Consider the following 57,671-nt stretch of genomic DNA (forward strand, 5'->3'; position numbering starts at 1 on the left):
GACTTTGTCTCCCAAGAACTGCGCGCGGCAGAAGATCCCGAGTTTGAAACGTTCTACACCAAGAATATTCTCCTCAATGAGGGCATCCGGGCTTGGATGGCTCCTCAGGATCAACCCCACGAGAACTTTATCTTCCCTGAAGAGGTTCTGCCTCGCGGTAACGCACTGTAATGTCAGGAGTGAAATATTGAGTTAATTTTCTCTAACTCAGCATGGGCGGGGCGATCCCGCTCCTACAGCACTCCTCATTGAACGATACCCCGCGAGTGGCGGGGTATTTTTTTTTCAAGCCACCCCACATCCGCTCTAGCCTGTGCTAATCTAAAGGAAGGGAATGAATCCTTAGCGATTTTTACCCTACTCCTTTTGAGAATTAGACCGTTCAGGCAACAAGGAGGTGATGCCCATGAGTGATAGTAGTAAATTTATGGGTCATCAAATTAGCGTTAACCGGCTGAGCGTCGGAGCTGTTCTCTAAAAGCCGGTTTTAATCCCCTAGTGGGATTAACTAAAGGCTGAAAGAGCTAGGCTGGTATTTGGAGTTCCTTCCGACAGTCTGGTGCTAATTTGAAGACCCGCTAGACCGCCCTCACATTGAGTGTAATGGTGATACCAAAACGCTTCCCGTGGGGGCGGATAGTTTTTTAGGGGCTTTTTTTCAGGAAGGCGATGGCGTAGATACTCAGCGAGCTGGCAATTAACAAAGCATTCATCAGCTATCAAGTTAGCCAGGGAAGCAGTAGAAGAGAAAATGAAAAAAGTTTGGAGAAGCGATCGCCCAGATTAACAAATTAGTTGCTGTTGCTGCATCTCAATAGAAACAAAGCATCATCTACGAGAAATTTTGTACAATAAGGTGACGCTAACACTGACAACAGATGATAGCGATGGGTTGACAACAAAAGACTTTGATAGGGCGCAAGTCATTTTTAAAGAGTGACTTAGGTCATCCGAAAAATAACACGAAAAATCTCAATAAGCGCTCTAGCAATCATTTCAGGCGCTGGTGAGGTGGTGGCACCGTCCAATCTGTGTTACGATGACTTGAAAAATCAAGAAGGATTGTCACTCTTTCTGAAATATCTTTCTGAAAAAGTGTGTGTGAGGAAAAGAGGAAAGATGGCTAAATTAATGTGGAAATCTCTGCTAGTAAGTCCAGCAGTTTTGGGAGCGGCACTCGTGCTTTCTTCAGCAGCGATCGCTGCTGAAAAGTCCGTAACCTCTGAAGTGATTCAGCCCCAAACGACTGAGGCAAACCTATCGAAAGTGCAGCCAGTGGCTTTGGTTACTGCACCCCAAGCCCCGGAAGCTAACTCAGCCCCCGTGTTTTCAGCAACCGCTAAATCAGCCGAAGCGCTGAGTGCAGTTGAGGTTGAAACGCCAGAACAGTTGGCAGTAGCGCCGATACAAGATGCAGGAACCGCCAACTCGGCAGAAGCACTAAAGGTAGAGAAGCTCGATAGCACGTCTGTACCTGTAATGCCAGTAGTAGAGACGCCAGCTAAGGTGGCTGCAACGCCCATCCAGGACGCAGCAACCGCCAACTCAGCCGAAGCTCTAGGCGTAGACAACAGCGTGTCGGTTCCGATGGCAGCACCGACGAACGCCAAGCTGGCTCAAAGCGCCCCAGCAGGAAATACAGTTGACAACAACAGCGTTTTAGAACAAATCAATCGCTACAGTCGGGAAGGAAATAACTCCCAAAGCCAAGTCACCAACGTCTCCCAACTGTCGGACGTGGAACCAACCGACTGGGCATACGAAGCACTGCGAAGCTTGGTAGAGCGCTATGGCTGTATAGCAGGATATCCGGATGGCACCTATCGGGGCAACCGGGCAATGAGCCGTTATGAATTTGCGGCGGGTTTGAACGCTTGTTTGCTGCAAATCGAGAAATTAATTGCCGCGTCTACAGCAGATTTCGTTACCAAAGAAGATTTGGCAACGCTGCAACGGCTGATCGATGAATTTGGGGCAGAACTGGCAACCCTCCGCACGCGGGTAGATAACCTGGAAGGACGGGTGACGTTCCTAGAAAACCATCAGTTCTCGACAACCACCAAACTGGTGGGTGAAGCGATCTTCGCTGTCACTGATGGATTTGGGGATAACGACGACAACACGAATCTCATTTTCGGCGACAGAGTCCGTTTAGACTTGCAAACCAGCTTTACAGGTCGAGATAAGTTGCACACCCGTTTGGCAGCAGGGAACCTCGCAGCTTTCGGCTTTGGTACCCCTATCGGCGATAGAGATGGTGATGGTATTGATGATGCTCCAATTGCAACAGCGGAGGGAACCCAGACTTTTAACCTCGGCTTCGGCGACGAAAATAACAATAACATTGGCTTAGACTGGCTGGCGTATGAGTTCCCATTTGGCTCTTCCCAAGTTTACATATCAGCCACTGGAGGACGCCATTCCGACTACACCCCTGTTTTGAATCCTTACTTCTATAACGGAGTGAGTGACAGCGGTAACGGCTCGCTCTCAACCTTTGCTCAGTACAGCCCCATTTATCGCATCGGGGGCGGTGCTGGTGCTGGTCTGAGACTGGGTGTAGGTAGAGCGCCGATTCTCGGTCCAACTTCATTAACTGTGGGCTACTTAGCAGATAATGATTCCGCGAATAACCCCGGTAGCGATTTTGGTCTGTTCAACGGCGACTATTCGGCGTTGGCGCAGCTTAACTTTACTGTCAGCGATCGCTTCGGCTTGGCTGCAACCTACGTCCACGGCTACCATAACACTGGCAACCCGATATTCGATATCGGTCGCGGAGAAGGTGTGGTCGGTAATGCCTTGGCTAATAATCCAGGGGACGTCGGAGACTTTTTAACTGGGGGTCTTCTTGCTGCGTCTCCCGTGGTAAGTAACTCCTACGGATTACAAGGTGCTTTCCGATTGGGTGACAGAGTTTCACTCAGTGGCTTTGTCTCTTATAGCGACGTCAGAGTGATTGGTGACGGGGATGGTGAAATCTGGAGTTACGGACTAGGGCTAGCCTTCCCTGACCTAGGTAAGCGGGGCAACGTTTTGGGTATCTTCGCAGGTGCCCAACCCTATCTTGCAAATCTGGAACTTGAGGGTAACAGGGTACGAAATTTGGATGATCGAGGTTACCACATTGAAGCTTTCTACAAGTACCAGCTGACGGAAAACATCTCAGTGACTCCCGGCGTCGTCTGGCTGACGGGTACCAACCAACGGGAGGGCGACGACTCCTATATCGGTACTCTCAGAACTACGTTCAGCTTCTAGTAACACAGAATTTAGGTGGTTGGGTTAATCCAGTTTGCCCAATATTGTGAAATGAAATCAGTAAAGCCTCGCTCAATGCGGGGCTTTTTTGTATGATTTATTACCTAATGACATTTCTAGCCTGTGGTAGGATGACAGGAAAAATTAAGAAGGATGTAAATCTTTCTTAAGTAAGGTGTGTGTGAGGAAAAGAGGAAAGATGGCTAAATTTATCTGGAGATCGCTGGTATTCAGCCCAGCAGTTTTGGGGGCAGCATTGGTGGTTTCATCGGCAGCGATCGCTGCACAAACGCCTGCTGCTAAAGAAGTGATTCAGCCCCAAACGGTAGAGGCACTACCAGAATTGCAGCCAGTAGCGCTCGCTACTGCGCCAGAAACCCCAACAGTCAGCTCAATCCCTGGATTTTCACCTACCGCTGAGAAGTCAGAGTTAGAGCAGAAAGTTGTTGCGACGGAAGCGCCAGAACAGTTGGCAGTCGCACCCAGCCAGGAGCCAGCAACCGCCGACTCAGCTCAAGCACTAGGGGTAGAAACGATTGAAGGCACATCTGTACCAGTGATGCCAGCTGCCGACTCAAAGCTGGCTCAAACAGCTCCAGCAGGGAATACGGTTGGCAACAACAGCGTTTTAGAACAAATTAATCGCTACAGCCAGGAAGGAAATAACTCCCAAAGCCAAGTCACAAACGTCTCCCAACTGTCAGACGTGGAACCAACAGACTGGGCATACGAAGCGCTGCGAAGCCTAGTAGAGCGCTATGGCTGTATAGCAGGATATCCGGATGGCACCTATCGGGGCAACCGGGCAATGAGCCGTTATGAATTTGCGGCGGGTTTGAACGCTTGTTTGCTGCAAATCGAGAAATTAATTGCCGCGTCTACAGCAGATTTTGTTACCAAAGAAGATTTAGCCACACTTCAGCGGCTGATCGATGAATTTGGGGCAGAACTGGCAACCCTCCGCACGCGGGTAGATAACCTGGAAGGACGGGTGACGTTCCTAGAAAACCATCAGTTCTCGACAACCACCAAATTGGTGGGTGAAGCGATCTTCGCTGTCACGGACGAGTTTAGCGATCGCGAGGACACTAATACCATTTTTGGCGATCGCGTTCGTTTAGACTTCCAAACCAGCTTCACGGGTCGAGATGTATTGCACACCCGTCTTGCGGCTGGTAACACTACACCTTTTCAGCCTAATGGTTCATTCGAGGGCAACCAGACCTTTGACCTGAATCCCGGTAACAACAACGATATTTTTCTAGACTGGCTAGCGTATGAGTTCCCCTTTGGGGCTTCCAAAGTATACATTGCTGCTGCCGGTGGAATTCATGCCGACTACGCTCCCGTCCTCAACCCTTACTTTTATGACGGAGACGGTGGTACCGCAGCACTCTCAACCTTTGCTCAGCAGAGTCCTATTTATCGAATCGGTGGCGGTGCCGGTATCGGGATCAGGCTCGGTGTAGGTACAGCACCGATTCTCGGTCCTACTTCATTGAGCCTGGGTTACTTGGCAGATAATGGGAATAACCCTGCTGATAAGGTTGGCCTGTTCGGTGGGGACTATTCTGCTCTCGCCCAACTCAACTTTACCGTTAGCGATCGCTTGGGCTTAGCTGCCACCTACGTCCACGGCTACCATAACCGGGGTGACGGGATTTTCGACCTTGGTGGAAGTCCGCGCTCGGCTGGCGCTAGGCCGGTAACAGGTACTCGCGGAGCTAACGATCCAACTCTTGCAACTGGAACAGGCGCTCGGTTTCCATTAGTACTGGCTAGGGATACCGCACTGATCACTAACTCCTATGGTCTTGAGGCTGCCTTACGACTGAGCGACAGATTCTCCCTGAGCGGCTTCGTTGGTAAGACTGATATTAGCGCGGTTGAAAATAGTACCAGAGGCGAGGTCTGGTACTACGGATTAGGTGTGGCTTTCCCCGATTTGGGTAAGCGGGGGAATATCCTGGGAATTTTTGCAGGTGTAGAACCCTACTTGGCAGGTCTTGAAGTTCAAGGCAGCCCAGTCGGGATTAAGAACGATCTCTCTTATCACCTCGAAGGATTCTACAAGTACCAGCTGACGGATAACATCTCCGTGACTCCCGGCATTATCTGGATTACTGCTCCCAACCAAAACAACGATAACGAAGATGCCGTTATTGGCACGCTCAGAACAACGTTCAGCTTCTAGGGAGACGGAAGTAGTAGCCCGCACATTGCTAGGAGAGGTGGTAATGGGTAAGGGGTGATTACTCCCTCTGTCCCTCTTCTCCCTTGATCCCCTGCTCCCAGCTTTTGTGTCGTAAATTTTGCGAACCCGGTTATGCCCCGTATTAGCGGGGCTTTTTTATTGCCGAATGCTTAAACCGGCAAACTCCGGTGGAGAACCGGGGTATACTGGAATAGACGATCCCTCACACTCGATCTCAAGCTTGTGGAACTTTCCTGTAAAACAGAATATGCGCTGTTGGCTCTGTTAGAGCTAGCGTGTCACTACAACGACAACGAACCGTTACAAATTCGGCAGATTGCGGCTCAACAAAATATCCCCGATCGATATTTAGAACAGCTGCTGGCGACATTGAGGCGTGGCGGTTTAGTGCGTAGCCAACGCGGAGCAAAAGGAGGCTATTTGCTGTCGCGGGAACCTTGGAAAATTACGCTCTTAGAAGTTGTGAGTTGCCTGGAAGGATTGGATGCCAAACCTTCTGAGAACAACAACACTTCCAAAACGGTAGAAAGTGCCGTGGTAGAGGAAATCTGGCAGGAAGTGCATCAAACAGCTAATTCGGTCTTACAAGGATACACGCTTCAAGATTTAGCAGAAAAACGGGATTCTAGGCGTCAGCTAGACATCATGTATTACATTTAAAAATTAAAAATTGAAAACTAAAAATTAAACATGAAGTATGCTTCTTTTAATTTTTAATTTTGCACTTTTTAATGATTGATGTTGACTTCTGACTCCTCATAACCAAGAAAAAAACTAAAATCTATGCGGATTGCTCAAAACATTACAGAATTAATTGGTCGGACGCCTTTAGTACAGTTGAACCGCATTCCCCAAGAGGAAGGCTGTTTGGCTCGGATCGTGGTGAAATTGGAGGGTATGAACCCAGCTGCCTCGGTTAAAGACCGCATTGGCGTGAGTATGATTAATGCGGCAGAAGAGCAGGGGTTGATCCACCCAGGCAAAACAATCTTAGTGGAACCGACTTCTGGAAATACTGGTATTGCTCTAGCGATGGCAGCAGCAGCCAGGGGCTATCGGCTGATCTTGACGATGCCAGACACGATGAGTACCGAACGACGGGCGATGCTGCGGGCTTATGGAGCAGAACTGGAACTGACCCCTGGCATTGAGGGGATGAGCCGCTGCATTCGTAGGGCGCAAGAAATTGTTGACAGCACGCCTAATGCTTATATGCTGCAACAGTTTAGCAATCCAGCCAACGTCCAGATTCACCGGGAAACCACTGCTGAGGAAATCTGGGAGGATACGGACGGGCAGGTGGATATCCTGGTCGCTGGAGTGGGCACCGGCGGCACGCTTACGGGTGTTGCAGAGGTGATTAAACCACGAAAACCGGGTTTTCAAGCGATCGCCGTCGAACCCATCAGTAGCTCAGTGTTGTCCGGCGGACGCCCTGGCCCCCACAAAATTCAGGGCATCGGTGCTGGGTTTATTCCCCAAGTGCTGAAAGTTGAGCTGATTGATGAGGTAATCGCAGTGACAGATGATGATGCGATCGCCTACGGTCGTCGTCTTGCTCGTGAAGAAGGACTGCTTTCCGGCATTTCCACGGGTGCTGCCCTCTATGCTGCCATCAAGGTCGCTCAGCGCCCCGAAAATGAGGGACGATTGATTGTCATGGTTCAGCCCAGCTTTGGAGAACGCTACTTAAGTACACCCCTGTTCCAAGATCCAGAACCGCGAGTGCCAGCTGTGCTGGGTTGACGCTACAGTAACTGTTAGTGGTCATTAGTTAAAAGCTCATGAGCTATGAGTCATTAGTCATACCTCTACCTACTAATGACTCATGCCTCTGACAGAAAGCTATTTCCATGACAGATTCCACTCACTACGACACCCTTGATATTAGTCCCGCAGCGACTCCGGTACAGATCAAGCAAGCTTACCGGCGTCTAGTGAAGCTGTTTCATCCAGATGGTAATCGCGAAACAGCGAACCACGAGCAAATTGTCCGGATTAATGCTGCTTACGAAATACTGGGCGACCCTCAACAGCGGCAGTCTTATGACCAGATGCTGCTCAAAGATCGCCTGAGACACGAACAATCTGTTAACAATCATCCGTCGCGACGAGCCGAATCATCAGCGACATATACTTCGGCGCGATCGCAGCGATACCAGCAAGCCGATGCTTCGGCGCGATCGCAGCGGCAACAGCAAGCCGACACCGAAAACCGATACTACGCGCATCGACAACAGCAAGCCAACGCTGAAAACCGATACTACGCGCATCGACAGACAGCAATAGATGCCGACGAACAACTGGAGCAATGGCTTCAGAAAGTCTATGTGCCGGTCAATCGCTTGATCTGTCGCATTCTCAATCCTCTGGCAGACCAACTAGACCAACTTTCAGCCGATCCTTTTGATGATGAACTGATGGAACAATTTCAGGCTTACCTGAAAGAGTGTCGTAACTATCTCAAACAAGCTCAGCTGGCTTTTCGTTCTTTGCCTAATCCAGCCAATGTTGCTGGCGCAGCAGTTCACCTTTACTACTGCCTCAATCAAGTAGCAGATGGCATTGAAGAGTTAGAACTTTTTACGCTCAACTATGATGAAGGCTACCTGCACACAGGTCAAGAACTTTTTAGAATTGCCACTGGTTTGCGCTGCGAAGCGCAATACGCAGTCAAAGACATTGCTTAACCATTAAAAATTAGAAACTAGCTTTTTTTCTCGTTACCAGTAGGGGCTTTTTCTGTACCGTCCCCTACTGTGGTAACGGGGCTTGGATGAAAGTAAAGCCTCCCCAGTGCCCAAAACAAAAATAAAAATTTAAGAATTTCTCAATTTTTATTTTTTAGTTGTTTCTCTGGGATTCCAACGCATTACATCTGTCCAAGGAGCTTTTTTAACTGTAAAGTCACAAGACAAAATGTGAGTAACGGAATTGCCCGTCTCACTCGTAGACCTAAATAAATGCAGCACCAGCGTTAGAGAAAAGTGCAGCGTACTCTCAGGACTAGAGAGTTTTTTGAGTTTGGATGGATCAAAAAGGGACGCTGAGATTTTCAAAACATCGGTTTGCAAGTCGCGCTGGAGAACGTCTTCAACAGTTATTTTTTCTTTAAGAATTTTTCCAGATCCAATGAAGCTATAAACTTGACGCTGCGAGAGATCCAGAATCATGCTGGGCGTCAGGCGAATCACTCGCCGCGATCGCCCGTCGAAATCTGTCAGCGAACTGCGATCCCAGTCTACGTCAATTGAATGCTCCGCAGATTTATTGTCAATCTGGATCGATAGTTCGCGCAGTCGATCTAGTTGGTATCGCTTTTCCAGCTTAAATTGGATATCGACGCGATCTCTTAGATTTTGTGCTTCCAGTTGTCCATTTAAGGATTCTCGATCGAGATGGACTATCACTTGATTTCTATCTACCGATTTAAAAACTCGGTATAAAACGTAGGTGACACAGATGATGTAGACAGTCAAGATGAATAAATTGCGGTCATCCAAAATTAGTAATTAGTGATTGGTAATTGTTAATTGGGGAAAGTTTTTAATTACAAAGTTTATTTTTTGAAAAAAAAGAAACTTACTTATTTGTACTTTAGAATTAAGTAATTAAAAACAAAAATTTTTGTCTCCCATTAATTTTTAGCAAAAAATTACAGGCTATAAGAAAAGTAATTTATGAACATGATGCTAGTCATCCTTAACTGTGGAAAAATTATCAAACCAGCCGCGCCGCCAGAAAAAGTAAATTAACCCAGATGCGATCGCTATCATCAATGCCCAGCAAAGCGGATAGCCCAAATACCAGTTTAGTTCCGGCATATTGAATGGTGATTTTTCTGTATTAAAGTTCATGCCGTAGATTCCAGCAACAAAAGTGAGGGGAATAAAAATACTAGAAATCACAGTCAAAAGCTTCATAACTTCATTCATTCTGTTACCAACCGAGGACATATAAACATCCATTAACCCAGAGGATAGTTCTCGATATGTTTCCACCATGTCCATTACTTGAACCGCATGATCGTAACAGTCTCTTAAATAAATTCGTACTTCTTCACAAATAAGAGGACTCCCATCTCGAATTAAGGAATTTATGGCATCTCGCTGGGGCCAAATAGCGCGACGGAGTGCCAACAATTCGCGCCTAACTTGATAGATTTTGTCTAGAGTTTTACGTGTAGGATTGGCGATAACTTCTTCCTCTAAATCTTCAATTCGCTCACCATAAACTTCCAGCACCGGAAAAAAGCCATCAATAATTGAATCCAACAGTGCGTAGGCTAAATAATCGGCACCGCGCTTGCGGATAGTGCCCTTATTGTGACGAATGCGATCGCGCACAGGTGTAAAGCAATCCCGGAGTGGTTCCTCCTGCACAGTGAGCAAATAGTGTTTCCCCAAAATTAAACTCACTTGTTCGCTGTAGAAGCCAGTGCCTTTTTCTTTAGGCATCACCATCCGGCTAATAAGCACCAGATGGTCTCCCTGATCATCCACTTTGGGTCGCTGGGGTACATTTACCACATCTTCCAAAACCAATGGATGTAAATGAAAAACCTGTCCCAATTCTCGCAAAATTTCTTCATCTCCTAAGCCCAACACATCCACCCAAGAAACCGACTCGGTATCCAAATAGCTAGCGCACGCTGCTGGGGTCTCAAGTGGCATGCAGATGCGGTTTGCCTCGTTGTAGTCAATTAAGATAATTTTGGGTGGCGGAGAATTTTTATTAATAAAAATTGTTCCTGGTAGACTACCGGGTTTATCGTAAAAGTCTTCAAACAAAGAATTATCATCGTCTTCGTCTACATTGTATTGTGTAACTACTTCCGCAGGCTGGGGGCGTCTTTGTGTCATTTGCATTTACTCCTATTCAGTATTTATTTTAGAATTTTATCTATTCTTTATTCAGCAAAATTCTCTTTTAATTAATTCAATTTCTTCCTGAAAACTATTAGCATAATTCCACCCAAAATATCCTGCAAATTTGCGATCTTCATTAGTATCGAATATATAAACATGGTGTATATTGGCAAAATTAACATACATTTGTATACTACCGCTACCATCTCTAAAATTTAGATGCAGTAATTTTTTATCAAAGATATAGTTTACTGGAGTTAAAACATTTTTAACTTCAGGTATTTTTTTTAAGCGAGATATAACATCATACATAATATTTTTACCAGATAAAATATTATCAGTAATTAAATTAGCTGTTTTAGAACAATTCATATACCAGTGATGAGCATCAACAACTCCTAAAGCTAAGGCTGCATCCACTTGACCGACAGTATAGGCAGTATTTTCCGCCAGGTTAGCATGATCTAAAATATACTCATCTTGTAAAAATATGTTATCAGACGAATTAATGTTAAAGCTTGTCCGAAGCGGATAGGCAATAATATCAGAGGAATGAATTATATTAATCCATCTCAAACCTTGGTTTTTATAATTCTTAGCAAAACATTTAACTTTATTAGGATTAATACCTAACATGGTGTTAAAGAATAAAATAGGAGAACCCATTGTGGTAATACTCCTTAGGTAAACTTGTCTTTTGGAGGTGGAATCACCTAGTCCTTTAATCATTGTACGAATATGAAACGCCGCATCATCAGAATCAAATCTATCGGAGAACAAACTATCCCATAGGATGACGCTTCCCAAGGAATGGGCAACAATATGAAGGTCAGTTTCTTCAGGGTTACGTCTTATAAAGTCCTCTAGTTGATCTGCAATCAGTTCTCTAATTTTTACGCCCCGTTCTTGATTAAGGTAGGTGAAAGCATCTCCAACGAATTCAGATAGAAAGCCTTGTCTAAAGTGTTGATACCTCAAAATGGTTTGAATATCTAAATTTGGAGATTCCTTTTTAACTTCCTGTAAATCTTGATGAATCCAGTTCCACATCCTCCCAACATCATTTAAAACATCGCCCCAAAAACTATAATAAAAGTGAGGGAGTAATTCACCTCTTTTGGTAAACTCTTCTGTAATAAAACCTTTCAATTTATCTCCATATTTAACATCCCGTGTAGCAACCCCGTGAAGAAAAAAGACTAGCATTGTTAAAGTTAATCCTCTAGCTGAAAGAAAAATATCTAAGGAACTACCTTCATATAAGATTCCCGATGATTTACCTAAAGTAACAGTATTTACTGAAAATTTTCCTAAAATGCTGATTAAACAGAAGTTTGAGGAATTATCCCAGTTAAGTAGGTTTGAACCCTATAATTTTTCAATACTGTAACACTCTTACAATGAGCGATCGCTACAAAAAAGCAGCTTGCCGTTTGAGACAAGCTGCTTTTCTTTCAGTCCACAAAGGTGGGCTTTGTTTTTTTAGCTTCAGGTTTCAACCTGTGGGCGCTGGGGACGCGAACAATGGACTACATCATGCCCATGCCGCCCATGCCACCCATGCCGCCCATGCCGCCCATGCCGCCCATGCCGCCCATGCCGCCCATGCCGCCCATATCGGGGGCACCAGCCGCTTTCTTCTCAGGCTTCTCGACAACCAGGGCTTCAGTGGTCAACACCATCCCAGCAATCGAACCGGCATTTTGCAACGCCGAACGCACAACTTTCGCGGGGTCGATAATTCCAGCAGCGATCAGGTCTTCAAATGTGTCAGTAGCTGCGTTGTAACCGATATTCAAATCAGTCTCGCGCACCTTCTCAACAATGACAGAGCCTTCGACACCGGCATTATCTGCCATCTGGCGCAGGGGAGCTTCTAGAGATCTGCCCACAATGTCAGCACCGACTTTTTCTTCGGCGTCCAGACTATTTTTAATGTCAGCAACTTTCTTGCTCAGGTAAATCAGCGTCGCGCCACCGCCAGGAACGATACCTTCTTCCACAGCAGCTTTGGTCGCGTTGAGGGCGTCTTCAATCCGCAGCTTGCGGTCTTTGAGTTCGGTTTCGGTCGCCGCACCCACTTTGATGACGGCGACACCACCGGCAAGCTTAGCAATTCGCTCTTGCAGCTTTTCTTTGTCGTAGTCAGAATCCGTTTCTTCTAGCTGCTTGCGAATTTGGGCAATCCGCTTTTGCACATCTGCCGTCTTGGCATCACCAGCGACGATGGTGGTGTTTTCTTTATCAATGGTGATTTTCTGAGCGGTTCCCAGCATCTCCAGGGAGACGGTATCTAGGCTCAAACCAACTTCTTCTGAGATTAGCTGACCGCCAGTGAGAACGGCGATATCTTGCAGCATCGCTTTGCGGCGTTCGCCAAATCCAGGCGCTTTGATGGCGGCTACATTCAGTACGCCCCGCGCTTTATTTACCACCAAAGTTGCCAAAGCTTCTCCTTCGATGTCTTCGGCAATAATCAGCAAAGCTTGACCGGAACGGGCAACTTTTTCCAAGACGGGAATCAAATCCTGGATAGAGTTGATTTTTTTATCCGTCATCAAAATCCGGACGTTTTCATATTCCACCACCATCCGTTCGGAATCGGTGATGAAGTAGGGAGAAATGTAGCCGCGATCCAGCTGCATCCCCTCGACGACATCCAGTTCCGTTGCCATCGATTTAGATTCTTCAACGGTGATCACGCCGTCTTTGGTGACTTTATCCATCGCTTCGGCAATCATTTTGCCGACTTCTTCATCGTTACCAGCGGAGACGGTTGCCACTTGCGCGATCGCGCTACCTTCCACTGGTTTCGCGATCGCTACAATTTCCTCCACTAAGAAGGCGATCGTTTTTTCGATTCCCCGCCGCAAACTCACTGGATTTGCCCCAGCCGCTACGTTCTTCAAGCCCTCACGAATCATCGCTTGAGCCAGAACCGTCGCTGTCGTCGTGCCATCACCCGCAATATCTTTCGTCTTGGATGCCACTTCCTGAATCAGTCGAGCGCCTGTATTTTCCAGGGGGTCTTCTAATTCAATTTCCTTGGCAACGGTGATACCATCGTTCACAATTTGGGGTGCGCCAAACTTCTTCTCTAGAAGGACATTCCGCCCTTTCGGCCCCAGCGTAATGCGAACGGCGTCTGCCAGGACGTTCACGCCCCGCTCTAGTGCCCGCCGCGATTCGTCATTAAATGCAACGATTTTTGCCATGTTTTAGGTTTTCAGAGCGCTTCCATTAGTCAATTTAGCACTCACTGGCACAGAGTGCTAATCCGAGAGGATGAGAGTCCTCACCTCGACTGATATGGGGGAGGTACATAATAAACAGCTAGAGCAATCAATGGCACGTTTGAGTTACTTTTTGTAACGAAATTGCCGAATTCTCGATAACTAGAGCGGATTGGATTGAATGCGTTTATCATCCACTTTTTGATGCTCTGTCCTTGACAAAGGAAATAATTTATGCGTTCACCAAAAAAAAGAGCGGTAGGGCTGCAACCTTGCGGCGATAGACTTCATCCCATTTGTTGTATCGTTCCTCCTCATATGCTGAAGGAGGTTCTCCAGAATGGCAACCCTGAGCAGCGGGCATGGGCTTTTCAAACCTTAACCGTGTCAGAACAGTTTCGCGGACGGCGCTTGACAGTGGGAAATATCTCGTTCGCAGCATCAGCGGGAGAGAAGCGTCGTACCATCTTTGATGCTAAAAATGGCAACGATCTACCAGGCACCTTGGTGCGGAGTGAAGGCGATCCTCCCAGCGAAGATGCCGCGATCAACGAAGCCTACGACGGATCGGGTGCAACTTATGACTTGTACGAGCAGGTGTTCGAGCGGAATTCCATCGACAATCGAGGGCTGCGTTTGGACTCGACGGTTCATTTTGGCGTGAAGTATGACAACGCTTTTTGGAACGGCGACCAAATGGTCTACGGTGATGGGGATGGAGAGATTTTTGAACGCTTCACCAAGGCGATTGATGTGATTGGGCATGAGCTAACCCACGGCGTCACCCAATATGAAGCCAATCTAATCTATTACGGCGAATCCGGCGCTCTGAATGAATCTTTTTCCGATGTCTTTGGTTCCCTGGTAAAACAGCGAGTTCTCAATCAGACAGCCGAGGAAGCTGACTGGATTATCGGGGAAGGTTTGTTTACCGCCAATGTTAAGGGCGTTGGGATTCGCTCAATGAAGGCACCGGGGACAGCATACGACGACCCAGTGCTAGGCAAAGACCCCCAGCCTGCGACTTATAAAGACCGCTACAAAGGGCTGGAAGATAACGGAGGCGTGCATATTAACTCAGGGATTGCCAACCGTGCCTTTTATTTAGCAGCAGTGGAAATTGGCGGCTACGCTTGGGAAAAGGCAGGGAAAATCTGGTATATCGCTTTACGCGATCGCCTGCGCTCTAGAGCGAATTTTAAACGGGCTGCGAATACTCTCATTACAGTCGCTGGAGAACTCTACGGCGAAGGCTCCAAGGAGCAAAATGCAGTCCGCAAAGGTTGGGAAGAAGTGGGAGTGATTTAAATTAAAAATGCGTGCATTAAAAATGGAAGAGGCAATTCTTCATTTTTAATTTCTGCGTGCAGCTGCCATCAGCCATTCCAGCAGCGGTCTTAAGTTTCCAGGTACGGCGGATTCACTCACTAAAACGGTATGTTGCTGAGTGTTTTCTTCCACCGTTAGCTTGTACTGAAAGCGGTCGGGTTGGGGAGTGTTGGAAGCGATCGCGGCAGGCAAATCAAAGAAATCAGCTGCGTCAATCAGGAGGCGCAGCTGATTTGCTTCATTTGCAGGCAGAGTCGTAGTGTCAAAAACTTTTGTCAGGCGCATCCCAGCAAAGCCGCCAGTCCGTTCAAAAGAAATTCGCATAGTTTCCCTCGCAGGGAGCAAGACTAACTCCATAGTAAGCAGTGATGGATGTTATTCTTTGTCGGCCTCTCTCTTTCCCACTCCGACCGCGAGGAGAGCGTCACTACGCTCACAGTCCTCTGCCGCTATGGTCGCTATGCCATCACCATACCGCCGTCCACATTGAGCGTTTGACCCGTGATATAGGCGGCAGCCGGATCGGCGGCTAGGAATCGAACTAAACCAGCAACCTCCTCTGGTTGACCGTAACGACCGAGGGGGATGAATTTTAAGATTTCCTCTGATTTGATATTGCTCGTCATATCGGTGGCGATAAATCCAGGGGCAACAGCATTGACTGTAATGCCGCGAGTGGCGAGTTCTTTGGCGACGGTTTTCGTAAACCCAATCACTCCCGCTTTGGCAGCGCTGTAGTTTGCCTGACCGGGGTTGCCCATCTGACCGGCAACGGATGAAATATTAATAATGCGCCCGGAGCGTTGCTTCAGCATCACCTTACTGATGGCTCGCGTACACAAAAAGACGCCAGTGAGGTTAAGGTCAATCACGGCTTGCCAATCTTCCGGCTTCATCCGCAACAACAGGGTATCGCGGGTAATTCCAGCATTATTCACCAAGACATCAACGCGCTTCCACTTCTCCATCACGGTGTTCAGGAGGGCGTCTACTTGATCGGCTTTGGATACGTCTGCTTGGAGGGCGATCGCACTACCGCCTGCTGCGGTAATTTCACTCACCACTTCTTCGGCTGCTCCACTAGAACTGGCATAGTTAATCGCTACACTGGCTCCCTCAGATGCCAATTCTAGGGCGATCGCTCGACCAATTCCTCGTGAAGCGCCGGTAACGATGGCAACCTGTCCGCGCAATCTTTGCTGGCTCTCTGGCAATGCTTCCATCAATAAATTCCTCTCGATCCGTTATGAACGCGGTTATTTAACTGCGCTAACGATCTTAGGTCGATTCGTACCTCGGACTGAACGAATCAATACGCCAAAAGATTACGATTGTCGTGAAAGAGCAGAAAACACTTTGATCGCATGGCAACTAAAAAGCAGTTCAACAATTTCCAAGAGTTACTGTCTGGGTCTGAAAAGCCAGTGTTGGTGGATTTTTACGCGACTTGGTGCGGTCCTTGTCAGATGATGGTCCCGATTCTGGAGCAGGTAAGCGCCCAGATGAACGAACGGTTACAGGTTGTAAAAATTGATACGGATAAATATCCAAACTTGGCGAGCCAATATCAAATTCACGCCCTACCAACGTTGGTTTTATTTAAAAATAGTCAGGTAGTTGAGCGCATTGAGGGTGTGCTGACAGCCCCACAACTCATCCAGCGCCTAGAAGCGTTGGTTTAAGGCTACATCGGCAGTATCTGGGTGTAACCAATAGCTCTCTTTGGTGAAAGCATCCGGAGCTGCTGACGATCGCAGACGCGGATATGTACGGGAACTCCTATCTTGCCGGCTGCTGAGTCAGGTGCCAAGCCAGCCCGGAACTTGACTTCCGGGCTAATCTCTCAACTTAGTGCGGATCTTGGAAAGCTGGGATAAGTGCTGCGAGGGGAGGCTGCATTTCACCACCGAGATGCCAAACCGAACTTCATTTCTGGAGAGCAGTTGGTAATCAACAACGCTAAAGAAAGCGAACCCTTAAATCATCTGCCAAGAGTCATTAGTTTGTTGCTAATGACTCTTGGCAAATGACTGAAGACCCATCACCACTTACGGATGTTTAGCCCATCAAAAGGGAATCGGATGAGCGATCGCTATCATACGGAAGGCTTTCTCAGCTTCAACACAAGTTGCCTAGTCTTGAGAAGTGCCTGGAGCAACGCTTGATTCTGGAGAACTATTGGGAGGAGCCACCACAACCCCTTTATCCCCACGTTGCTCGCGTTTTTTTCGATCTGCTTTTAGCATATCTTCCATAGCCAGCTGCATTTGAGCCATTTTCTCCAAATTGCTGCGATACAGCTCTAGGTCTTTGAGTAATTTATCTTCTGGCAGGTTTAAGGCATTACAGATTTGCTTGAGCGCCTCAATCCGCTGCTTTTCGTCTTTTACCAAATCGGAATCTGCTACTTCCAGCAGCGTAAATAAACCAATCGCAAACAAACGGCTGTACTTAAACGGAGAATTGTTAGCGATCGCCTGCACAGCAGCGTGCAAGTCATCAGCGCCGTGACTAGGAGCCGTTGGGTTTAACCAGGCAACGATATCCTTCCCACCCAGACGCATGGCTAATTCTTCCAGCCGCTGGGCATCCTGCTTGTACTGTTGCGGCTCGTTCTCGACTGCTCGACAGAGGGCTTCAAAAATCGGTTCTTTATCTCGTTCTGGTCGATAGCCTTGCATGAAGCGGTTAAAGGATGTCACCACGCCCAATGCATAAATGGGGTCGTAGCGAAAGTCCACATTGACCGAAAGCAAGTGCATTTCCACCATCAACTCTTCTACCACCCGCCGGTAGATGGAGTTAATGGGGCGGGTGTGTAGGGTATAGAAAGTTCTTTTGGTGTCTGATACAGTGCGGACGTTATTCACCGGAAAATTTTAAGTTTGAGGGCGATGTAAACTCATTGTCACAGCTTTTGGACACCTTTGCCAAGGCAATGTCTTGTAGAGACTCCCGGCGATACAATGCCGGGGATCGCAGAAATTATTCATTGGTAATTGGGAAAAGGGTCTTAGAAGTTAGAGATACGCCTTCCTTATCCTAAATTCCGATTGCTGATTACCCATTATCGATTAGCCATTCCCAATGACTTTTTCTCCTGAACTAACGCTCCTGGCTCAATATATAGCTGGAGAATTTGAGAATTCAGAACAAGCGACAAGAGAACCCGCTTGGTACGTAAACCTCCGCCTTTGGCTGCGACCCGTACCGCTGTTTGCAGAAGATAGCTTCACCCTGTTTGCAGAGCAAGCGAACTTCCTGCAACTGGATCGTCCCTATCGTCCTCGGATTCTGCGCCTGCGCCACAGCGACACCTCCCAAGCCTCGCTGATGGTGCAATACTATATGCTGAAAGATCCCGATCGGGTCAGAGGTGCCGGTCAAAATCCAGCCTTGCTGAAGACGCTTACACCAGAACAGATGGAACTTCTCCCCGGCTGTACCCTCGCCGTCACTCAGCAACCCTTAGCTGAAAATACCTATAACTTTTCTACCGCACCCGCGACTGATGCCCCCTGCTGCTTTACCTATCAAGGAGAAACTTACCAGGTTTTTCTGGGGTTTGAGGCGCGGCATCAAGAATTTAGAAGCTATGACAAGGGAATTGACCCCCAAACAGGCAGAGCCATCTGGGGGGCACTGCTTGGCCCCTATATTTTCACTAAGCGCGAAGATTTTTCCGCTGAGCTAGCAATTTGAAATCTTTTGTCCTTAGTTAAGGACGATTGACTGCATAACTCATGAATAATTTAGCTGACCATGCTGCGAGGCACTCCTTCAAGAGCCTCTTCCTCGGTTTCAAAAATTTCAAACACCGAATCCATCATGGTGACTTCAAAAACGAGTTTTGCCTCTGGATGGACGTTACATATGCGGAAACTGCCTTTTACTTTGTCAGCATCTCGCATTCCTGCCACCAAGGATGTTAGACCAGAGCTGTCAATAAAATTAACTTGACCGAGATTCACAACTACGTGGCGACTGAGTTTGGAAATACATTCCTGCAACTTCAGACGAAACTGCCATGCGGTTGTAATATCCAGGCGTCCAGTGGGGGCTAAGACGATGACTGTCGTCCCGTCTTGAGTCGTATGTGTTCTCTGATCGATATGAATCACCAAGACCTCCTTGCTCCGGAAGCTCCGTCTATATTTAATATCTAGATAGGAGCCGCATTTTACTACGATTGCTCCCATGATTTGAGCTTTCAGTAGTCTAACTCTAACTTAGAGATTAGAGCTACCAAAAACTCAGCTCGCCTAATCTTAAAGCAAAGCTTGAAAAAAATTACATTAAATTCGGCTTCTAACAAACTAGATTTGAGCGATCGCCCACTAAGATAGCACTCAGAATCATACAGGTAGAAGATTCCAGTGTTACTCACAACTCTGCTTCAATATCCGGAAAAAAGGGATCGCCTCCTCTTCTAGGGGAGAGGATGGTTCCAGGGGCATCCGGGGGGTTGAAGCAGTCGTTACAGTTCTCGTAGATTTCTAATACCGAATCCATCATGGTGATTTCCAGCACCACCTTGGCGGCTGGAAGCAGATTGCAAAGGCGGAAACTCCCGTTTACCTTGTCCGCATCTCGCATCCCTGCCACCAATGAGGTGAGACCAGAACTATCAATAAAATTCACTCTCCCAAGATTTACGACCACATGACGACTGAGTGTATAAAGACTCTCTTGTAATTTCACGCGAAATTGCAAAGCTGTGGTGATATCCAGCCGTCCTGTTGGTGTCAAAACGATAATCTTCGTGCCGTTTTGGGTCGTGTATGTTTTCTGGTCGATGTGAAGCACGGACACTCACCTCTAAAGATGGGCAAGTATATCAACCGGGTGCGATGAGAGCGGGATTTTTCCCGTAGTCTAACTCAGACCGGCGATTCCGAGGGAAGTGTCCAGTTTGCCCAATCTTGTGGCTTTAAGAAAGTTTCATAAAGCTCGGCTTCTGGGGTGTTCGGTTCGGGTTGATAACCATATTCCCAGCGAACTAGAGGCGGTAAAGACATCAAAATTGACTCGGTGCGCCCGTTCGTCTGAAGACCAAAAATGGTGCCTCGGTCGTAGACGAGGTTAAATTCCACATAGCGACCGCGACGATAAAGCTGGAAATTCCGCTGGCGATCGCTATATTCCATCTTTTGCCGACGTTCGGCAATGGGAACGTAAGCTGGTAAAAATGTCTGACCGCAATGCTGCACAAAGGCGAATAAATCTTCCCAGTTGCGCGGGGAAGGCGTTCCCACTTGGTTGCTATACACAGCGGCTGGGCCATCGGCGTGCGGGCCGCGATACAAAGCTCCTTGACCATCTTGATAGTCAAAGAAGAGTCCTCCAACGCCCCGCGTTTCTTGTCGGTGCTTCAGATAAAAATATTCATCGCACCAGAGTTTAAACGTGGGGTAATACTCTGGGTGGTGGGCATCGCAGGCTTGCTTTAAAGTGCGGTGAAATTGGGCGACATCTTCCGCAAATGGGTAGTAAGGGGTTAAATCGATCCCGCCGCCAAACCACCAAACTGGCCCTGCCTCAAAGTAGCGATAATTGAGGTGAACCGTTGGGACGTAGGGATTGCGCGGATGCAACACCATTGAGGTACCAGTCGCATAAAAGCCGTGTCCCGCGGCCTCCGGGCGTTGCGCCAGAATCGACGGAGGTAACTGTTGACCCCAGACTTCAGAAAAATTAACGCCACCCTGTTCAAAAACTGCGCCCTCGCGAAGTACGCGGGAACGACCGCCGCCGCCTTCTTCTCGTTCCCAGGCATCTTGTTGAAATTTCCCAACTCCATCCAGTTGTTCCAAACCTTCGCAGATTTGGTCTTGCAGCTGCTGCATAAACTGGCTGACCCTAGCTTTCGAGTCATCTGGGGGCAAAACCTTAGCAGAAGTAGTTACGTCCGTCTGAAAAGCTGTCATAATCTCAAGTCAATATTGTTCACAAAAGCGGTTGGGAAAGAAAAAAGGTATTGAATTGAATAAATCGGGATGGAAGTTCGCCTGAGTTCACCCAGGATACCGGCTTGTACGGGCGCGATCGCTTGTACCACGTCAGCATGGGAGTTCGCCTGAGTTCACCCAGGATACCGGCTTGTAAGGGCGCGATCGCTTGTACCACGTCAGCTTGCTTTTCGGGGTGAGGGTGAGCCGCTTTGATCGGGTCAAAGCACTCAACTCTATGCGATCGCAGGGGAACTTACAGCCTATCTTAAATCGGGTCTGCTGAACCCAAGCAGCAAGTTGAATAAAGCGTCTACAGGCTATCGAAATATCCTACAGGGGGATGCTACCTAATGATCCCAGGGATTAAAGTAATAAGTTCCCTTGAAGACTTGGTGCGAGGAGGAGTGTTGTGATTCTCAATTTTTCCTTAAAGTTTATCGCTGGTCGAGAGGGTTTTTCCTTTAAGTTTTCCCTGGTTCGGACTTACCGCGCCGTTAGTTCTGCTTCGGTGGATGTCCTCTGGCAAAAATTAATCAATATTGGCGATGTATCCTGGCATCCTCTACTTGCCAGCACCAATGTCCCCAGCGGGTTGATTGCCAAACCGGGATTGATTTACAAGGTAGTCACGCGCTGGCTACCTATTCCCATCCGGGTTTTTGTTGAGCGTGTCCGTCCCTGTGAGTTACTCAGTGTGAGAATGCTGGCAATCCCAGGAGTTGAGAAACGGGTGACGTACCAGGTAGAATCGACGGTCTGCGGCACGTATGTATCTTATTCAGTGACGTTGCGCGGTTGGTTGTCACCTTTAATTTGGTGGATGATTGGGTCTTACTCAGCTCGTGTTGCCACTGAATTAGCCCAAGCTGCCGAACAGGTGGGTTTACAAGCTCAAGGCTAGAAACTAGAGAGGACTGAGGACTGAGGACTGAGGGCTGAGGGCTGAGGGCTGAGGGCTGAGGGCTGAGGGCTGAGGGCTGAGAACTGAGAATACAGGTTTCAGGAGAGGGGGAGAGGCAAATAGAGGGAGTTATCAATTAGTAATTAGTAATTAACAATCTAAATTTAGACCCTGAACTGCATAGCGCGATCGCGTCAAACAAACCGTTAAGATACTTGAAGAGAGAGAACCCCGATCGTTTTGTCCCAGGTGCAATATCTGGGATAAGGAATGCAAGTAACCTAGTTATGCTCGATGCCAGCTCAGTTTTAGAAGTATTGCGACCCGTGCAAGATCCCGAACTCCGCAAGAGTTTGGTCGAGTTGAACATGATTCGCAATGTGCAAATTGACTCCGGAAAAGTCAGCTTCACTCTGGTGCTGACGACACCTGCCTGTCCACTACGCCAGTTCATCGTTGAAGAGTGCGAACAGGCACTCAAGAAAAATTTGCCAGAAGTGACAGATGTCGTGGTAGATGTCACCGCTGAGACACCCCAACAAAAGTCGCTTCCGGATCGCGCCGGAATTGCTGGTGTAAAGAATATCATCGCGATTTCTAGTGGCAAGGGCGGTGTGGGCAAAAGTACTGTAGCGGTGAATGTGGCAGTGGCTTTAGCACATTTAGGAGCTAAAGTTGGTCTGATTGATGCGGATATTTACGGGCCTAATGACCCGACAATGCTGGGATTGTCAGACGCCAAGATAAGCGTGCGGCAAGGTGCCAATGGTGAAGAGTTGGAACCGGCTTTTAACTACGGCGTCAAATTAGTTTCAATGGGGTTTTTGATTGACAAGGATCAGCCGGTGATCTGGCGGGGTCCGATGCTGAATGGAATTATTCGCCAGTTTCTCTACCAAGTACAGTGGGGGGAACTGGATTATTTGATTGTAGATATGCCCCCCGGCACTGGAGATGCCCAGTTAACGCTAGCGCAGGCGGTGCCAATGGCTGGGGTAGTCATTGTAACGACGCCGCAGACGGTGGCTTTGTTGGATTCGCGTAAGGGCTTGAAGATGTTCCAGCAGTTGGGAGTATCCGTGTTGGGAATGGTGGAAAATATGAGTTATTTTATTCCGCCGGATATGCCCGACAAGCAGTATGACATTTTTGGCTCTGGAGGCGGTGAAAAGATGGCGCAAGAACTCGGCGTACCGTTGCTGGGCTGCGTACCGCTAGAAATGCCCGTGCGAGAGGGGGGCGATGCAGGAGTGCCGATTGTGGTTGCCGATCCAGAGTCGGCTTCTGCGAAAGCGCTGATGGCGATCGCTCAAGCGATCGCGGGCAAAGTTTCTGTCGCTGCCTTAACTTAAGAAAAATTAAAAAGGTAAAGTAAAAAATTTGCCTTTTTAATTTTTAACTTTTAATTTTTAATTGTTTAGCAATGTTGCATAAGTCACTAACTGGTTTTCGCTGGCGATCGCTGCTTTCCCCTTGGCAAGAGGTAGATTGGCTGCTATTGGGACTGATTGTTGGACTCACCATTTTTGGAGGTGTGATGATCCGCAGTGCCGAACTTAACCAGGGATTGACCGACTGGTGGTGGCACTGGCTGGTGGGCCTCATTGGGCTGATATTGGCGATGTTTATCGCGCGATCGCGTTACGAGAACCTGCTCCAGTGGCACTGGATTCTTTATGGCATTACCAACTTGTCCCTGATCGCGGTGATGATTATTGGTACCAGCGCCAAAGGTGCCCAAAGATGGATTACTATCGGCGACTTTAACATTCAACCCTCTGAATTTGCCAAATTAGGGGTGATAATCACCCTGGCTGCTATTCTACATGCTCGACCCGCCTCGACGATTCCCGCTGTTTTGAGAGCTTTAGCGGTGACTGGGGTTCCCTGGATTTTAGTATTTTTGCAGCCCGACCTGGGAACCTCCTTGGTGTTTGGAGCGATCGTGCTGGGTATGCTCTACTGGGGGAATGCCAATCCCGGCTGGCTAATCCTGCTAGCTTCTCCAGTGATTTCGGCTATCTTGTTTAACGTATTTATGCCCGGATGGTTCATCTGGACGGCAATCATGGGCATTATTGGTTGGCGCACCTTACCGTGGCCGTTGTCGGGTGCCATTGGAGCGATCGTCGTCAACTTGGTGGGAGGCGAGTTAGGGCAAATCTTCTGGGGAGTTTTGAAAGACTATCAAAAAGACAGATTGATTTTGTTCCTTAACCCGGATCTAGATCCCCTCGGCGGCGGATACCACCTGATCCAATCTCGTATTGCCATTGGTGCAGGCGAACTGTGGGGACGAGGGCTTCACAAGGGAACCCAAACCCAACTTAACTTTATTCCGGAACAGCACACTGACTTCATTTTCTCTGCCATTGGTGAAGAATTCGGACTTGCAGGCAGTTTCTTTCTGCTATTTATCTTTTGGTTGATCTGCCTGCGCTTGGTGATTATTGCCCAAAATGCCAAAGACAACTTTGGATCTTTATTAGCAATTGGCGTCTTATCGATGATTGTGTTTCAGGTGGTCGTTAACCTAGGCATGACGATGGGACTTGCACCCGTAACCGGCATTCCCCTTCCCTGGGTTAGTTATGGTCGTTCGGCGATGTTGAAGAATTTTTTGGCGCTGGGGATTGTAGAGTCTGTGGCAAATTATCGACACCGATTGAAGTTTTAGCTTTTTGTCATTCGTTATAGGTCGCTGGTTTGACCTATGACGAATGACAGCTAACTGCTATTAAGCTAATAAATGAAAACTTAACCGAGAAAAAATCATGATTCTGCCTGGAGCGGTCGTTCAAGTAAAGAACACTAACGATATCTACTACGGCTATAAAGGGCTAGTCCAACGGGTTGGCGAGGGAAAGGCAGCAGTCCTATTTGAAGGGGGAAATTGGGATAAACTCGTCACCTTCCAACTATCAGAATTAGAACTTGCAGAGACAACAGCAGGTCGCAAAAAAGCAAAATAAGATTGGAAAAAAGTAATTGGTAATTAGTCATGCTTCAAAGTTCATGGTTTTTACCTAAAGAAACATGAACGACTAATTACCGATTACCCATTACCGATTATCCATTACCAAAAATATGCGACTTCCCCTGCCACAGTTTGCCACAGGCGATCGCCCCGCCAACCATATTGCTGAGGTGATTGAGACGGCAACGACTGAATTCCTGGCACAGTGTCTCGATCCAGAAGACTTGAGCTTCCCTGTCATGCCAGCCTTTGGCAGTTGGGTCAAAGCTACGGATGAAGAGTCGGGAAATCTCGTCTTTGCTGTTGTTTATCATGCGGCGACCAGTCCCATTGATTCCATTCACCGCGCAAGAGCCTTGGGGCTATCATTGCAGGAACTGCGAGAGCAGCAACCCCAAATATTTGCCATGCTGAAAACCGAGTTCCGCGCCGCTATTGTTGGTTTTGAAGCTACCCATCAAGGGGTCAATGGTTCTAAGCGCCTGGGTGGAACGATTTATCAGTACCTGCCGCCTCGTCCGCCGCAAATTCATCAAGCGGTTTACCAGTGCGAACCGGAGGAAATTGTTCACTTCAGCGAACAGATGGATTTCTTAAGAACCTTATTGCAGGTCATGGGTGCGCCGGTGGAGGCGCTGATTGCAGCAGCGATTCGAGAAATTTATCAACTACGCAAGGCTGACCGTGACTGGTTGGTGCAGGCAGGACGGACCCTCAGCGTCCTTCTCAAGGACGACTACGACCGCTTGAGGTATATTTTGAGCCAAATCCGTTTATAGGCAGCCGATGCCCTAGAAACTTAACGCCTAAAAATTAAAGGTGTCTTGTCCTCAAAATATCCGTCCTTCGCGCTTAGGGCGCAAAAACTTCTGTAACTCTACTTCCATTGGGGCACCCCGTAGATCCAAAATATATTCATCTACTGCACCCAGCACCCCTATTTCTTTAGGGTAGGGCGCAAAAAACGGTTTTTCTGTAGGATGTCTCCAGTGATACCACCATGTTTTCAAAAGTCAGCATCGCTGACTTTTGCAAGCATCGCTTCAAACTCATCTCCAAGCCGCTGTTTATGGAACCGATTTTGCATGTGTTCCGAGAGGAACCAATTGTTCCCTTCGCTCTTTTGCTAGTAGTCATCTTGACCGTGCCCATCCTTTTTGAGCGGCTGCGACTGCCAGGACTGGTTGGTTTGCTGGTAGCGGGAGTGGTTCTTGGGCCTAATGGGTTGCAGCTGCTTCAGAAAGAATCAGAGACGATGAAGCTGCTATCAGATATCGGGTTAGTTTACCTGATGTTTGTGGCAGGGCTAGAAGTTGACATTGAGCAGTTCCGCAAAACGAAGCATCGCTCTGCCGGTTTTGGCACGTTTACCTTTTTAGTGCCCCTAATTATGGGAACAATCGTGGGGCGTGTATTCAACTTTGACTGGAACGCTTCAATTTTGATTGGCTCTCTGTTTGCCTCCCATACCCTCTTGGCTTACCCGATTGTGAGCCGTCTTGGCGTAGTAGGGAACGAAGCCGTCACGGTGACAATTGGAGCGACCATCTTCACTGACGTTGGCGCTCTACTGGTATTGGCTGTTTGTGTGGGAATTCATGGGGGTGACTTCACGGTTGTGAAGCTACTCACCCTTTTTGGTTCTTTGATTGTCTACTCTGCCGTCATTTTGTTTGGCTTTGACTGGGCGGGTCGAGAGTTTTTCCGGCGCACTGGGCAAGAAGAAGGCAATCAATTTTTATTTGTACTCTTGGCACTATTTCTCGCATCGTTGGGTGCCCAGCTAATCGGTGTGGAAAAAATTGTCGGAGCTTTCCTTGCCGGTCTGGCGGTGAATGATGTTGTGGGGGAAGGGCAAGTAAAAGAAAAAGTGGTTTTTGTCGGAAGCGTCCTGTTTATCCCCATTTTCTTTGTGGATATGGGGCTACTGATTGATATCCCAGCATTTATTAAAACGCTCAGTTCTATCTGGCTGACGCTAGCGATTGTAGTGGGTTTGATTGGTAGTAAGTTTTTAGCGGCTCTGTTGGCTAAATTTGTCTACCGCTACAACTGGCGCGAGATGCTCGTGATGTGGTCGCTGTCGCTGCCCCAGGTTGCGGCAACGCTGGCTGCTACTCTCGTCGGCTACCGGGTTGGACTACTAACGGAAGAGGTTTTAAACAGCGTTATTGTCTTAATGCTGGTGACGGCAACGCTAGGACCGTTGATTACCAGTCAGTTCGCACCCGGATTAATCGTAACGGAAGCTGAGCCACTAGAGAGCGATAAAACTCGACTGGATGGGGAAAAGGCATCGGCAAGCCATCCTTTTACAGTAGTTGTACCCGTCTACAATCCGCAAACTGAGAAGTATTTGATGGAAATGGCAGCGCTATTGGCGCGGCATGAAGCTGGACGAATTGTGCCTTTAGCGATTACGACAACCAATGCTCAGATGGACGCACCGCAGATGGAAGCTGCGTTCCAACGCAGTGAGATGCTACTTGAGCGAGCCACGGAACTGGCTGGGGAACTGGGTGTGAAAACCGAGCCGTTGCTGCGCCTAGATGACGACATTGCTCGCGGAATTAGCCGCGCTAGCCGCGAACAAAAAGCGAGTTTAATTGTGATGGGCTGGGGCAAACGGACGGGCTTCAGGGCGCGTTTGTTTGGCAATGTGATTGATAGCGTGCTGTGGGCGTCCCATTGTCCAGTTGTGGTGACACGCCTCTTGGATTCACCTATGAATTTTCACCGCATTTTGGTGCCGGTGGAAAACTTGACGGGGCAAGGGACGCAACCGTTACGGTTTGCGAAAATTCTAGCCGATTCCAATCAAGCTCAGGTAACGTTGTTACACGTCTGCAATGCTAGAACTTCGGCTGCTAAGGTAGCGTGGACGCGATCGCAACTGTCTCTTTTAGCCTCAAAGTGGGCACCGGAGACGAACTTTGAGATTGAAGTGATTAAGCATGAGAATGTGGCGCAAGCGATTCTCAATACAGCTCGTTCGTTTGATTTGATTGTATTGCGATCGCTACGATACCGCACTGCGGGCGGTCTGGAAGTTAGCGATATCACGACCCAGCTGGTTCAACATCTCGCTTGCTCTGTGGTGCTGTTAGGGGAGCCGCAACGAACCACCACCGGCGTGCTTCTCCCCAAGCCGTCGCCAAGGGTTGCCAACGATAATGTCTTAACGTGAGTAATTCGTTTCTCACCTCTGCCCCACCCTTTCCTTGTAAGGGGTGGGGTTTGGGGTTTAGGGTTCTTATCTCAGATCCCAGAAGTATTGCCAAGGGTTGCAAACGTCCCCTGATGCGGCGTTCCCTCTAGTTACTGCCTCTCTTTTTTAGGTCTGCTTCTAAGGCTTCTAGTTGCTTCTTCTTCTGTTCGAGTTCTTGTTCTAAAGTTTGAATTTGTTCGCGACGCGCTTCCATTTCCAAATTTTTGCGAGCTAATTCCTGACTTTGTAAAGTAAGGTCTTGCCGCCAGTGTTCAGCACGTTCGGCTTCCTGCTGCAAAAAAGCGGGAGTAATACTACTTGTCAGGTACTGCTGCACTAAATCCAAAACCCAGTTTTTGGCTTCGTGAATACTTAGAATCTGCTGATTTTCGCCAAGGTCTGCCAGAACCAACAAACCTTCGCTTAAGGATGGAATCTCAGCGGCGGGAACGACAGATTCCTTCTCCACCACTGCCCAGATATTGTCAGAGGTTTGCTCAGCTAGGATTCGCAATTCCAGACTGCCCGATGATTCATTTTTTTGCACTTCGGCAAAATATCGCATTGGTATTTTGTCTTTAAATTAATAAAACTGGGCACCCTAACTTTACGGGCGTATTCTACTTTAAACAACCCTTTTCTTCTTCCCTCCCAAGAAGGAGTGTGTAACCCAGAGTGGGATTCGTAGGGGCGAGATATCTTTGCCCCTACGCGATCGCTTCTACAGTCTCTTCTACAGTTGCGCGAGTCGTTCGCGCAGCATTTCTGCCTGTGTCTCGGCTTCGGCAAGGGCATCCCGCGCTCCCTTGACGACATCAGCGGGTGCTTTATCAACAAATTTGGCATTGCTCAAACGTCCCGAAAGGGCTTTTGCTTCTGCTTCAACTTTGTTCAAATTTTTCTCTAACTTGGCACGCAGAGCATCCACATCGACGACACCAGCGAGGGGAATCGAAACTTGCACCGTACCCACGACACCAGCGATCGCTTGTGGCGTATCCGCTTGTGCGGTACTCGCCGGTTCTGGGGGAGAAACGGTGGATGGAGGATTCGTCGCACCAACTTGTTTGGCTTCTGAGACACGGGTTCCGAGAATTTGTTTTGCCACTGTTGCCACCGCAATTACACCAGTGCCCACTAAAAAGAGCAACGGCAGCAACAGTAAAAATGGCAAGAAAATTGGGCTAATTTTAAAGTTGCCTTTTTCGTTGGCAGATACCGCCTGATTGGGTGTTTCGGCAGATGAAGGCGGCTGTTGTGTTTCGGCTGTCCCTGGGATGGTTAATTCTTCCACCTTCGCCAAGTCTTGAATATAAGACTTGCCAGCCAAGAGGATATGCCGTTCGCGATCGCTTTCAGTTTGCAAGATTGCTGACACCTTCACCCCAGGCTTAATATCTGCTTCTGCCCGTAAGTTGCGAATCGTCCGAATTGTGCCAATCAGCAGCTCAAATTGTTGCTCTAAATCCGGGTTAATGAGTGCTGGATCGGATTTGGGATAAGATTCCAACGCTAAGCTTTTGCCTTCATTCGCTTGAGTCAGCGTATGCCAAATTTCCTCGGTAATGTGCGGCATGAAAGGATGGAGTAATTTTAGAATTCCTTCCAGCACATAAGCGAGAGTTTGCTGAGCAACCAACCGCGAGGAAGCGGGGGCGTCTGGGCGCAGGCGAGGTTTGACCAGTTCAATGTACCAGTCGCAGAAATCGCCCCAAAAGAATTCATACAGTCCCTTAGCGGCTTCACCAAGACCATAGTTGTTGATGTAGTCGCCGGTTTGCTGCACTACTTGATGGTAGCGGGAGAGAATCCAGCGATCGCATAGTTCTAAATCTCCTCCGTTATCCGGGACGGTTGGGGTGGGGTTCCCCAATTGTTGCGGTGTCTTGCCATCCAGATTCATCATCACAAACCGGGCAGCATTCCACAATTTGTTCGTGAAATTGCGGCTAGCTTCAACCGAAGCCGATTCATCGGTCTTGCGGTTGTACTCCATCCGGATATCTTGACCCGCCCCAGCCACTTCTTTAATTAAGGTGTAGCGCAGGGCATCGGTGCCGTATTTGTCAATCAGCAATAGCGGATCGATGCCATTGTTGGCAGATTTAGACATTTTCTTGCCGTTCTCATCCAGCACTAAGCCGTGGATGTAAACGTCCTGGAAAGGCATTTGTCCCGTAAAATGCCCCGCCATCATCGTCATTCTGGCAACCCAGAAGAAGATGATGTCAAAGCCTGTCACGAGGGTTGTGGTGGGGTAATAGGTTGTTAAATCTGGCGTCTGTTCGGGCCAACCCAGCGTCGAAAAAGGCCACAAACCAGAAGAGAACCAGGTATCGAGAACATCTGGATCTTGTTCTAACTTGACATTGTCCCCAAATTGTGCAAATGCCTTCTCCCGTGCCTCTGCCTCGGTACGGGCGACAACAAACGGCGTTTCGTCGGTAATTGCGTCGCCTGTTTCACTCACCGCATACCAAGCTGGGATTTGATGTCCCCACCACAGTTGGCGAGAAATACACCAATCTTTTAGTTTTACTAGCCAGTCGCGATAAACCTTCGTCCAGCGTTCTGGGACAAACTCCGGTGAATTCCGATCGTCCAGAAACCCTAGCGCCCGGTCAGCGAGAGGGCGAATTTTGACAAACCACTGAGTTGAGAGGAGGGGTTCGACCGGGACTTTCCCGCGATCGCTATAAGGAACCTTATGCTTATACTCCTCTACTTTCACCAGAACGCCGTCTGCTTCCAGTCGCTGCACCACATTCTTCCGGGCAACAAAGCGGTCTTGCCCCTGAAATTCTCCAGCGTTTTCGTTTAAGGAGCCGTCCTTATTCATGATGTTGATAAACGGCAAAGAGTGACGCTGACCCATTTCAAAGTCATTGGGGTCATGGGCGGGTGTCACCTTCACGCAACCCGTCCCGAAAGCCGGATCGACCAATTCATCGCCAATAATCGGAATTTCTCGCCCCATAATTGGCAGCGTCAGCGTCTTCCCAATCAAATGTTTGTAGCGGTCATCGTTGGGATTCACCGCCACCCCTGTATCGCCCAGCATCGTTTCCGGTCGAGTCGTCGCTACTTCCACATAGCCGCTGCCATCCGTGAGGGGATAGCGGAAGTGCCACAGATGCCCGTTAACTTCTTGATTATCTACCTCCAAGTCAGACACGGCAGATTGACTCGCGGGACACCAGTTCACCAGATAATTGCCGCGATAAATGAGTCCTTCCTCATACATTTGGATAAAAGCTTCCAACACGGCTTTGGATAAGCCTTCATCCATCGTGAAGCGTTCCCGCGTCCAATCCACCGAGACGCCCAAACGCCGCAGCTGATTAACAATGGTTCCCTCAGATTCGGTTTTCCACTGCCAAGCCCGTTCTAAAAACTTCTCGCGTCCCACCTCATGGCGAGTTTTTCCTTCTGCCTTCAGTTGTTTTTCCAGTACAGCGTTCACTGCGATACTGGCGTGGTCGGTTCCCGGTACCCACAGAGTGTTGCGTCCCTTCATTCGGTGGTAGCGCACGAGGGTGTCAATTAGGGAACTCTCAAAGGCGTGTCCCATGTGCAAGCTACCCGTGACGTTGGGTGGCGGAATCACGATGCAGTAAGGTTCGCCTGGATGATTCGGGTCGGCTTTGAAGACTTGGTTTTCTTCCCAGAACTTCTGCCACTTGGTTTCTGTCGTAGTGGGGTCGTATTGGCTGGCGAGGGCGGGGATTGTTGCGGTCATGCTGGGAAGAATAAATGAAGACGGCTTTACATAAATTTTGCCATACGGTAGGGAAGGGTATATGAGAACGAACCGCCAAGACGCCAAGGACGCCAAGAAAAGAGAGCCAAGTGAGGAGGTGGATAAACTTGCGTATGCTGTGATAGGTGCGGCGATGGAGGTGCATCGAGTGCTGGGGCCGGGATTTTTGGAGTCTGTGTATCAGGAGGCGTTAGAGGTAGAGTTTCGGTTGCGGGGAATATTTTCTAAACCTCAGAAAACGCTAGCTGTGACCTATAAAGGTCATCAAGTGGGTGAAGGCAGATTAGATTTTCTGGTTGGTGATGTCCTAATTGTTGAATTGAAAGCTGTTCAAAACCTAGATCCTATTCACCAAGCCCAAGTCCTCTCCTACCTTAAAATGACCAACTATCCCCTTGCCCTGCTCATCAACTTTAACGTCTCCCTCCTCAAAGACGGCATCCGCCGCATCGTTCTCTCTTCCTAACTCTCTCTGCGTCCTCTGCGTCCTTGGCGGTTCGTTAATCCCATGCCCCTTCAAAAAGCAGATGCAATCATTGGCTGTATACTTGGAACTGCTGTAGGTGACGCCATCGGACTCCCTTACGAAGGCTTATCAAAACAACGGCAACATCGCCTTTATCCTCAAATAAACAGCCACCATTTCTTCTTTGGTAAAGGCATGGTTTCCGATGATACGGAACACACCTGCATGGTTGCCCAGGCTTTAATCGTTGCAGACGGGGATGTCCAGATATTTGCGAAACAACTGGCTTGGAAATTGCGCTTCTGGCTACTGGGTCTACCAGCAGGGATCGGATACGCTACCTTAAAAGCTATTTTGAGGCTATGGGTAGGATTTCCCTGCGAGCGCGCTGGTGTTTTCTCCGCCGGAAATGGCCCCGCGATGAGAAGCGCAATTATTGGTGTCTGTTATGGGGACGACATCCAAAAATTACGCGAGTTCGTCAGAATATCCACCCACATCACCCATACCGATCCTAAAGCAGAATATGGGGCTTTGGCGGTAGCGATCGCATCCTATCTTTCCAGCCACCAATCCTCTGTTTTGCCCCAAGATTACTATCGCACTCTTGAAAAAATCCTAGGGGCAGAGGCTGGTGAATTCTTGCAGCTAATTAAAAAAGCTTGCGACAGTGCAGATGCCCAAGAAAGTACAGAATCCTTTACCGCTCACATGGGGGTGGGCACAGGCGTCACTGGCTATATTTATCACACTGTGCCAGTGGTAATTTATGCCTGGTTGAGATCTCAGCAAGATTATCGAACCGCCATCCTAGAAATCATTCATTGCGGCGGGGACACAGACACCACAGCAGCAATTTTAGGCGGAATTATCGGGGCTTCTGTAGGCAAAATCGGCATTCCCTCCGTGTGGCTTGATGGTCTCTGGGAAATGCCGAGAAATATTACTTGGATGGAAAGATTGGGAAGCAGATTAACTGAGGTTTCTGAGCGAGGTGTAGGGCAACGACCCTTGTTTCTGCCTTTGTCTGGTCTTTTCCTGAGGAATCTGTTTTTCATGCTTGTGGTGATCTTGCATGGATTCCGTAGGTTATTACCACCCTATTGAGTAGGATTCACTTATTCCCCTAGTTTTAGCAAACCATGCCGGACACCATAAAATAGCCGATTGAGCATGGTTTGTTCTTCTTCATCCAGCCAATCTTTAGTGAGCAGGACAGTTTGCAGCTGGTACTGGTTCACAGGAGTAATCCGGCGGGAGACGAATATCTGAGCAACTAGATCCTCGATAGTCACTTGGGTCGGAAAAAACTCAGCTGTCATGGTCAGATCAAGAATTTGATATCTCTACTCTCAGCTTTTTCCGAACCATCCCCAGTGATGCAAGCTAGAAAAAATTGTGACAACACCTTAATAACTAAGTGATCCCGGTCATTTCTGGAGTCATGAGGAAGTGCTGTCTCAGATTTTCAAAAACCACTTTTGGCGATACATTGCGTACAGAATCGCCCACCAGAACAGCAATGTCACGATGGCGAACAATAAAGAGGCGTTCATCGCTCCCGCCCAAGACACAAAGGCATTCTCATAGATCCAGTTATAAGTAGTTGGGGCGGTTTCGCCGGTTCCAACGTGGGTTTTAGCCAGGATTTTAATCAGCACAACTGAGGCGACGAACGCGAAGATAGCGTTTAACCCCATAACTTCAAACGGCTTTCCCCATCGACGGAACTTCCGCACTTCCATCAATTCATAACAAGCTGCCAGCAACAGCAACGCCCAACCAGTTGTGAAAAGCACAAAAGAACTCGTCCACAGTTTCTTGTTGATGGGAAACGTTAACCCCCACGCCCATCCAGCGACTAGGCAAGCAATGCCAAACAAAACCAAGCCGATACTGGTGCGTGACTGTACTGGTTGGGTGCGTATCCAGTCAACCGTAAAGTAGCCGGTGAGGACGGTGACAACTGCTGGAAGAGTGCTGAAAAGACCTTCAGGATCTCCCATTGAGTTGAAATTATCTCCCTTATACAGATGCGCTGTGCCAATAATCAGGCGGTCAATATAAGCGCCAAAATTCCCTTCCCTCGTTAAGACACCAGCTCCATAATCGGGAACCGGGATCAAAGACATCGCCATCCAGTACCCAATGAGTAGCAGTGCTGCGAGTACCCACTGTCCTTTGCGTGGCACGTTAAGAACTATCAGAGCAGCCACCAGGTAGGCAAGGCTAATCCGCTGCAAGACGCCCATGATGCGGATGGAGCTGAAGTCATAATTCCAGAAGCCGTTCAGCAGCAAACCAAGAATAAAAAGAATCGCCGCTCGGCGTAAAATTTGTCTATAAACATCGGCACTAGGGGGGTTCCCTTCCGCGTATTTGGAAAGGGAAAAGGTCATTGCCCCGCCGACAATAAATAGAAAGAAGGGAAATACCAAGTCTGCCAAGGTGCAGCCGTGCCATTCTGCGTGTTCCAGGAAAGGATATACTTGGTCGGCAACTCCCGCCTGATTAACTAAAATCATTCCCGCAATGGCAATACCTCGAAATACATCGAGCGAAGTCAAGCGCATAGTAGAGTTTCCAGAAGCAAGACATTAATAAATAACAGAGTGATAGGCATCACTCTATCGAACGAAGACGTTCATCTTGTCGCTTAGAGTAACATCACGGGGAAGGAAATCAAAATAATTCTCGATTAATTAAAGAGTTGTAGGAGCATGATGCTAGCTCTAGCCGTTCAAGCTTATACTAGGGTCACGAAACTGCTGGATAAAATTTTGGTATCGCGAATTACTCGTACTGACCCGCAACAACTAAGCGCGGCGTTGTTGCAGGCTTTGCTGAAGGAAACCAAACATATTCTGATTGCTAGAATAATTTACTGTGGTTGATATAGATTAATAATGTTAAAAATTCAAGCAATTGTTTTTCAGCATTTTATCAGTTTATTTAAGGATGATAATTTATAGACTTATTTTAAAATAGGATAAGATAAGTCTCATCTAGAATTTTTTTTGGCGCAGGAGTTGGATGAAAACAGAAAAATTTATGAAGATAGCCCTGGAAGAAGCAAAGCTAGGAGATGCTCCCTACGGTGCAGTAATTGTTAAAGATAATCAAGTAATTATTAAAGCACACAATACTGTGGAAACGGATAATGACCCAACTGCCCATGCAGAACTTAACGCGATTCGTTGTTTAACAAAAGAAATGAAAAATCCTTCTTTAGAAGGTTATACCTTGTACACAACTTGCGAACCGTGCCCAATGTGTACAACAGCTTGTATATGGGCAGGGATATCTGAAATTATATTTGGAGCTTCCATTCAAGACTTGATTGAGGCTGGTGTTTCCCAGCTTGACTTATCTAGTGAAGAAATTATTAGAAAAGGGTTTAAGAAAATAAAAGTGACCAAAGGAATTCTAAAAGAAGAAGCTTTACAATTATTCAATCATTCATGCGGCTAGGTTTATTGGGTAAAGGCAGCTTAGCCGAGGTGTGAAAATTCTTGTGACACGCTTACCCACTGATGATACCCCTTAAAAAGGGGACTTTGAGTGGTTCGGTTCCTTCCTCTTTAAGCTTCCCTAAGGCAGGGTGGTTTCATTTATTAAAAGAAAATTATGTAGCGTTGATTTTGGTTGGCGGTAGGGGCTTTTTGATTGCCATGCCCCTACAAAATGTCGCAATGCCTCGATATTTTCTAAGGGTTGTATGAAACCACCCTGCTTTTTAAACTTCCTTAGGGGGAGCGGATACTCTCGGATATTAGGAGGGACATCCTCTTCCGCAGGATTTCGTTAACGTGCCACTTCAGCGGCAATTAAAGGTAAAAATTCCGGTTTTCTAAACCTTAATTCAGCTCATTTAGAAAGCATATCAATTGGCAAACCCTCTTCTGTCCTTGCGAAGGTAACAGAAGAGGGTTCGCTGTGGAAAATAAAGAAAAATTAAATGGGGTGGTTCCGTCTAGGAGGAAGCGTTTCCGAAGAACCGATATTTCTTTTAAAGTCAATTCGTATTTTCCCTGAAATAAAGATGTAAAAGTTATTAAGTTCACAATTTTATTAATTTGACTTTATTATAACTTTATTTAAATAAACGTATTCTGGTTTTAGTGAGCAAAGCATCTACAAAATAACAAGTTATGAAAAAGCTTTTGATGTTGGTAGCGATCGCGCTGTTCGTTCCATTCTTTGGCCAGCGCTCCGAAGCCGCCACGATGCTTAAGGTGTCGCAAGAATCTAAACCAGGTTTGGGTGACTTTGATAGTAATATCTTGGGGTTTGTTGAAGCTTTCAGTACAAATACAACAGCAGCCAATTACTACCAGTATAGCAAAGGTTATAATTCATCCTTTAGTAACCCAGCCCTGAGTTTAACGGCTAAGCAATCTCACCTTTTTTTTGTAGATGCTATTGATGGGCTGTCACTGTTCATCGTTCATTCTAAGCCGGGTAATCTAACAGGTGGAGCAGCTAAAATGAGCTTTAACTTGTTGGGAGATACGGCGGAATTAAAAATTGTTGACGATTTAGGTGAGGCAACTGCAAATTCCACTGGCAGCCTCTTTATTTCAAATCAGGGTTGGGGAGCTTGTTGCACTGATGGTTTAGCCATTGGTTCGCTTGACAGCAATTGGGAAATGTTAGTGCAATTTACTGTACCGCCTAGAGAGTTGAACCGCTGGCAAGTGTATTCTTCATCAACCTTGGCAAATATTTCACTCTCGATGCAAACAGGGCGTCGAGTAAAATTAAACGTTGCACCCGTATCTACACCCGAGCCTTCAAGCATGACTTCCTTAGTTTTTGCCGGGTTAGCACTGGCTGTGCATCGTCGCACTCAGGGCGGTATTTTGTAATGGATAATTTGTATTTTTTATCAGACTTCTAGGTATGGGGTTATCTTTATCTTTATACAGTCAGCAATGGTTTGGATTGATAAGGTTCTATAAGCTACAAAAAACGGGAGCATCCCGCTTTTGTAAAAAAGCCACAAACGGTCAATCAATTCTAGAGTTGCCCGATCGAGCGTCAAACTTGCGAATGATACTCGATAAAGTGGGGAAAATTTTCCTTCAGTTTTGATGGGGCATCAAAAACTGGCATCTGGAGAGTCTTGGGAATACCCCCTCCCCCTGGATTTTGAGCTGCGACCGGATCGGCTAAGATATCAAGGCACACGTAAAGGGTAACAACGTGGGGAAACGCCGGTGCAAATCCGGGGCTGTGCGGCAGCTGTAAACGAGGTGACTCTCGGAAGCCAGAATGCCTACTTAGTACTACCTTCATACAGTCTAACTTCCTGCCTTGCACGGGAAAGGAGCAATCAAATTGATGCCTAGTATAAATTCAACCGATCTGATGGGACTGCAATCCCCTACTCCCCAGTCGATTCAATTGCCGCCGCTACCTTTGCGTCGTCCGTTGTTGATGGTTGGTCATGGCACCAAAGATGAGGATGGACGGCAGAGTCTTCTAGATTTTGCCGATGCGTATCAAGCGTTAGACCCGTCGCGTCCTGTTTTACCTTGTTTTCTAGAACTCACTACCCCCACGATACAGGAGGGGGTGGATCGCTGTGTAGAAGAGGGTTACACGGAACTCTCTGTATTGCCGATTTTGCTATTTGCAGCTCGACACAATAAGTTTGATGTTACGAATGAGTTAGACCGGGCAAGGGTTAGACATCCCCAGGTGAAGTTTTACTATGGGCGTCATTTTGGGATTACGCCAGGGATTTTGGATTTGTGGCGATCGCGTCTTTCGGAATTAGACCAACCCCAGTACAATCGCTCAGAAACGGTTCTGCTCTTTGTCGGTCGGGGTTCCAGCGATCCTGATGCGAACAGCGATGTTTATAAGCTTGCCCGGATTCTGTGGGAAGGTAGCGGCTACGCCACCGTTGAAACTTGCTTTATCGGCATTACCCATCCTCGCCTAGAAGAAGGGTTCCGCCGTGCTAGACTCTACGAGCCTAAACGCATTATCGTCCTACCGTACTTCCTATTTACCGGCGTCTTAGTTAAAAAGATTTTCGACATCACGGCGCAACAACAGGAGCAATACCCGGATATTTCCATGACTTGCCTACCAGAAATGGGCATTCACCCTCAGTTGTTGTCTGTATTAAGAGAACGAGAAATTGAGACACAGTTGGGGCAAGTGCAAATGAATTGCGAAATGTGCAAATTCAGGATAGCAGCCAATAGCAACAGTAAGGGGCACACTCCCGCCCACGATCATTCTCATCATGGGCATGGACATGGGCATGGGCATGGGCATGGGCACGGGCATGGTCACGATCATGCTCACCCTGCTGAAGATCCATACAGAAATGTAGAGCAATATCACCAAAAGATTTGGCAAGCGCCTTGAATATTTGATAAGTAGTCATTAGTCAGTTGTTATTAGTCATTGGTGTCACTCGCAAAGAACTTAGAACTAATGACTACTGACACCCAACTACTTCATTACCTAAAAACTGATGTCTAAAGAATTTGTAATTGGTGAGCGAGTCCGTGTGGTAACGTTGCCGCCTTACGTTAAAACAGCGGAACCGATGCCGATGCTGCGTCCTCCTGATGTGATTCAGCTTGGGGAAGAGGGGGTCGTTGTTGACCGGCGTCCAGGGGGATATTGGAGCGTCCGCTTTGCCAGAGGAGTTTTTTTGCTGGATAGCCAGTTTATAGAGTCTGTGCAGGCAATCGCTGATACCGAATCAGAGACAGAGGCAACTGATGTGCGATCGCACAATGTACTACCGGAGCAAAAATATATCGTTGACCCCAGCTGAGCCAGAGGCGATCGCGTGTCTTCAAAGCGAGGCGTTCGCCTAGCGCTGACTTGTCAGTTCGCACCTCAACAATCGCTAACCCCGATTAAATTACTTCCGCTTTTTCTGGTTTTTCTTGCGTGACTCCTTGGACATCTTTTTTTTAGACTTGGCTTTGGGATCGCTCTTGCCAGGGCGAAAGCCTTTTGCTTCCTGAGAAATTGATGAACCCGTGAAGCCAGGATCGCTGACCCCCTTTCTTTGAAAGCTCTGGTTAAATTCTTTCTTCGGTAATTCTTCAGGCGACTTCAAGCCCAATCCCACCTGCACATCATCCCAGTCTCCTACCAAGAAACGATCCACGGTATCAGCAGCAAAGACACGCTCTATCAGCGGCGCGGACTCTACCGCCTTCAGATCGACCAGGGAACCTATGAGAAAGCTATTCAATTCTGAGCCGTTTTCTGCAAACGATTCTAGTTGATGGGTGAGAATCGCAACACACTCAGGACGAGCCTCAGGATGATCGATTGCAATGTCTTCCAGACAGTTAAGAGCCGTTGTGCGGGGGAATATCGCCTGAGAGGTATCCGCTAGATAAGCCGCCAGAGCCGGAATCGCGGCTTGCCCGATCATGCTATAGACTAATGGCAGTTCTTCGGCAATCCATTCCCAATAGTTGCTTTCCTCTTTCTCAAACAAGCCCATGAGCGGCTCAATGCCAGCCTCAGCGCGGAGTTGGCCCAATGCTCTCCAGGCATGAATGGGTGCCCAGGATTCGAGCGTGTCTTCATCATCCCGGTATAACTCGTTGTCTGTTGCCATGCGGATCAAGTTAGGAATGTCCGTGGGGGCAATACCGAGTTCCAGATAGTCAGGCCAATTGTCAAAGTCCATCTCGGCGCAATTGCCATAGGTGAGCAGCTGGTTTACTGGTGGTGCATAACTCTCTATGCTCATCTCAACCCCTTTGTTTTCATCTCGATTGCTTCTCCCTAGATTCACTTGAGCTTTGGCACCCTCAAGTCCTCATCTCTATCACGATACCGAGGATGAATCAATATAGATAATTAGTCGCGGGATAGCGAAGCAACGTTACTCTCAAGCGTGCTTCGCCTTCATTAATTCACCGCTACTAGGTGAAAAAGTGAGTTGGGAGGGGAAGATCCCCGGTGCGATCGCCCTCTTGTATTCTTTTCTTTGGGTTCTTTGCAGTTGGTTTAGTTCCTGTGCCTTTTTAGGGTGCGGATGATTGCCTCGCGCTAACTTCTAGAACTAAACGGTCTAGTGCAAGTTGCATCTGGGTACAAACTTTTTCATAGCAAGCATTCACATAAGCGCGATCGCTCGCTGCTGCACGACCATAGCGTTCAAACACAATTGGGGCTAGGACGCGGGTATGAATTTGCACTGGTAGCGGAAAATTCGGGATCGGGCCAATTGCCACTCCCCAAGGCAACCCTAAATAAAGTGGAAATACACCCGTCTCAGCATCTAACTTCCAGGGAAAGCCCCATTCATGCAGTTGTCGCACTTGCTGGTAGAAATCGGCTAGAACAATCAGCGTCTCGTGGGCACCATGAGAAATAATCGGTACAATTGGCGCTTCTTCCCGCAGTGCCAGTTTGATAAATCCCTTACGCCCTGCTAGATGAATTTGATAACGCTGGTTGTAAGGACGAAACATATCTTCAGCCCCGCCAGGATAGACGAGTACGGCAGCACCTCGCTGGAGGGCAGCGATCGCTACTTTCGGATGCGCGATCAGCGCCCCTACCTGGGCAGCTGGCACCGCGAAGATAGGAGTTTTCCAAGCTGACGGATGCATGAGTCCATAAGCTAAGCGTTCGTAGCCAAACCGGCGGAACCAGTCATACAAAAACATCGAAGTATCGGGCGAAGCCAAACCTCCATTATGGGAACCGACAACCAGCACCTTCCCTTCGGGGGGCATATGATGCCAGCCATCCGTTTGAACCCGAAAATAGTGGCGGTAGAACCATTCCCATACCGGCATCCAAGCTTTAATCACATCGGGATTTCGCTCTTCTAGCGACCAACCATCAAACTGATGACCGGCGGTTTTGCCGTCACTGCCTCTGCTACCCGTAGAAACATTAATATTGTCAAACAATGGTTCTTAACCACCCGAAACTCATAAATTGCGTTCTTTAGGATAATCTGCTGCCGAGTCTATTGGCAAACATTTTCCCTTTTTCTAGCGATCGTTTCCCAATCTTTTTCGGTTGAGGCTCGATCCCCAAACCCTGATTAACAAAAGGGGCAAATTTCCTCCCTTTTAAGGGGCTAGGGAAGGGATTTCTAAGGAGCGAACACCACTAAGGGGACGTATTGCATTACTTGCGCTCTCAGTTTACCTATCTTGCCCTCATTTCTACCTTTTGTGTTGTTTGCGCCTGGAGTGGTTCATTTCTTTTCTGGAATTACCAAGTCTGCAATTAAAGGTCGGTGGTCTGAACCAACATTCGGCCCAGTGCGAATATTCTTGACTTTAATTTCTGGACTGATTAAACAATGATCGATAGGAATGGATAAAGCAAAAGAGAAACGTGGGAGAGTTTGAGAATAAGAAGCTTTCATAGGCCAACTCGGTAGAATTCCAAATCCTTTCTGGGCATTATGCAGCCCAGTTTTATTGATAAATCTTTTGTAATAAGGAGACCACATAGTTATATTTAAATCCCCAACCATTACAACTGGGGTTTTCAATTTTTGTATATATTGGCTGATTTTGTCTAGCTGTTGATTCCGAGAATGAAAGAAGGTAGGTTTGACGGGCGGTAGCGGATGAGTGGCAATCAGGGTAATCAATTGTCCGTTCATCGTAAAGTTGCCAACAATACTATTATTTTTATCTGTCCCAAAAAGATTGATAGAAGCGTTGGTGAGAGGCTGCTTGCTATAAACGGCGATACCTAGATTATAAGGATTAGGTTTTTTGATGGAGTAGGGAAGAATATCAAGAACAGAATCTAATTGTTTTATCCAAGCGTCGTTAACTTCTAAAAAGACAGCAATTTCTGGTTTTTCTTTTCTAACGACAGATAATATTTTTGAATAGCTTTTATTTTGCGTATTCAGATTTGAGCTTAAAATTCGGATAGATTCAATATTATTCCCCGGTTTTGGCGATAGAGAAATATACCAAGGGAGTATCTCGGCCAAAAGTAGAGAAATACAAAATAGGCTAATCAAGATTAAGAGTTTTTTGCGAGTCAGTAAGAGTAAGGCAAATAACACTAACCCTACAATGAGATATTGCAGTTTAAAGTGAGAAAGCTGTTCTAAAAAGATATTCCAGCCAACTAAGCTAAGCAAAGAAAGCAGCGTTATCCCCAAAATCCCCAAGAATAATAAATAGGGAATTAGCTTGATGAAGAGATGGTTGTGGGAATTTTTATTCAGCGATCGCATACACAGTGTTACCAGCGCCTACCTTGAGCGTACCAGGTTGAACGCGGGTGGGAAAGCTAGAGCTGTCTCATCTACATAGACAACTCTATTTTTGCGGAAGGTGGGGCCAAATGAGCGCGATCGCTAACCGGAGTGACTCCCCCACCATTGAAAAACGCACCGTTTCATCCGCCGTCTTCTCCCACTGCAACAACTGCTTTTGGAACGTCTGGTCTTGCTTTGCTCGCTTCACCAGCGCCTGACTAATCATTGTCTTTTGGATTTCTTCGGTCGAGATCCCCTCGTTCTTCAGGAAATTCAACAACCGCTGCACGCTTTCGACCAACTGCTCTGGCGCTTGGGAGAGGATAATCAGTTGGATCTGTTTCACCACCTCTTGATAAATCCGCAGCCGATAATCGGGTGGAGGCGACGGTAGTAACGGTGGCGGTGGCGGTGGCGGTACCTTCAGCGTTACAGGTGGATTTTCTGGGCGAACCTTGATTTCCAGCAGATCCAAGATCGCTTGTCGCTTAGACTCTACCAACTGAAGCATCTCCGGGTAGATCTGCAAAACTCGTTGAGACAGAGTTTTCGCATTCACAAAATGACTCGACGCCAGTTTTAGCAGATACTGCTCCTCCTGGGGTTGGTAAGACTTAATACTGAGTTGCAAGTCAGGAGAATCGAGTTGCACCTGAGCCAAAGTAAACACCAGCGCTTCCCAATTCGGAGCTTCTTTCAAAAAAACTTCTATGGTAGTGGCACCCTCCGCACCCTCCGCGTCCCCGGTGCTATCGTCCTTGCCAAATTCCCCCGGCTCAAAATCCCGACCGATTGGAAAGCGCTCAGTCGGTTTTTTAGTCGCGTAATTAAACCGGGTAAAAACATAACGGCACTCCACCTTAGAAAGATCGACATCCTCAAGATGCCAGTTGCTGATGCAACAGCCGGTCAGTTGCGCTTGGTCGAGATTGGTGCGAATCAGATGACTTTCTAGAAGATAGGCGTCGCCCAAATTTGCCTCGGACATCGTGCAGTCGCCCAGGTATGCCCCGCTCAAATCAGCTTTCCGCAGATCCGCCCCGCGTAAATTTGCCTCGCTCAAGTCGGCACGTAACAAATACACATCCTGCAAGATCGCTCGCAGTAAATAAGCTTTTCGCAAACTGGCTTTGAGTAAATACGCTCCCGTTAAATTTACCCGACTCAAGTCAGCACTATTAAGAATCGCCTCGCTCAAATCGGCACCGATGAGAATTGACCGATGCAAGTCTGCCTCAGTCAAATTTGCCGCCCGCAAGTAGGCGGAACTGAGGTCGGCTTCCGTCAAGTTGGTGCCGACTAAAATTGCATCTCGTAAATTCGCAGCTTCTAGATGCGCTTCCCGAAGATTTGCACTGCTGAGGTTTGCGCCAACCAAGCTAGCGCGACGGAGATTTGCCTCCATCAACTCGGCTTCGATTAACTGAGTGCCGTTGAGTTTGGCATTTTCGAGATTGATTTGATCCAGCTTCGCCCTACGCAAGTCAGCACCGCTCAAGTCGGCTTCTTGAAGCACCGCCCAGTTGAGGTCGGCGTCTTGGAGAGTGGCTAAACGCAAGTCCACTTTCACCATCCGAGCGCGACTCAAAATTGCCTGGTTAAGATTGGCACCTGTGAGGTTGACACTCCGCATATCGGCTTGGCGCAGACAAGCACCAATCAGCTTGGATTGGTTCAGAGAAGCCCAACTGAGGTTGGCACCGCTCAAGTTCGCTCCGGTTAAGTTTATATCGCGGAGATTGACCCCGCCGAGGCTGGCTCCACTGAGGTCTACATAGGAAAAATCGCGTTCTCCTTGTCGGTACCGATCGAGGAAGTTATGTATTTGCACACCCTTGAAGGATAAAAATTATTAAATTTTAAAAATAAAAAATTTAAAAGGCAAAATTTTTAGGGATTTCCTTCTTTATTTTGCCTTTTAAATGAGTAAAACTTGGCTCTTTTATGGTACCCAGCGCGGATGAAATCCAGCGAAAGGCAGCGCCTCTGGTTGGAGCTGGGCTTGGGGTTGTGCAGCTTCTGGCTGGCTCAGGGGAAGCAGCCAAAGGCGACTGGTCGCGATCGCTTGTCCTTCACTGGTTCTCAAACTGTCTGCCGCGGTTGCCGTCTCGTTGGTCACAACTTGGTCAAACAGCAGCGCTAACCCATCCGGTGCCAGACTCATCTGAATATCCCGCTGGATGGGCAGGAGCAACAGCGGCTCGATCGCCTTTGCATCCAGAATTCCTTTCTCTGTCTGGAGGTCAATTTCCGCAATGTAAGGCTGTTCTTGGTACTCTTCGCCTGGCAGTAACTGAGTCAGCAGGCAGTAGAGCGTTTCCTTATAGGGAGCAAACTGACAGTTGAGTATTGAGCCATTTGTTCGCAGCAGTTCTTTCTGTGCGCCTTGGTTGGTGACTAAAAAGAGCGATCGCGTGTAATCTGTATTAAATTTCACCATCGCTGCTGCCGAGCCATCTCTGGCAAAATCCAGCGCCATCCCAAACTTGGGCAGAAAATCTAGCGGTTTGGCTCCTGGTGTCAGCGGCAGAATCGCGATGCCCTCTCCCTGAGCGCTTGCCACCGAGGCACTATCCGGCGCAATCAAAAAATCCCCGCCCGGTTGGTTATTCAGCGGTTGCGGCTGTGCATTCGGTCGGACTACCCACAAGCCAAATTCGGCTGGATTTTGGCTGTTCACCCGCTGAACAACAATCGTTTGCCCATCCGCCGCTAAGTCAAATTTGAGATTCTGGTAATTTTTATTATCTAAAACCAGATTCATTCTGCCTGGGGGATCGAGATCCTTTTCAGATTTTCCTTTGGTTTTGTAATGGAGTCCGGTACTGACGGTGTACAGTTGTTGCGCCAATACACCGGGTTGGTTATTCGTCACGTCGGTGGCAGAAAACAAAACCTTGTCACCATCTGGATACACCTTAAAGTCCATCACCACGAGGTCTTTAGGCGTCAGAACGGTTTTTTTGTTTTGGGTGAGGTTGTAGAGGATTAACTGTCCCTGTTCTTCTTTCTCAACGCCCAGGTAGATAAAAGCGCGATCGCGGGTGCGAAACTGACTCGTAAACGGCTGAATTGCCCTTCCTGTTTTTCCTTGAGTCCCCAAGCGCTCTCGCGCCCCCTGTAATTCCACTTTATAGTCAGTGTCATAGGATGCTGGGGAAGTGAGGGTATAAGACATCTTCCTCCCCGCCCAACTGAATTTACCCCCCAAAGGTGGAGCGATTCGCAGATTTGCTTCCACGCTGCTGTGTTCCATCGGGCGGCTAAAGGTGAGGATAAAGGAAGTATCCTCAACACCTATTTTTTCTCCCTGCCAGTTGAAATCCCGCACGCGAGGCCCGGTGACTAAAAAACAGTTCGTGCCGCAGGCATCGCCACCCCACACGACTAGCCCAATCACCACGCTTAGCACCAGCATTAGCGTTAGCGCTAGACGGTCAACAGGTTGCCCCCATTTTCGATTTTCGATTTTTGATTTTCGATTTATCACTGCCTTCGTCCTCGCCAATCTAAAATCTAAAATCGTCTAATAATCATACGGGTTCTTCGGTGCTTCTATTTTTTTGAGGGAGTTTGCCTTGATGGTGAGTTGGCGTTTGTTTTCTAGAGTTTCAGTGATCATCTCACCTTCAACTTCTAACCAAGTATCAGGGGCATAAGCTGTCCGGTTTTCAGTGAGTTTCACTGGCAGTCCCACGGGATAAGCATCTGCGGCACAGCAGGTAATCACAAATTGCGAAATTAACAGATATTGCTCAGAGAGTTTTGGTGGATGGACAACAAATCCCTTTACTTTAACTTTTTGACCCGTGTAGGTATCGGGTTCTGGATTGAAGTTGAGCGTCCGCACCCAGTCCATGAGCGATCGCTCTTCCGGTCTTGTTGAAGAGCGAAATGATTGGGGTTGCACTCGTGTCAAGGTCAAAGAATCGGTAATTCCCCGATCGAGCGCTGTGCTTGAGTTAAAGGCGCGGGGGGCAACCAATAAACCAGCGATTGCCGTCAACAGTAACAATACACTGCTCCAACCAGGAGGAAATAGGGTGATGTGCTGAAGAACTGCCACCGACCGCTTTTCCTTCCGGTTATTTAATATTTTCCCAATCAGTTGCATGGCGCTCAATGCCGCCATAATTAACAAGCAGATGGCAGTGACAACAACATATTTAAAGTAATCTTTGTGAATCAGCAGGTATAACTGACCCGTGAACCAATATTTCAGGAGCAAGGCTCCCCAAGCCGTTAGTGCTAGGACATCCAAGCCGGGAATTATAAATTTTTGAGAAATAATTTTTGGTTGATTGGTCATTGGTAAGGGTACGAATCGCTAATTTAAGACGGGTTGATTGTGAATCGTTCTAGGAATCTGTTTTCCCTGAGCCAATTGCAACTCACCACTCATCTTAGAAAAAGTACGTATACAGGAGAGTCATTATAAAAGTCAGCTGAGCTGCAAGACCAAATAGGTAAAACACAGCTCTGGGTTTGAAAATGGATAACATCAAACCGATGCCTTTGAGGTCAATCATGGGGCCAAATACCAGAAAGGCTAACAAGGAGCCGCTGGTAAATGTTGTGGCAAAGGAAAGGGCAAAAAAGGAATCGACCGTTGAACAAATGGACACGAGAGCCGCTAATCCCATCATCGCAAGGATGGAGGTGATTGGTCCCTGACCCAAGCTGAGGATCAGTTCGCGGGGAGCGAGTACCTGAATCGCCGCTGCGATCGCGCTTCCCAAAATTAACACGCCTCCCAATTCCCGCAGCTCTTGCACTGTATTATCAAGGAACATCCGCAGCTTGAAAGGCAGGGGTTTTGACGTAATCGATTGACCCATCATCCCACCGCCGGAGACGCCAACGGCGCTCATTATCGGTTGCGGTTGTCCCAGCCAAAACGTGCCGGATTTTAACAAGGTGGGAGTATCGTCTTCCCGTGCCCCTTGAGTTTGCATCTGAGGTATGGCGCAAGCGATCGCGGGTTGCAGTAACGGCTTCAGATTAGATTGAACGCTGAAAACCGAGGCAATAATTGTCGCGATCGATAAAGAAAATACCACCCGCAACACGACAATTTCTGGCTGATCTCGAAACGCTACCCAGGTTGACCAGATGACGATCGGATTAATGGTCGGTGCCGCGAGCAAAAACCCAACTGCCACAGGTGCAGGCACTCCCTGCATCAGCAACCGTCGCGCCACCGGCACGTTGCCGCACTCACACACCGGAAACAAAAAGCCCGCACAACTGCCTACAAATGCCCCCAAAATGGGGTTTTTCGGCATGGCAGAAATCAGCTTGCCCTCATCAATCCACAACAGGAGCAAACCGGAGAGCAATACCCCCAGTAGTAAGAAAGGCATTGCCTCTACCAGCAAACTCAAAAACAAGGTGAAAGCGTTGTGCAGTTGATTCATGCTTTGGATCGTGAGAAGCCTTTTTTAGCTTTATGAGGTTGCCAAGACATTTTAGCGGTTATTACTACTCATCACTAGGGCTGATGAATGTGCTAGTGGACGAACCCGATTACCAAAAGTTGCTCGCTTTCTCCCTTATCTATCGGTTGCTTTACCGTAAATTTACGGAGTTTACCGAACCTTTGTAGTTTGTAACACGGACGATTGCTAGTGAAAATGCTATCCTAAGCTTGAAGTATACTCAAGCTTCCATTGCTGCGTTTTCATGCAGCGGGGTACCCTGTGCTGAACGCATTTTTATCACTTCCTTTGTCATCCAATCGAAGCCAGCAAGACTTGTGTTTAGAGTCCACGCTGCGATCGCTATCGCTTCACGATTGTCAGATTGAATATCATCAACTTGGTTGGGAAGTAACTCAGACTCTTAAAGCCAATCCGCTACTCCCAGGCGTCATCTTGATGAAGCAGGGTCAATTCGCTGGGATGATTTCGCGGCGGCGATTTTTGGAATACATGAGCCGTCCCTACGGATTGGAACTCTTTTCCAAACGTCCCATTGAATGTTTATATCGTTCTGCCGAAACGGAAACTTTGATTCTGAACGGCGATACGTTAATTGTGGCGGCGGCGCGTCACTCTTTGCAACGAGCGGCTGAGTTACTTTATGAACCGATTGTGGTGGAGGTCGCGCCGCAAGTTTATCGATTATTAGATGTACATGAATTACTGATTGCTCAGTCGCAAATTCACGAATTAGCAACTGAACTGCTCACTCAACTTTATACTCATCTGGAAGCAGCAAACCAACAATTGCTGCGCCTTGCCACTTCTGATGGTTTGACTGGGGTTGCTAACCGACACCGTTTTGATAGCTATCTCGATTCCTGTTGGCACCAGATGCAGGCGAGTAATTCAGCATTATCGCTGATCTTGTGCGATGTTGATTTCTTCAAAAAGTACAACGATACCTACGGTCATCAAGCGGGTGATGACACTTTGCGACAGGTAGCGGGTGCCATCCAGCAAGCAGTGCAGCGACCGGAAGATTTAGTGGCACGCTATGGGGGCGAAGAATTTGCCGTGATTTTGCCGCACACATCGCTAGAGGGTGCCCTTCAGGTCGCAGAACACATCAGACTGACCGTGAAAGCCTTGAAGATAGCCCATGCTTGCTCAGAAAGCGATTACATCACCTTAAGTTTAGGTGTTGCTACGATCTTTCCTAGCTCAACGTTTATGCCTGCAATGCTGATTGCAGCAGCGGACAAAAAGCTTTATCAGGCAAAACAGACAGGACGAGATAAGGCTGAAGGCCATCTGCTTTGCGTACCGCGCGATCGCTCATCCGTTTTTGAGCCATCTGCAACTTCTTGAATACAAATTATTCCGCTTTAGATAAATATATAGAGTTGTTTTAGTTTAGTAAAAAGTGTAAATTATTGTATTTTTATAACAATTAAAAAACCTCTTGAGTCGTCATTTTTTAACCAAAAGTTAATCAAATCTTTAAATCATATTTAAAGTTAAACTAAGGTTTTAGCTGTAAAATTTATAACTTAAATCAGTAGAATGTGGGGATAAAGTAAATTTTGCATCTCCCTATACAGCGAATAAGAACTGATTGAGGTAATTTATGATGGCTTGGCAAGAATCTCCGCCGGAATTATCAGTTCTTCCTCTGTCCCAGATAAAGAACCTCAATTTAGAGTCAACCCTTCAAGAGCTTCCGCTATACGATTTTCAGATAGAAGCCTCTGGTCTGGGGCAGGAAGTTAACAAAGAATTTGAAGGAAATGCGCTGCTACCAGGAGTCATTTTAACGATAGAAAGTCAGTTTGCGGGAATGATTTCGCGGCGACGATTTTTAGAACAAATGAGCCGTCCTTATGGACTAGAATTATTTTTAAAACGACCCTTACAATCTTTATATCAATTCGCCAGTACCCATGTTTTGAAACTTTCTGGCGATACGTTAATTGTAGCGGCGGCAAAGCAGTCTTTGCAACGACCTCCTGAGCTACTCTATGAACCGATTGTGGTAGAGTTAGCGCCAGGAATTTACCGATTACTAGATGTACATCAATTATTGGTGGCGCAGTCAAAAATTCATGAACTCACAACCGAGTTACTCAACGAGCAAACCAAAGCTCAGATGCTGCAAACCGAAAAAATGGCGAGTTTGGGACGGACGGTTGCTGAGGTTGCCCATGAGATTAGAAACCCCATTAACTGCATTAATGGGAATTTTGGTTTTGTAGAAACTTATTACAAAAATTTAATCGGTTTATTGGCAGCTTATGAAAAAGCTGAAACTTTGAATACAATCGAAGAATTGAAAGAGGAAATTGAATATGATTTTCTTCTAGAAGATTTGCCTAAGTTGATAGGAAGTATGAAGCTGAGTGCGGAACGATTAACAAAAATCGTTGGCAGTCTGCGAAACTTTTCTCATATGGATGAAACCAAGAGACAGCCTGCTGACTTACACGAATGTATTGAAAGTACCTTATTAATTTTAAATAATCCCATCAAGCAGGGGATTCAATTAATTAAAAAATATGGCGATTTACCACTGGTGAATTGCTACTCAGGTCAACTGAGTCAGGTATTTATGAATATCATTAGTAATGCGATTGATGCACTCAAAGATCGAGTCACTGACGGGTCGGATTGGCAACCCCAGATAGAGATTACGACGGAAGTTTTAGAAATCCAAGATTCTGAATGGGTTGTAATCCGGATTGCGGATAATGGGCCGGGAATTCCACCAGAAATTCAGGATCGGATTTTTGAGACGTTCTTTACTACAAAGCCGGTGGGCAAGGGAACGGGATTGGGATTGGCAATTAGTTATCAAATTGTTACTGAGAAACACGGGGGTCATTTATCGGTGCGATCGCGTAGTGTATGTCCAGAGGATTGCTCGCCTTTGGCGTATCCTCCTCCTAGCACCGCCTCCCATAATGGTTCCGTAGTTGAAGCGTTGTCGGTGCCCGTAGCTTCTGCCGTAGGAATAGGAATCGCAGATTCCTATCCCCGGCAAGACAGAATCTATAGTGCGGCTAGCGGATGCGAGGCACCAGCAGCGGCACAGTTGCTAGCTAATTCCAGGGAGATAGAAGATTCACAACCAAGGATGGGCACAGAATTCGAGATCCGATTGCCACTCGGTTAAGGCGCTTGTTCACAATTTTTCTGGAAAATAGTAGCAGAAATTAACCTCAAGGGCAGGTGGAAAACTGCTGAAAATGGTAGTCTATGGTCATAGCTGATTCCAGCTTCACTGCTGCATTTGTGGGCGTTGTGTGTCGGTACCAAACGGATTTATATCACTTCCGTCCTTGTCCCAAGGGAGCGATCGCGACCTCTCTATAGAGTCAACTCTTGGGGAATTGCCGCTGTACAACTTTCTGGTAAAACCCATCTGTCTGGGTGTGGATATTGCCCGGATTTTTGAGAAGCATCCTCTACTGCCAGGAGCCATCTTAGTCGAACAGGGTCAGTTTGCCGGGATGATTTCGCGGCGGCGGCTTTTGGAGTACCTGATCCGTCCTCATCGACTAGAGCTGTTTTTGCACAAACCGCTGCACATCCTCTACAAGTACGCCCACTCTGAGGTTTTAATCCTTCCCGATAGTACGCCGATTTTGACAGCAACCCAGCAGGCGCTGCGGCGATCGCCTGAATTTTTGGCAGAACCTGTCGTAGTGCAAGTGGGAGAATCTGATTATCGGCTGTTAGATGTTCAGGATTTGAATGTTGTTTCTTGGCAAATCCGGGGAATCGAAGCTCAGGTGCGATATGAACGCACCCAAGCTCAGATGATTCAAAGTGAGAAAATGGCAAGCTTAGGGCGCTTAGTGGACGGAGTTGCTCACGAAATTTTAGACCCGGTTGGCTTTATTTGGGGGAACTTAACGTATGTCTCAACTTACACTGAAAACTTGATAGAATTGCTGTCTACTTATGAGACATATTTGCCGCAGATTCCTGAAGAAATTGCGGCTCTGAAAGAAGACATAGAATTTGATTTTGTACAACAAGACTTACCTCGCTCAATTTCCAGCATCCGAGCCGGAGCAGAACGATTGAAAAAGCTCGTGATGAGTCTGCAAAACTTCTGCCATATTGATGATGTTTATCCCAAGCCTGCCGATTTGCACGCTTGTTTAGATAGTATTGTTTTGCTTTTAAAAAGTCGTGTAAACAGCGAAATTGAAATTATCAGAAATTACGGTCATTTGCCGCCGGTACAATGCTACGCGGGTCAATTGAATCAGGTTTTCATGAATATCCTGACGAATGCGATTGATGCATTGATTAATCAAGCAGTCGTTCAGCAGTTTACTCAAGATTTTCAAGGAACATTGCCCCCGAATATTCAAGAGAAACCTCGGATCGAAATCACGACTGAGGTTTGTTCGCACAAGGCAAGTCAGACAGGAATTTCTGATTCGCGGTGGGTTTCCATTCGCATTGCCGATAATGGCCCTGGGATGTCTCCTGAAGTACAGCAGCAAATTCTTGAGTCTTTTTCTGTAGAGAAACGCTCTGCTAAAGAGACGAGTTTATCGGTAAGTTATCAGATTGTGACGGCGAAGCACGGTGGAAAATTAAGAATGCGATCGCGTAGTGTATGCCGTTTGGGCGACTCGCTTAGTGTATGTCCTGAGGATTACTCGCGCAGTGGATGCCCAGAGAGCGGATCTCCTCAGGGGTATGCCACTCCTAGCAATTCCAGCGGAGAACCTAAACCAGGCATTGGCACCGAATTTGAGATTTTGTTGCCTTTGGTTTAATTAAAAATTAACAAGCCGCTGTATTTTTAATTGGGCAACTTTCAGGACTCTAAGGCTCTACTTTTACAGGAGTTCCGATGTTGACCTGTGCATACAAAGCCAAAATATCCTGATTACGCATCCGGACGCAGCCGTGAGAAACTGCCTGTCCCACCAGTTTTTCCTGGGGGGTGCCATGAAACCCGATAAAATTGCGTCCGTCTGTCCAAAAAGCGATCCACCTGGCTCCTAAAGGATTATCTGCGCCTGGAGGGACGACCTTTCCATTCCAAGGATGCTGCCAAGCTGGATTGCGTAGCATTTGCGTCACCTTAAACGTGCCTGTAGGCGTCTCCCAACCCTTTTTACCGACCGCGATCGGATAACTTGCTTTCACCTGATTGTCTCGGTAGACATAGACGCGGCGATCGCTTAATTTAATCACTAAATGAGTATCAGGCGTGGTACTCGCTGGGGAGAGTTCCTCCAAAGGCAGATAGAGAGAGGGTGCCCCCAGAGGAGGCAATTGTGGTTCCGAAGGCAATTCGATCGTTGCCTCTCTGGTAGTTGCCAAAGCTTGTGTTGGAACTGAGGCAGCCGTCTGCTGCCGAACGCCCAGCAATAGAACCGCTGTACTGAAGCACAGCAGCTTGAAGCTTCCAGATGGTAATTTACCTCCCAGCATTCCTGTCCTCTCTTTTCCCTGGTCAACGACTCTTATCGAATTATTATCTGAGATCAAAACTGTAAATCACACTGAGCTGACTGACTTGTTTAAAATTGGATTTTCCTAGTCTTGTCAAGTCTCACAAAGTCAGATTTTATTCCCAGCTCTACTCCTAAGGGCTTATATAGTCCGGTAGATTGAATCTTCAGTAGAGCTAGATAGGATTTGGGCAATAATCCAGGCATTTTCATCCGTTGCTAAGTACAACTGTTGCCGATAGTCAAGTTTATTACCCAAATATTTTAAAAGTGAGGGTGTAATGCGTTTACAAAAAACCAAAGTATTGACAGGTACGATGCTAACACTGTTACTCTCGGCAGTATCGGTGTTTCCAGCGATCGCTCGCCCAGTATCTGAAGGTGAATCAAGGCAGCTCATTAGCCAAACAAACACCGACACACCTACTGCCAATCCAACCAACACCAACACAACTACTCCTAACTCAACCGATACGAATCAAGTAGTTAGAGGCACCGTCAGCAGCATTAGAGGCAATGTAGTCACGCTAAGACTGCCAGACGGTACAACCAGAAGTATGATGCTCTCACCAGAGGATCTAACTCGGTTGAACCTCATGCCAGGAATGGAGATTAGCGCCACATTGGATGACCAGAATATGGCTAGCAATGTGAGTATGGTTGAAGCAGCCGATGCGACAGATACTACTCGCCTCAACAGAACCCGTCGAGTGGAAGAGACAACGATTCAGCGAAGAACGGTGCAGACAACACCGTCTCCTGGTCCGACAACAACCACTGGAGAGACCACAAGCACTCCAGATACAGCTCAAACCGAACCGCAGACGACTGAGGCAGCGCCAGTGCCAGCGCTTTGGTAATGACTTCACCAGCATTCTTGAGCAATTAACAAAGAATCGTTAATGTAGCCATGCCGTCCTTTTGGGGACGGCATGGTTATTTTAGGAAATAATTTTCCGAGATAGATTCCGAGATAGATGCTTGGTTGCGATCGCGCTAGGATTCTGAACAAATTCAAACGTCCTGATTCATTTCTAGCAATCCAGGCGGTGGCGTAATTTCAATTCGTCGATTCTCCAGGTCTACCACAGGCGCGATCGCTTTCACAAAAGGAATCAAAATGGTAGACAGCTTCGGTGGCTTGGGTCTAAGAACTTTCCGTTTTTTACTGGTTCGATTGACTTCCCCTTTCTGGGGTGTTTCCGGCTCATCCTCTGGCGCTACAGCTACAGGTTGCTGGTGCAACTGTACTTCTAGTAAATCGTTGCCAGCCGGAAATACATTCACCACCACGCCCAAGTTTTCTCCCGATTCTTGAAGAAAAACTTCCATCCCAATTAAGTCTAGAACGTGGTATTCATCTTCTTCCAAGATCGGCCGATCGGAAGCTTTCACCATTAACTTGGTTCCCGCTAGCGCCTCCGCTCGATCCCGATTTTCTACCTCAGCAAGCTGTACAACGTATAGATTTTTACCATCTATATACCGCCCTTTCACCAATTTCACTGGCTGCGGTTCTGTCTCGCCCGGTCGCAACATCCAACGCTCTCCCGGTTCCTCAAAGCGTTCTGGGAATTGGGATTCTGGATACACCCGCAACTCCCCTTTCATCCCTTGAGCGGCAACAATTGTGCCAATTTCTAACCACTGGTCATTGGTCATCAGCTTTCTGTATTCCGTATTCCGTATTCTTTTTCATGCCCTACCGTGTACGCACAAATCTTCTTGTACTTGCCAGTCCGGTTTTGATCCCCCTAACTCCCCGATAAATTGGGGGAGCAATCAACGTTTTGCCACTTAATCAAAGATATGTGTACACAGTAGTGAATGCTTTGATAACTGGAAGGGGCGGCGACACAGAGACTTCTAAAAGTCCGCGCTTTTCTGACTTAGTTTGCATAGCCGCGAATTCTGTCCGGCAGGGCTTTCTAACATTTAACAACTGAATATACTTGCTCTACCACCTTCGCTAAGCGCTGTATCCCGATTTCAATCTCCTGGTCTGTAGCAGTCAGGCTAATCCGAATACATTGTTGCTTGTGCGCCCATTCTTCGCGCAATCCGGGGAAGAAAGAGCTACCTGGTACGACAATGACACCGACTTGCTTTAACTGCTGGTACAGTTCCCAGTCTGTAATGGGTAAATCTTGTAACCACAGCCATGCAAAGATTGCTCCTTCGCCGCGATGCAGGAACCAAGGCAAATCTTTGGGCATTGCCTGTTCGATGCTGCTTTCCACAACATCAAACTTTTTCTGGTAGTAGGGGCGAATCACCGTGGTAGCGATTTCTGCTAGCGTTCCCGTTTCAATCGCACGGGCTGCGATCGCTTGTCCATACCGAGATGAATGAATACACATATTCGTCTGGAAACACTCCAGCGCCTGAATCCACTTTTCCTCCCCAATTGCAATCCCAATCCTTTCTCCGGGTAGCCCCGCTTTCGATAAGCTCATGCAGTGCAGGATGTTCTCTCCAAATACCGGCGTCATCTCGGTAAAATTTAACGCCGGGAACGGAGGTGCATACGCAGAATCGATCAAGACTGGGACATCATAAGGCGCAGCCAAACCGGCAATTTTTTTCACCTCGTCATCCGTGAGGACGTTGCCGGTTGGGTTACAAGGACGCGAGAATAACACGCAACCCGTATCTTCTGTAATCTTCAGTTTGCTGAAGTCCGGACGATATTTGAACCTATGGGCAGCCGCATCAATGTCTAACGCGGGTTTATAGGCAAATAAGGCTTCTGGGGTTAAAGTCAGACCCCCATAACCCGTGTAATCTGGACTCAGGGGCAGGATAATTTGCTTTAATTTACCGCTTGTGGTGTACCCCCCAAAGGCATTCGCTGCAAAGAAATAAAGCGTTTGACTGCCAGGGGTAATCAGAATATTGCGATGAGTCAGATTTAGCCCGTAGCGGCGATTGAAATCCTTTTCTACCGCTTCGATTAATGGCTCATAGCCTTGAGAGTCACCATAGCGACAAACTACATTCCCGTAATTTGAGCTAGCGAGCAATTCTTCGGTGTAATCCCGCCATAACTGCTCTACTTCTGGCAAAATCACTGGATTCCCAGGACTTAAATTAATATATTCCTGTCCAATACCTGCTTGCAGAGTTTCCTTAATATCCTTCATAATTGCCCGCACCCCAGTGAGGTGGGACATACAATCGCCAAATTGAGTCAGGGCAGGATTCATAAGCTAAAGCGACTTTGAAAATTGAGAGTTTAACAACCGGGGTGCCGAGTCAGTTGAGGCTTTTTCCCCCTTAGTTAATTTAATGAATCGTTGGTACTCTAACCAATTTAACTGTAATTTTCATGACTAATTGGCACAACTACAGCCAGTCTGGGGTTGAGAAAGTCGCAAAACCGGCTGTTTAGATTAGGCACGGTTTGGGCGTTGTCTGATAAAACTTAACAAAACCATAATCTTCCTTAGATTACTTGACTAATTTTTGGGGGAAAAATGTAAAGAGTGTAAAAAAACACAGTTTATATAGGAAATCCTGTAAAGCTATAAATCGGGCTGGATAGCAGGATGTTTTTAGGCTCTTAGCGCCTCTACTTTTTTTAGCTAAAAGCCAAACAACCCGTAGAAGATAACACGCTCCCTATCCAGACGAACGTCAAGAGCAAGCCTGTCAAGTGTAGTGCAACGGAATTTATGACAACAATTGAAACGCTGCGTGCGAAGCTACCGTTTCCTCTCAAGCGATTGGCAGACCTGGCATATAACTATTGGTGGAGTTGGACGAGCGATCGCACTTCTCTATTTCAGAACATTAATCCTGATGAATGGCACCGCTGCGGACATAACGCTGTCGCCATCCTGGAATCAGCTTCTTTAGTGCGCCTCACCCAGCTCGCTCAAGACCCCGCTTATATCAAACGGGTGAATGCACTTGTCGAGCAATTTGACAAGTACATGAACGAAAAAAATGCTTGGGCGTCTCGCGTCGCGCCGCAAATTTCCCCACAGCGACCTGTCGCCTATTTTTGTGCGGAATTTGGCATCCACGAATCCCTCCCTATCTACTCCGGCGGTTTGGGAATTTTAGCCGGAGATCACCTGAAGTCCGCCTCTGATTTAGGCGTGCCGATGGTCGCGGTAGGGCTTTGTTATCGCCAAGGTTATTTCCGTCAACGGTTGAATAGTGGCGGTTGGCAGGAAGAAAACTACGTTAACAATCCCTTTGACCAGATGCCCCTGGAGTTGCTCAAAAACCAGCAAGGGGAACCCATCACCATTGAGATGGAAATCCGGCAACGGATTGTCAAAGCCCAAATTTGGCTGGCGCGAGTCGGTCGCGTCAATCTTTACCTCCTAGATACCGACCGACACGACAACGATC

At 47.5% G+C, this 57,671-nt stretch carries 54 protein-coding genes and 1 riboswitch (1 of these 55 running past the window's edge); of the genes, 28 read left to right on the forward strand and 26 right to left on the reverse strand.

Going from position 1 to position 57,671, the window contains the following annotated elements:
• The 7 genes from H6F52_RS21995 to H6F52_RS22025 form a co-directional block, all read left to right on the forward strand.
• A partial coding sequence (locus H6F52_RS21995; RefSeq protein WP_190536764.1) for a photosystem II protein D2 occupies positions 1-171 on the forward strand: 171 nt, incomplete at its 5' end.
• Between the two features lie 685 nt (positions 172-856).
• Complete coding sequence (locus tag H6F52_RS25385) at positions 857-940, forward strand: hypothetical protein (protein ID WP_347275959.1); 84 nt, start codon at positions 857-859, stop codon at positions 938-940.
• 179 nt (positions 941-1,119) lie between these two features.
• Entirely contained in the window at positions 1,120-3,261 is a 2,142-nt protein-coding gene (locus tag H6F52_RS22005) for an iron uptake porin (protein ID WP_190536765.1), read from the forward strand.
• Between the two features lie 199 nt (positions 3,262-3,460).
• The gene (locus H6F52_RS22010) at positions 3,461-5,455 is read left to right on the forward strand and encodes an iron uptake porin (protein ID WP_190536766.1); all 1,995 of its coding nucleotides are present in this window, start codon (positions 3,461-3,463) and stop codon (positions 5,453-5,455) included.
• 243 nt (positions 5,456-5,698) lie between these two features.
• Positions 5,699-6,136: an Rrf2 family transcriptional regulator gene (locus H6F52_RS22015; RefSeq protein WP_190411711.1), complete on the forward strand. Its 438-nt coding sequence runs from the start codon at positions 5,699-5,701 to the stop codon at positions 6,134-6,136.
• A 123-nt stretch (positions 6,137-6,259) separates the two neighbouring features.
• The gene (gene cysK, locus H6F52_RS22020; RefSeq protein WP_190411710.1) at positions 6,260-7,222 is read left to right on the forward strand and encodes a cysteine synthase A; all 963 of its coding nucleotides are present in this window, start codon (positions 6,260-6,262) and stop codon (positions 7,220-7,222) included.
• Positions 7,223-7,329: 107 nt separating this feature from the next.
• A complete protein-coding gene (locus H6F52_RS22025) occupies positions 7,330-8,166 on the forward strand; it encodes a J domain-containing protein (RefSeq protein WP_190411709.1) in 837 nt (278 codons plus the stop codon).
• Between the two features lie 147 nt (positions 8,167-8,313).
• Here H6F52_RS22025 and H6F52_RS22030 read toward each other — a convergent pair whose 3' ends face one another.
• From H6F52_RS22030 to groL, 4 genes are all read right to left on the reverse strand, one after another.
• Positions 8,314-8,979, reverse strand: a complete 666-nt coding sequence (locus tag H6F52_RS22030; RefSeq protein WP_190425235.1) for a hypothetical protein — start codon at positions 8,977-8,979, stop codon at positions 8,314-8,316.
• A gap of 189 nt (positions 8,980-9,168) precedes the next feature.
• Complete coding sequence (gene corA / locus H6F52_RS22035) at positions 9,169-10,338, reverse strand: magnesium/cobalt transporter CorA (RefSeq protein ID WP_190432336.1); 1,170 nt, start codon at positions 10,336-10,338, stop codon at positions 9,169-9,171.
• A gap of 51 nt (positions 10,339-10,389) precedes the next feature.
• A complete protein-coding gene (locus H6F52_RS22040; protein ID WP_190536767.1) occupies positions 10,390-11,550 on the reverse strand; it encodes a hypothetical protein in 1,161 nt (386 codons plus the stop codon).
• A gap of 323 nt (positions 11,551-11,873) precedes the next feature.
• Positions 11,874-13,559, reverse strand: a complete 1,686-nt coding sequence (gene groL, locus H6F52_RS22045; RefSeq protein WP_190411706.1) for a chaperonin GroEL — start codon at positions 13,557-13,559, stop codon at positions 11,874-11,876.
• Positions 13,560-13,811: 252 nt separating this feature from the next.
• On the opposite strand from groL, the gene H6F52_RS22050 reads away from it, so the two are divergent.
• Positions 13,812-14,885: a M4 family metallopeptidase gene (locus H6F52_RS22050; RefSeq protein WP_199300681.1), complete on the forward strand. Its 1,074-nt coding sequence runs from the start codon at positions 13,812-13,814 to the stop codon at positions 14,883-14,885.
• A 45-nt stretch (positions 14,886-14,930) separates the two neighbouring features.
• Here the strand turns inward: H6F52_RS22050 and H6F52_RS22055 are convergent, their stop codons facing one another.
• Both H6F52_RS22055 and fabG read right to left on the reverse strand, forming a co-directional pair.
• Positions 14,931-15,230 (reverse strand): protealysin inhibitor emfourin, encoded by a 300-nt coding sequence (locus H6F52_RS22055; protein ID WP_190411705.1) that lies wholly within the window; start codon positions 15,228-15,230, stop codon positions 14,931-14,933.
• 134 nt (positions 15,231-15,364) lie between these two features.
• Complete coding sequence (fabG, locus tag H6F52_RS22060) at positions 15,365-16,129, reverse strand: 3-oxoacyl-[acyl-carrier-protein] reductase (RefSeq protein WP_190411704.1); 765 nt, start codon at positions 16,127-16,129, stop codon at positions 15,365-15,367.
• A 141-nt stretch (positions 16,130-16,270) separates the two neighbouring features.
• Here fabG and trxA point away from each other — a divergent pair, with 141 nt between their 5' ends.
• Positions 16,271-16,588 (forward strand): thioredoxin, encoded by a 318-nt coding sequence (gene trxA / locus H6F52_RS22065; protein WP_190411703.1) that lies wholly within the window; start codon positions 16,271-16,273, stop codon positions 16,586-16,588.
• A 450-nt stretch (positions 16,589-17,038) separates the two neighbouring features.
• Here trxA and psb29 read toward each other — a convergent pair whose 3' ends face one another.
• The gene (psb29, locus tag H6F52_RS22070) at positions 17,039-17,776 is read right to left on the reverse strand and encodes a photosystem II biogenesis protein Psp29 (RefSeq protein WP_190425383.1); all 738 of its coding nucleotides are present in this window, start codon (positions 17,774-17,776) and stop codon (positions 17,039-17,041) included.
• A 217-nt stretch (positions 17,777-17,993) separates the two neighbouring features.
• On the opposite strand from psb29, the gene H6F52_RS22075 reads away from it, so the two are divergent.
• Positions 17,994-18,608 (forward strand): chromophore lyase CpcT/CpeT, encoded by a 615-nt coding sequence (locus H6F52_RS22075; RefSeq protein WP_190536768.1) that lies wholly within the window; start codon positions 17,994-17,996, stop codon positions 18,606-18,608.
• Between the two features lie 50 nt (positions 18,609-18,658).
• Here the strand turns inward: H6F52_RS22075 and H6F52_RS22080 are convergent, their stop codons facing one another.
• The 4 genes from H6F52_RS22080 to H6F52_RS22095 all read right to left on the reverse strand — a co-directional run bounded on the left by H6F52_RS22080 (position 18,659) and on the right by H6F52_RS22095 (position 21,032).
• The gene (locus H6F52_RS22080) at positions 18,659-19,027 is read right to left on the reverse strand and encodes an STAS domain-containing protein (protein ID WP_190411700.1); all 369 of its coding nucleotides are present in this window, start codon (positions 19,025-19,027) and stop codon (positions 18,659-18,661) included.
• 262 nt (positions 19,028-19,289) lie between these two features.
• Positions 19,290-19,712: an anti-sigma factor antagonist gene (locus tag H6F52_RS22085; protein ID WP_190425388.1), complete on the reverse strand. Its 423-nt coding sequence runs from the start codon at positions 19,710-19,712 to the stop codon at positions 19,290-19,292.
• 74 nt (positions 19,713-19,786) lie between these two features.
• The gene (gene hemF / locus H6F52_RS22090) at positions 19,787-20,833 is read right to left on the reverse strand and encodes an oxygen-dependent coproporphyrinogen oxidase (RefSeq protein ID WP_190536769.1); all 1,047 of its coding nucleotides are present in this window, start codon (positions 20,831-20,833) and stop codon (positions 19,787-19,789) included.
• A 19-nt stretch (positions 20,834-20,852) separates the two neighbouring features.
• Positions 20,853-21,032: a hypothetical protein gene (locus H6F52_RS22095; RefSeq protein ID WP_190536770.1), complete on the reverse strand. Its 180-nt coding sequence runs from the start codon at positions 21,030-21,032 to the stop codon at positions 20,853-20,855.
• 234 nt (positions 21,033-21,266) lie between these two features.
• Between H6F52_RS22095 and H6F52_RS22100 the strand changes: the two genes are divergently transcribed.
• From H6F52_RS22100 to H6F52_RS22120, 5 genes are all read left to right on the forward strand, one after another.
• Complete coding sequence (locus H6F52_RS22100) at positions 21,267-21,758, forward strand: SRPBCC family protein (RefSeq protein WP_190411696.1); 492 nt, start codon at positions 21,267-21,269, stop codon at positions 21,756-21,758.
• A 287-nt stretch (positions 21,759-22,045) separates the two neighbouring features.
• Positions 22,046-23,110, forward strand: a complete 1,065-nt coding sequence (locus H6F52_RS22105; protein WP_190425392.1) for an Mrp/NBP35 family ATP-binding protein — start codon at positions 22,046-22,048, stop codon at positions 23,108-23,110.
• A 71-nt stretch (positions 23,111-23,181) separates the two neighbouring features.
• Complete coding sequence (gene rodA / locus H6F52_RS22110) at positions 23,182-24,435, forward strand: rod shape-determining protein RodA (protein WP_190425394.1); 1,254 nt, start codon at positions 23,182-23,184, stop codon at positions 24,433-24,435.
• A gap of 97 nt (positions 24,436-24,532) precedes the next feature.
• Positions 24,533-24,730, forward strand: a complete 198-nt coding sequence (locus H6F52_RS22115; RefSeq protein ID WP_190411693.1) for an NAD(P)H dehydrogenase subunit NdhS — start codon at positions 24,533-24,535, stop codon at positions 24,728-24,730.
• A gap of 115 nt (positions 24,731-24,845) precedes the next feature.
• Positions 24,846-25,514, forward strand: coding sequence for an HAS-barrel domain-containing protein (locus H6F52_RS22120; protein WP_190411692.1), 669 nt, complete (start codon positions 24,846-24,848; stop codon positions 25,512-25,514).
• 51 nt (positions 25,515-25,565) lie between these two features.
• Here the strand turns inward: H6F52_RS22120 and H6F52_RS22125 are convergent, their stop codons facing one another.
• On the reverse strand, positions 25,566-25,745 hold the full coding sequence (locus H6F52_RS22125; RefSeq protein WP_190411691.1) for a hypothetical protein: 180 nt from the start codon (positions 25,743-25,745) through the stop codon (positions 25,566-25,568).
• Positions 25,746-25,804: 59 nt separating this feature from the next.
• On the opposite strand from H6F52_RS22125, the gene H6F52_RS22130 reads away from it, so the two are divergent.
• Positions 25,805-27,922 carry a cation:proton antiporter gene (locus tag H6F52_RS22130; protein ID WP_190411729.1) on the forward strand — a complete coding sequence of 706 codons (2,118 nt, stop codon included), beginning with the start codon at positions 25,805-25,807 and terminating at the stop codon, positions 27,920-27,922.
• Positions 27,923-28,049: 127 nt separating this feature from the next.
• Here H6F52_RS22130 and H6F52_RS22135 read toward each other — a convergent pair whose 3' ends face one another.
• The gene (locus H6F52_RS22135; RefSeq protein ID WP_190411690.1) at positions 28,050-28,508 is read right to left on the reverse strand and encodes a hypothetical protein; all 459 of its coding nucleotides are present in this window, start codon (positions 28,506-28,508) and stop codon (positions 28,050-28,052) included.
• Positions 28,509-28,676: 168 nt separating this feature from the next.
• The gene (locus tag H6F52_RS22140) at positions 28,677-31,682 is read right to left on the reverse strand and encodes a valine--tRNA ligase (protein ID WP_190536771.1); all 3,006 of its coding nucleotides are present in this window, start codon (positions 31,680-31,682) and stop codon (positions 28,677-28,679) included.
• 61 nt (positions 31,683-31,743) lie between these two features.
• On the opposite strand from H6F52_RS22140, the gene H6F52_RS22145 reads away from it, so the two are divergent.
• Both H6F52_RS22145 and H6F52_RS22150 read left to right on the forward strand, forming a co-directional pair.
• Entirely contained in the window at positions 31,744-32,169 is a 426-nt protein-coding gene (locus tag H6F52_RS22145) for a GxxExxY protein (RefSeq protein WP_190536772.1), read from the forward strand.
• Positions 32,170-32,211: 42 nt separating this feature from the next.
• Complete coding sequence (locus H6F52_RS22150) at positions 32,212-33,276, forward strand: ADP-ribosylglycohydrolase family protein (RefSeq protein WP_190536773.1); 1,065 nt, start codon at positions 32,212-32,214, stop codon at positions 33,274-33,276.
• Between the two features lie 11 nt (positions 33,277-33,287).
• Here H6F52_RS22150 and H6F52_RS22155 read toward each other — a convergent pair whose 3' ends face one another.
• Positions 33,288-33,491: a hypothetical protein gene (locus H6F52_RS22155; protein WP_190411686.1), complete on the reverse strand. Its 204-nt coding sequence runs from the start codon at positions 33,489-33,491 to the stop codon at positions 33,288-33,290.
• 138 nt (positions 33,492-33,629) lie between these two features.
• Positions 33,630-34,742, reverse strand: a complete 1,113-nt coding sequence (locus tag H6F52_RS22160) for an acyltransferase family protein (protein ID WP_190411685.1) — start codon at positions 34,740-34,742, stop codon at positions 33,630-33,632.
• Between the two features lie 147 nt (positions 34,743-34,889).
• Between H6F52_RS22160 and H6F52_RS22165 the strand changes: the two genes are divergently transcribed.
• From H6F52_RS22165 to sipA, 5 genes are all read left to right on the forward strand, one after another.
• A complete protein-coding gene (locus H6F52_RS22165; protein ID WP_190536774.1) occupies positions 34,890-35,063 on the forward strand; it encodes a hypothetical protein in 174 nt (57 codons plus the stop codon).
• A gap of 139 nt (positions 35,064-35,202) precedes the next feature.
• Positions 35,203-35,640, forward strand: a complete 438-nt coding sequence (locus H6F52_RS22170) for a nucleoside deaminase (protein WP_190536775.1) — start codon at positions 35,203-35,205, stop codon at positions 35,638-35,640.
• A 680-nt stretch (positions 35,641-36,320) separates the two neighbouring features.
• Complete coding sequence (locus tag H6F52_RS22175) at positions 36,321-37,037, forward strand: hypothetical protein (RefSeq protein ID WP_190536776.1); 717 nt, start codon at positions 36,321-36,323, stop codon at positions 37,035-37,037.
• A gap of 297 nt (positions 37,038-37,334) precedes the next feature.
• Positions 37,335-37,470: riboswitch (cobalamin riboswitch) on the forward strand.
• Between the two features lie 42 nt (positions 37,471-37,512).
• Positions 37,513-38,553 (forward strand): sirohydrochlorin chelatase, encoded by a 1,041-nt coding sequence (locus H6F52_RS22180; RefSeq protein WP_190536777.1) that lies wholly within the window; start codon positions 37,513-37,515, stop codon positions 38,551-38,553.
• Between the two features lie 109 nt (positions 38,554-38,662).
• The gene (gene sipA, locus H6F52_RS22185; protein ID WP_190536778.1) at positions 38,663-38,971 is read left to right on the forward strand and encodes a regulatory protein SipA; all 309 of its coding nucleotides are present in this window, start codon (positions 38,663-38,665) and stop codon (positions 38,969-38,971) included.
• Between the two features lie 90 nt (positions 38,972-39,061).
• On the opposite strand, the gene H6F52_RS22190 is transcribed toward sipA, so the two are convergent.
• The 7 genes from H6F52_RS22190 to H6F52_RS22220 all read right to left on the reverse strand — a co-directional run bounded on the left by H6F52_RS22190 (position 39,062) and on the right by H6F52_RS22220 (position 47,826).
• Positions 39,062-39,910: a hypothetical protein gene (locus tag H6F52_RS22190; RefSeq protein WP_190536779.1), complete on the reverse strand. Its 849-nt coding sequence runs from the start codon at positions 39,908-39,910 to the stop codon at positions 39,062-39,064.
• A gap of 277 nt (positions 39,911-40,187) precedes the next feature.
• Entirely contained in the window at positions 40,188-41,072 is an 885-nt protein-coding gene (locus H6F52_RS22195) for a lysophospholipid acyltransferase family protein (protein WP_347276246.1), read from the reverse strand.
• 305 nt (positions 41,073-41,377) lie between these two features.
• The gene (locus tag H6F52_RS22200; RefSeq protein ID WP_190536780.1) at positions 41,378-42,385 is read right to left on the reverse strand and encodes an endonuclease/exonuclease/phosphatase family protein; all 1,008 of its coding nucleotides are present in this window, start codon (positions 42,383-42,385) and stop codon (positions 41,378-41,380) included.
• Positions 42,386-42,470: 85 nt separating this feature from the next.
• Complete coding sequence (locus H6F52_RS22205) at positions 42,471-44,240, reverse strand: pentapeptide repeat-containing protein (protein ID WP_190432378.1); 1,770 nt, start codon at positions 44,238-44,240, stop codon at positions 42,471-42,473.
• Positions 44,241-44,351: 111 nt separating this feature from the next.
• Entirely contained in the window at positions 44,352-45,827 is a 1,476-nt protein-coding gene (locus tag H6F52_RS22210) for a hypothetical protein (RefSeq protein WP_242034034.1), read from the reverse strand.
• 108 nt (positions 45,828-45,935) lie between these two features.
• Positions 45,936-46,718, reverse strand: a complete 783-nt coding sequence (locus H6F52_RS22215) for a TIGR03943 family protein (protein WP_190411676.1) — start codon at positions 46,716-46,718, stop codon at positions 45,936-45,938.
• Positions 46,719-46,812: 94 nt separating this feature from the next.
• The gene (locus H6F52_RS22220; RefSeq protein WP_190411675.1) at positions 46,813-47,826 is read right to left on the reverse strand and encodes a permease; all 1,014 of its coding nucleotides are present in this window, start codon (positions 47,824-47,826) and stop codon (positions 46,813-46,815) included.
• Positions 47,827-48,108: 282 nt separating this feature from the next.
• Between H6F52_RS22220 and H6F52_RS22225 the strand changes: the two genes are divergently transcribed.
• The 3 genes from H6F52_RS22225 to H6F52_RS22235 all read left to right on the forward strand — a co-directional run bounded on the left by H6F52_RS22225 (position 48,109) and on the right by H6F52_RS22235 (position 52,625).
• The gene (locus H6F52_RS22225; RefSeq protein WP_190432387.1) at positions 48,109-49,200 is read left to right on the forward strand and encodes a diguanylate cyclase; all 1,092 of its coding nucleotides are present in this window, start codon (positions 48,109-48,111) and stop codon (positions 49,198-49,200) included.
• Between the two features lie 259 nt (positions 49,201-49,459).
• Entirely contained in the window at positions 49,460-51,001 is a 1,542-nt protein-coding gene (locus tag H6F52_RS22230; protein WP_190432389.1) for an ATP-binding protein, read from the forward strand.
• Between the two features lie 130 nt (positions 51,002-51,131).
• A complete protein-coding gene (locus H6F52_RS22235) occupies positions 51,132-52,625 on the forward strand; it encodes an ATP-binding protein (RefSeq protein ID WP_190432391.1) in 1,494 nt (497 codons plus the stop codon).
• 49 nt (positions 52,626-52,674) lie between these two features.
• On the opposite strand, the gene H6F52_RS22240 is transcribed toward H6F52_RS22235, so the two are convergent.
• Positions 52,675-53,289 carry a L,D-transpeptidase family protein gene (locus H6F52_RS22240; RefSeq protein ID WP_190536781.1) on the reverse strand — a complete coding sequence of 205 codons (615 nt, stop codon included), beginning with the start codon at positions 53,287-53,289 and terminating at the stop codon, positions 52,675-52,677.
• Positions 53,290-53,590: 301 nt separating this feature from the next.
• Here H6F52_RS22240 and H6F52_RS22245 point away from each other — a divergent pair, with 301 nt between their 5' ends.
• The gene (locus H6F52_RS22245) at positions 53,591-54,169 is read left to right on the forward strand and encodes a hypothetical protein (protein WP_190536782.1); all 579 of its coding nucleotides are present in this window, start codon (positions 53,591-53,593) and stop codon (positions 54,167-54,169) included.
• Positions 54,170-54,323: 154 nt separating this feature from the next.
• On the opposite strand, the gene rimM is transcribed toward H6F52_RS22245, so the two are convergent.
• Entirely contained in the window at positions 54,324-54,971 is a 648-nt protein-coding gene (gene rimM / locus H6F52_RS22250; protein ID WP_190536783.1) for a ribosome maturation factor RimM, read from the reverse strand.
• 266 nt (positions 54,972-55,237) lie between these two features.
• Positions 55,238-56,515 carry a valine--pyruvate transaminase gene (locus tag H6F52_RS22255; protein ID WP_190536784.1) on the reverse strand — a complete coding sequence of 426 codons (1,278 nt, stop codon included), beginning with the start codon at positions 56,513-56,515 and terminating at the stop codon, positions 55,238-55,240.
• 468 nt (positions 56,516-56,983) lie between these two features.
• Between H6F52_RS22255 and glgP the strand changes: the two genes are divergently transcribed.
• Positions 56,984-57,671 carry the start of an alpha-glucan family phosphorylase gene (glgP, locus tag H6F52_RS22260; protein ID WP_190536785.1) on the forward strand. It continues 1,508 nt past the right edge of the window, so only the first 688 of its 2,196 coding nucleotides appear in the window; it begins with the start codon at positions 56,984-56,986; its stop codon lies off the right edge, out of view.

This window comes from Coleofasciculus sp. FACHB-542, assembly GCF_014695825.1.
Lineage (GTDB): Bacteria > Cyanobacteriota > Cyanobacteriia > Cyanobacteriales > FACHB-T130 > FACHB-T130.

Bases quoted from the DNA above. Each gene is read 5' to 3' on its own strand.
- H6F52_RS22005 (WP_190536765.1), top strand. From the start codon at position 1,120: ATGGCTAAATTAATGTGGAAATCTCTGCTAGTAAGTCCAGCAGTTTTG.
- H6F52_RS22010 (WP_190536766.1), top strand. From the start codon at position 3,461: ATGGCTAAATTTATCTGGAGATCGCTGGTATTCAGCCCAGCAGTTTTG.
- cysK (WP_190411710.1), top strand. From the start codon at position 6,260: ATGCGGATTGCTCAAAACATTACAGAATTAATTGGTCGGACGCCTTTA.
- H6F52_RS22025 (WP_190411709.1), top strand. From the start codon at position 7,330: ATGACAGATTCCACTCACTACGACACCCTTGATATTAGTCCCGCAGCG.
- corA (WP_190432336.1), bottom strand. From the start codon at position 10,338: ATGACACAAAGACGCCCCCAGCCTGCGGAAGTAGTTACACAATACAAT.
- H6F52_RS22040 (WP_190536767.1), bottom strand. From the start codon at position 11,550: ATGCTAGTCTTTTTTCTTCACGGGGTTGCTACACGGGATGTTAAATAT.
- groL (WP_190411706.1), bottom strand. From the start codon at position 13,559: ATGGCAAAAATCGTTGCATTTAATGACGAATCGCGGCGGGCACTAGAG.
- H6F52_RS22050 (WP_199300681.1), top strand. From the start codon at position 13,812: ATGCGTTCACCAAAAAAAAGAGCGGTAGGGCTGCAACCTTGCGGCGAT.
- H6F52_RS22055 (WP_190411705.1), bottom strand. From the start codon at position 15,230: ATGCGAATTTCTTTTGAACGGACTGGCGGCTTTGCTGGGATGCGCCTG.
- fabG (WP_190411704.1), bottom strand. From the start codon at position 16,129: ATGGAAGCATTGCCAGAGAGCCAGCAAAGATTGCGCGGACAGGTTGCC.
- trxA (WP_190411703.1), top strand. From the start codon at position 16,271: ATGGCAACTAAAAAGCAGTTCAACAATTTCCAAGAGTTACTGTCTGGG.
- H6F52_RS22075 (WP_190536768.1), top strand. From the start codon at position 17,994: ATGACTTTTTCTCCTGAACTAACGCTCCTGGCTCAATATATAGCTGGA.
- hemF (WP_190536769.1), bottom strand. From the start codon at position 20,833: ATGACAGCTTTTCAGACGGACGTAACTACTTCTGCTAAGGTTTTGCCC.
- H6F52_RS22105 (WP_190425392.1), top strand. From the start codon at position 22,046: ATGCTCGATGCCAGCTCAGTTTTAGAAGTATTGCGACCCGTGCAAGAT.
- rodA (WP_190425394.1), top strand. From the start codon at position 23,182: ATGTTGCATAAGTCACTAACTGGTTTTCGCTGGCGATCGCTGCTTTCC.
- H6F52_RS22115 (WP_190411693.1), top strand. From the start codon at position 24,533: ATGATTCTGCCTGGAGCGGTCGTTCAAGTAAAGAACACTAACGATATC.
- H6F52_RS22120 (WP_190411692.1), top strand. From the start codon at position 24,846: ATGCGACTTCCCCTGCCACAGTTTGCCACAGGCGATCGCCCCGCCAAC.
- H6F52_RS22130 (WP_190411729.1), top strand. From the start codon at position 25,805: ATGGAACCGATTTTGCATGTGTTCCGAGAGGAACCAATTGTTCCCTTC.
- H6F52_RS22135 (WP_190411690.1), bottom strand. From the start codon at position 28,508: ATGCGATATTTTGCCGAAGTGCAAAAAAATGAATCATCGGGCAGTCTG.
- H6F52_RS22140 (WP_190536771.1), bottom strand. From the start codon at position 31,682: ATGACCGCAACAATCCCCGCCCTCGCCAGCCAATACGACCCCACTACG.
- H6F52_RS22145 (WP_190536772.1), top strand. From the start codon at position 31,744: ATGAGAACGAACCGCCAAGACGCCAAGGACGCCAAGAAAAGAGAGCCA.
- H6F52_RS22150 (WP_190536773.1), top strand. From the start codon at position 32,212: ATGCCCCTTCAAAAAGCAGATGCAATCATTGGCTGTATACTTGGAACT.
- H6F52_RS22155 (WP_190411686.1), bottom strand. From the start codon at position 33,491: ATGACAGCTGAGTTTTTTCCGACCCAAGTGACTATCGAGGATCTAGTT.
- H6F52_RS22160 (WP_190411685.1), bottom strand. From the start codon at position 34,742: ATGCGCTTGACTTCGCTCGATGTATTTCGAGGTATTGCCATTGCGGGA.
- H6F52_RS22165 (WP_190536774.1), top strand. From the start codon at position 34,890: ATGATGCTAGCTCTAGCCGTTCAAGCTTATACTAGGGTCACGAAACTG.
- H6F52_RS22170 (WP_190536775.1), top strand. From the start codon at position 35,203: ATGAAAACAGAAAAATTTATGAAGATAGCCCTGGAAGAAGCAAAGCTA.
- H6F52_RS22175 (WP_190536776.1), top strand. From the start codon at position 36,321: ATGAAAAAGCTTTTGATGTTGGTAGCGATCGCGCTGTTCGTTCCATTC.
- H6F52_RS22180 (WP_190536777.1), top strand. From the start codon at position 37,513: ATGCCTAGTATAAATTCAACCGATCTGATGGGACTGCAATCCCCTACT.
- sipA (WP_190536778.1), top strand. From the start codon at position 38,663: ATGTCTAAAGAATTTGTAATTGGTGAGCGAGTCCGTGTGGTAACGTTG.
- H6F52_RS22190 (WP_190536779.1), bottom strand. From the start codon at position 39,910: ATGAGCATAGAGAGTTATGCACCACCAGTAAACCAGCTGCTCACCTAT.
- H6F52_RS22200 (WP_190536780.1), bottom strand. From the start codon at position 42,385: ATGCGATCGCTGAATAAAAATTCCCACAACCATCTCTTCATCAAGCTA.
- H6F52_RS22210 (WP_242034034.1), bottom strand. From the start codon at position 45,827: ATGCTGGTGCTAAGCGTGGTGATTGGGCTAGTCGTGTGGGGTGGCGAT.
- H6F52_RS22215 (WP_190411676.1), bottom strand. From the start codon at position 46,718: ATGACCAATCAACCAAAAATTATTTCTCAAAAATTTATAATTCCCGGC.
- H6F52_RS22220 (WP_190411675.1), bottom strand. From the start codon at position 47,826: ATGAATCAACTGCACAACGCTTTCACCTTGTTTTTGAGTTTGCTGGTA.
- H6F52_RS22230 (WP_190432389.1), top strand. From the start codon at position 49,460: ATGATGGCTTGGCAAGAATCTCCGCCGGAATTATCAGTTCTTCCTCTG.
- H6F52_RS22240 (WP_190536781.1), bottom strand. From the start codon at position 53,289: ATGCTGGGAGGTAAATTACCATCTGGAAGCTTCAAGCTGCTGTGCTTC.
- H6F52_RS22245 (WP_190536782.1), top strand. From the start codon at position 53,591: ATGCGTTTACAAAAAACCAAAGTATTGACAGGTACGATGCTAACACTG.
- rimM (WP_190536783.1), bottom strand. From the start codon at position 54,971: ATGACCAATGACCAGTGGTTAGAAATTGGCACAATTGTTGCCGCTCAA.
- H6F52_RS22255 (WP_190536784.1), bottom strand. From the start codon at position 56,515: ATGAATCCTGCCCTGACTCAATTTGGCGATTGTATGTCCCACCTCACT.